Raw genomic sequence first — 57671 nt, forward strand, 5'->3', positions numbered from 1 at the left:
GTTGCTGCTCGTTGCTGCTGTTGCTGCTGTTGCTGCTGTTGCTGCTGTTGCTGCTGTTGCTGCTGTTGCTGCTGTTGCTGCTGTTGCTTCAGTTTCTCCTCTACAACCGACAGGTTCTTTTTCGCAGCTTCAAAGTCAGGCTTTTCTTGAATTACGTTTTTATAGAGCTCCGCCGCATCCTCAAGCTGCCCGTTCTTAGCAAGTGCGTTTGCCAAGTTGTAGCGGCCATCAAGGCTTGAATTATTGGAGAATGCTTCTATCGCACTTTCGTAATCCCCAGCTTGGTAGCTTGCTGCGCCTTTCCAGTTAGGATCAGTAAAGGTACTTTGGGCTTTTTCGTATGCACCTTGTTGATAAAGCTGTTCGCCTTGTTGGTTTTGATTCAAGAACGCATTGGCTTCTGCTTTCGGTGTCCAACTCATCGGTAATACGGTCGCTACTAATACCCAAATCATGCCTCGACGGAAGAGTAGGGCAGCAGGAATCAACAGCAGAGGTAGCAACCAGAAACCACCGTTCAAGCGAGAGTCGGTTTTAACGTCGTCACTTTGTTTGGCGGCAAGGTTGTTACTCGCGTTATTAGTAAACGCGGCAATGTTCTCAACATCACGGTTATTGTGTTGAATTGGCACAAATAATCCGCCGGTCTCTTTGGCTAACTTCTGTAAGTTTTTCAGGTTAGTCTTCGCTACCACGGTGTTGCCTTGTCGGCTCTTCATCAAAGAACCATCCGGAAGAGCAATTGGTGCACCAGTTGATGTGCCGATAGCGAGTACTGACACACGAATGTCTTTACCGTTTAGTAACGCTAATGAGCGAGATAGTTCGGAGTCATCCAAATCATCTGCCAGCACGACGATGTCACCTTGATTGACGCCCGCTTGAGTAAACTGACCAAGCGCGGTTTCAATCGCTGATGGTAAGTTGGATCCTTGATAAGGCATTAACTCAGGAGACAAGTTTTCGATGATGCCTGCGAGTGTGTTGGAATCTGTCGTTAGTGGACTTAACGTATAAGCATCGCCCGCGTACGCGACCAAACCTGTTGAGCCTTCTTTCCATTTCGGCAATAAATCCAACGCTTTATAGCGAGTTTGTGACAGGCGATTTGGCTTCACATCGGTTGCGTACATAGAGCGCGACATATCCAGAACTAACACTCGGTTTTGGCTTAGTTCAAAGCTTGGTCGTGTGTTGGATTGCCAACTTGGGCCTGCTAAAGCGATACAAGCGATCGCCCATGTTATTCCCCATATGGCAAAGTAGTGCTTGGTTTTCACTGAATGACCAAGCATTTTTGCCAAATGAGGCGCAATCAACGATGACTTTTTGGTTCTGTATTGGTTGTTAATCGTAAGGACGACAGGAATGACAAGCAAACCCAGCAACCAATAAGGATTTAGGAAAGTAAACTCAGCCATGTTTTCTCCTTAGAACAAACAGGAACACGGAAAGCACAAGGGCAGCACCTAGTGGGTAAGGGAACCATTCCGACTGAGGGCGCCAAGTTTGCGTGTCGCTAGAAACTGGCTCTAGTTGATTAATGGTGTCGTAGATCGTTTCAAGTTCTTTGGCATCACGCGCTCGGAAGTACTTACCACCAGTCATCTCTGCAATCTTTGTCAGCGTTTGCTCATCAAGATCTGAGGCGGTATTGACTTTGCGCGTCATGAAGAAGTCTTTCACCATCATTTCACCAGCGCCCACACCTACGGTGTAGATGGTTGCGTTGTATTTTTTAGCGATTTCAGCGGCTTCAAGCGGATCAAGTACACCTGCTGTATTGCTACCATCGCTGAGTAAGATCATCACACGTTGTGGTGCGTCACTGTCTACAAAGGTTTTGGTGCCTAAGCCGATACCATCACCAATCGCGGTGCGCTGGCCAACCAAGCCAATGACGGTTTGATTGATCTGTTGCATCACGGTTTTACGGTCAGCGGTTAGCGGTGTTTGTAGATAAGCATGATCACCAAATAGAACTACTCCTAAGCGGTCGCCTTGGCGTTTTTCTACAAAATCAGATAAGACTCTTTTAACGGCAGTTAGACGGTCTATGTATTCACCGTTGTCGTTCATGTCTTCTTTCTGCATAGAGCCAGATAAGTCGACCACTAACATCATGTCACGGTATTTCGGTTGGAACTCAACCGGGTCGCCATACCAAACTGGGCGAGCACAAGCGACAACCAACAGAGCCCATACGCTAATAGACAGGAATTTTTGCACGACCTGTTTTGGTTTGTTGCTGTGTTTGTTGTCTGGCAGGTACGCCAGCTTAATTTCAGCTTGCTGAGTCTCTTCAGGGAAAAACTTATAAATCAGCCAAGGTAGGGGCAGTAACAATAGTGCCCACCACCAGACGAACTCAATGTTCAACCACTGAGAGAGGCCCGAAACGAGAGTTGCCTCAGTCACGAGTTTTTGCCTTTTTCTTTGGTGGCAATGCGGTTTCAATCCAGAAAGCGCAATCATCAATTAAGGCTTGATGCTGTTCTTGACCAGACTTTTGATACAGCGCCGCTTGCCACTGTTGTTGTTTATCGACAAATCGAGTTTCTTTGGTGTAGCTATCAAGAAACTCGTACCAAGCAGAACCTGTTAATGGCGCGATTTCTTCACGAGGGAAGTAACTCAAAGCCGCTTGACGAAGAACCTCTAATGCAGAAGACGGTGTGTGTGGTGTGATCGGGTTGGTCAATAATTTCAATGCGGTCTTCTTAGCAACGAGACGCTTTGTACGCCATCTTAAGTACAGTACGACGATTAAGATGGAGAGAACTACACCGCCCAGAACAGCCCACCATCCCCAAGCAAGTGGGAACCAATCAGGTGCATTCGGTAGGATTAAAGGTTCAAGGTTTAGGCTTTGATTATTCGTTGTCATTATTATTACTACTGCTTGAATGATTTGTATGTTGTTGCTTTGATTAGCTTAACTGCTGAACCAGCGGTAACCCGCTCGACAGACTGTTAAATGGAATTGCCATTGAATGACACTGCTGTTTAATGGCTTGTTGATGCTTAACGAAGTGAGACTCCAACTCCTGGCGCTGTCCTTTCGAGCCGAAGTTGAACCACTGACTTCGATGACCATCGGATGCTTTTGCTTGGCCTCGGAAGTCGGTTTCGCCTCGCTCTAAGGGATCATAGAATTGAACCGCACGAACGCTGTTGTGTTGCTTTAACCGACGTAGTTGAACCAGCTCTTTCTCTTCCACTTGAGCAAAGTCGCTCAGCAGAATGAGTTCACTGCCTTTCGGCGTTAGGTTGTGTAGCGTTTCAATTGCGCTCATGTAAGGCAGTGTGCGTGTGCTGTCAGCTTGTTGATTCGTAAGCAATTGGTTGTGAGTATTCACTATCGCGTCAAGAATTCTCAGCCCTTGTTTTTGAAGAGAAGAAGGGCGGAACTCAATACACTGGGAACCATCATCTATCACCGCGCCGATGCGGTCTTTCTTGGCTAATGTCAGCCAAATCAAGACGCTAGCGAAATGCGCCAGTTGAACCGACTTCAATACATATTGCGATCCAAAGTGCATGCTTGGGCTCAAGTCGATGTATAAGATCACCGCTTGCTCTTTGTCTTCAGCAAACAACTTGGTGTGCGCTTTTCCCGTTCGAGCCGTGACTCGCCAATCGATGCTGCGAATATCATCACCCGCTTGGTATTGGCGCACTTCCATGAAGTCCATACCGCGCCCTTTTTGACGACTGGTATGGTTACCGCTCATTTGAGACCAAATACTCTGGGCTGGTGGCAACCAACGAACCGATTGAGTGCGATATTGAAGCAGCTCTTCAAGGGTTAATGTCACCCCATTCGCATGAGGTGGCAATGCATATGATGCAGACATGTCACCTACCTACGTTATGCGCTACCTACAAGATTAAGAAGCTTGTCGATAACCTGATTTGCTGTAATGCCTTCTGCCTGAGCGTGGTAGCTAAGCAGCAGACGGTGACGTAGCACAGGGTAGGCCATGGCTTGAACGTCTTCTGGTGAAACGAAGTCACGACCTGCCAGCCACGCATGAGCACGAGCACAACGGTCAAGGGCGATCGTCGCACGCGGGCTCACACCCATAGATAGCCATTTAGCAAGCTCTGAGTCGTAATCACTTGGCTGTCGAGTCGCCATCACAAGACGAACGATGTATTGCTCAATCGCATCTGCCATGTGGATGTTGAGTACTTCTTTGCGTGCGGTGAAGATGTCTTCTTGGCTCAAGCTTGGACGCTCAATCGTCGCTTCGCCTTTTGCCTCACCACGGTTGATGCGCAAGATAGCCAACTCATGTTCCGCATCTGGATAATCCACATCAAGGTGCAGCAAGAAACGGTCAAGCTGCGCTTCTGGGAGCGGGTAAGTACCTTCTTGCTCGATTGGGTTTTGAGTTGCCATCACCAAGAACAGCTCTGGGAGTGCATATGTGTTTCGTCCCGCTGTCACTTGCTTCTCAGCCATTGCTTCAAGCATCGCGGCTTGCACTTTAGCTGGCGCACGGTTGATCTCATCAGCAAGGATCAGTGAGTTGAAAATAGGACCAGACTGGAAAGTGAACTCGCCTGTCTCTGGACGGAAGATATCTGTACCCGTCAAGTCCGCTGGCAGTAAGTCTGGTGTGAACTGAATACGGTGGAAATCACCTTCTACACAATCCGATAGAGATTTCACCGCACGGGTCTTAGCCAATCCTGGAGGACCTTCAACCAAGATATGCCCATCGGCAAGTAGAGCAATGAGAAGCTGTTTAACGAGATCATGCTGACCAATGATCTGAGACTCTAAGTAGCTTTGAAGAGTTTCGAAGTTTGTTTTGTGCATTTTTTGGACTCTCTGGTATCCATATGATTCTTGTTGTGTGTATTTGTCCTTGGATTGTCGAGAAAAGTTCCGGCCTGGACACGCAATTTATCTTTCCAATATTGGGATGCATATAATAATTGCAACCGCTTGGTAGTTGTGTCTTTTGTCACTAAATATTGAGTTGCACAGCAATTTCAAAAAAATGTGAGAAAAACCTCTAGTTCTCTGCTGTGATGTCGATATAACCTGCGTGAATATTTGCTTGTAAAGGCAGTCCCCATAGCTGATTTTATAAAATATCAGCGCATAATGAGTGATTCTATTGAAGGTCCATAAATGCTTAAATTTAGTTCATTGAGTATTAAACAAAAGGTTGTACTTGGTATTACATTTGCTGTGCTTGCCTCTACAATTATTGTTGGTGTGATGGCACAACGTCATGCCAAAGAAGTTTTAAGTCATCGACTTATTGATATTGAATTGCCAGCAATGTTGCAACAAATTAACACGGAAATAGACCGTGAAGTTGTTCAGATGCAACAGGCAGCCAAGCAATTGGCTACGAATGAGTTTGTAGTTGAAGCGGTTTCGACGACTGATCGCAACTCACAAGTTGAATCGAAATTAGTTCAGCAGTTAAACAATGTGAAATCTCAATATAAGCTGAATGATGCATCGGTTGCGAACCGTGATACAGCATACTACTGGAACCAAAATGGTTTCTTACGTCAACTAAACCGTTCACAAGACGGGTGGTTCTTTGGTTTTACTTCATCTGGCCAAGAAACGTCGGTAAGTGTATTCCAAGAGGCAAATGGCGAAGTAAAAATGTTCGCGAACTATCAGGATCTTTCCGGTACTTCGATGTCAGGTTTATCTAAGTCAATGGATGATATGGTGTCACTGCTGAATGGTTTCAAAATTGAAGATACTGGCTATGTGTTCCTTACAAACAGTAAAGGCGATATCCAAATTCATCGTCAGCAAGGTAAAAACAAGTCTTCTATTAATCAGCTATTCGGTAGTCAGGCATCTCAACTGCTAAACAAAGGTAATTTCAATCTTGTAACTACTGAATTTGAAGGCCAAGAGATGTTTGTGTCTAGCTTGTATGTTCCTTCAATGGACTGGTTTGTTGTTGGTGTTGTACCAGTAAATGAAGTGTTCGCTGATCTAAATGCAACTGGTCAAAAAATGATGCTGACGACGGCAATTGTGGCGCTCATTTTTATTGCTATGGGTGTGTTGCTAGCGAATAGCATTACGAATCCAATTAAATTGATTGCAGACCGATTTACCGATCTTGGACAAGGCGAAGGTGATTTGGCCCAACGTATCGAGATCAAAGGCAATGATGAGATAGCTCAATTGTCAAAAGGCTTTAATGGCTTTATTGAGAAAATCCATGCAACGATGAAAGAAGTGTCTCTGACAAGCAACTCACTAAGTGAAGCAGCTGAAGGCGTATCTCATAAAGCGACGACGACTCATGACAATAGCCAAGAACAGCGAGATCAAACGATTCAAGTTGTAACGGCAATTAACCAGATGGGTGCGACGATCAGTGAGATTGCATCCAATGCTGCGACGGCCGCGGACACAGCTAATCAAGCATCGGACAATACCCAAACTGGTAGACAAGTTGTCACTCAGGCAAAAGAAGTAATCAGCCGCCTAGCTGGCGATGTAGAAACCACAAGCATGGTTGTAGCTCAATTGGCAACGACCACAAAAGATATTGGTTCTATCCTTGATGTAATTCGTGATATCTCTGAGCAAACTAACTTACTTGCACTTAACGCAGCGATTGAAGCGGCGCGAGCTGGTGAGCAAGGTCGTGGTTTTGCAGTAGTAGCTGATGAGGTTCGAAACCTAGCTTCACGTACAGCTGACTCGACAGAAGAAATTCAGAAGATGATCAATCAACTTCAGAGCGACGCGCAAGATGCGGTAACCGCAATGGAAGCTGGTAAAGCAGTAACGTTTGAAGGTGTAGCATCGACAGATGAAGCTGTTGAAGTGCTGATGAATATCTCTGAGCGTATTGCAGATATTTCAGACCGAAACACGCAAGTAGCAACGGCAACCGAAGAGCAATCAACAGTCGTTCATACAATCAATCAGAATATCGAAGAGATAAACGCAATTAACGAAGCGACAACAACAACCGCTGAAGAGCTTGCGAATGCTAGTCAGGAATTGCGTGACCTATCTTCTCGTCTGGACAAGATGGTAGGTAGCTTCAAGCTCTAGAGTTGGGTAGAATGTAGCAAGTGCTTTTGATTTTAACTACATTTGGTAAGTATCGATGAACGACTTTGAAAAAGAGCTGGAGATGATTTCTCAAGAAGCAGCTCAAGAGCCTGAAGTTAAACTTCCTTCTCTAGATGAGCAGAAACAAATTGCTGCTGAACTGAAAAAGCTAGAGGCTGAGGGTAAGTTGACTCCGGAAGTATTAGAGCAATACTTTGGTAAGTTCAATCAGAAAAATTCAGTGCCAGTGCATTAATAAAGAGGGAGTTTTATACTCCCTTTTCTTATCTTTTTATTTAATTTATACTCAGTGTTAACTCCTTCCATTTTTTTCGCTTTAAGCCCAACCTTTTTCATACTTGACAATAACCTCGACCTACCTAAATCTATTGCGTATTTCAAACCAAACTATTAAAGGACTTGAATAGCAATGGTGAGCGGATCTAAAAGTAATGTTATTTTGGTAACGGAAGACAGCTTACAGTCATCTTTACTTAAAGAAATTCTAGAAAATAAATTAAGAATCAACGTATTTTTACTCTCTCCAGATAAGCTCATTGCATTTAAAGCGATGTCAGGGAATATATCTACGATCATTCTTGATTCCAGTGTGGTCAGTGAAGATATGTACTCACATTATATGGAACTGAAAAAGACAGAATTTAGTAATGCTGAAGAAATTCTGATTAATTGTGACAAGAATATACCTACGGAAGAGTTGTTCGCGTGGTCGAGCTTGAGCGGTATTTTTTACAACTCTGATGATATCCATACTTTACAGATTGGCATAGGGAAGATTCTGCAAGGTGAGATGTGGTTTAGTAGGAAGCTCGCTCAGCAGTACATAACCCATCTTCGTAGGCACTTTAAACCAGTCAGCCGAAATACGAAGACGGTGCTTACTAAGCGAGAAAGACAGATAATAACCTTTTTATCCATGGGAGCATCAAACCAACAAATTGCTGAAAATTTATTCGTGAGTGAAAATACAGTAAAAACGCACTTGCATAATATATTTAAGAAAATAGAAGTCAAAAATAGAGTGCAAGCACTAATTTGGGCAAAAGATAATATATCAAACGTTCAAGAAGTATCTTACTAATCTATTTGTTAATTATTTTTGCGACTCATATCTACTGAATAGTACAAAAAATTGCCATGTGTTTCTCATTTGAGAAACACTTTTTTTTTATTTTGAATTTTTTACTTGCAACCATTTTATTCTTTCCCTATTCAAATTAATCTGTATTAACTAGCACTAAGATACTAATTATACCAATTGAGTGCAGTAGGCAGGATTTAAATTTAAATGGTAGAGAAGAGACATGGAAAGTATTCAAGTTAATCCAGAAGTACTATTAATTACTCAGCAAAGCTTACAAAGTGAAAACTTTAGGGATATGCTTGCATCAAGAGTAGATACGAAAATAACGACGATTAACTTAGACAATCCATATCAAAATCTGTGTAGCGAAAAGTACTATTTACTAGTTGACTTTTCTGCCGATATGTCCGAAGAAATGATGAGTCATTTAAAATCAGACGATCGTGTTATAGGTACGATTTTACTAAATCTAACTAAGGATCTGGCGATTGAAGAGTTGGCAGACTGGCCCCTATTAAAGGGAATCTTTAAGCCAACTGACTCCATTGATACCCTTTGTAAAGCTTTGAAAGGTATACTTGACGGTGATAATTGGTTATCACGAAGAATGCTGGATCAGCTAGTTTCATATCATGAAGCTAAGAAATACCGCATTGAAGAACCGGAACTTGAGATTGATTTGACAAGGCGCGAGGTACAGGTTCTCCAAATGTTGAAAGAAGGCGGTTCCAATATGGAAATTGCGGATTCACTTTTTATTAGTGAACATACAATTAAGTCCCACCTTTACAATATCTTCAGAAAAATAGAAGTAAAAAACCGAAATCAAGCTACAAGATGGGCAAAGAAAAATCTGAAAGCTTGACTATAGATTCATGATTACAAATGACTTTATATATAAAAGTACCAATAGATGGTTATTTCTATTGAGTCGCAACTCTTAAAGTTTCATTCCATATTCAAACTTCTTTCCTTTGGCCATTTACTAAGATCAGCGGGTCTGGATCTCAAGTCGTAAGGTGCTGACATTCTAATAACGTAAAGGAAAGTAGAGGAACTCTGTATGAGCGACCCAAATAAATACGAAGATAAAGAACAAGGGACCAACAGTAATGACGTAATTAAGTCCTACGACAATTCCAGTTCTGTGATCGTAGGTTTGGATGGTAGTGACAAAATCTATGCTGGAGCCAAAGATGACCTTGTAATTGGGGGAGATGGCAACGATTTGATTGTTGGCGGCAAAGGAAATGACGTCTTGAAAGGAGGTCATGGAAACGACACGATGCGAGGGGGAACTGGAGATGATGTGCTACTGGCTTCTCATGGTGACAACCGCATGCATGGTGGTGCTGACAACGACCGTTTGATCATAGGCTCAGGTAAAAACGTCGTTAGTGGGGGTAGCGGAGAAGACAAATTTGTGTTCACAGACAAGTTTGGCGGACATGGTAACTCAACGGTTTTAGACTTCAACGCTGACGAAGATATTTTGATGTTTAGTAGTGAATCCGTCCAGTCACTTTCAGACCTTGAGATAAGTTACGATGCACGTGGTAATGCTGTGTTTAGTAACGGGGAAGATTTTACTGTAAAGGTCAAGGGTCTAACTCAAGAAGAAGTTGAAGCTCACGGTAGTGATTTATTTGTTTTCTAATTCATCTAATTAGCGCCAGTTCATCTGGCGCTATATGATTTTAATGGTCTCTTCTGTGCCAAGTTCAATTTTCAAAGTAGTAAAAAATAAGTTAGTTGTGCTTATTTGGAGCTTGATGTTTTTTAGCTTCTTTATCAACTTATTGGTGTTATCTATACCTTTGTATATGCTTCAAGTATACAACAGAGTCATATCTTCATATTCAACGGATACCCTAGTCCTTCTCACGATTATTGTCATATCTGCAATGTTCACGATGGCTTTACTTGATATTGCGAGGGCAAAAGTGAGTCAGTCTTTCGGTAATTGGATGGAAGCGAAAATCTCAGTATTTATGTTGCGTCGAAGCATTCAGTTTCAGGCTTATACGGGGAAAGGTTATACCTCTCAGGTTTTAAAAGACATCCAGACGATAAAAGTCTTTCTGAGCAGTCAAGCTCCGTATCCTTTGTTAGATGCAATGTGGACCCCTATTTTTATTGCATTTGTTTATCTGCTACATCCAATGCTTGGTCATATATCGCTTGCGGGTTCACTTATTCTATTTGGTTTAGGGTTGCTTAATGAAGTGGTTACTAGGGCATCCTTGCGAGAAGCAGAGGTGCAGTCTATTTCACATATTTCTCAAGCGGAAATAGCGACGCAGAATGCAAATTCGATACTTGCTATGGGAATGATGAATGCCTTTTTAGAGAAGTGGTTTCAAGGTGTTAGTAGTACAAAGAAGTCCGAAGAATCTTCATTAGATAAATCTATTTATTTGACAAACTTTTCAAAGTTCATAAGAGGGTCATTGCAGATAGCGTTGTTGGCTGGCGGAGCGTGGCTTGTCATATCACACGAAATAACGGCTGGTGCAATGATAGCCAGTTCAATATTGATGAGTAGAGCATTGTCCCCAATGGAACAAGCTATTACTACATGGCGAAGTGCAGTATCAACGCATAACGCTTTCTCTCGGCTAAAGGAAATAGACTTAAGAGCGACTATGGCGGAAACCGATATGCCTCTCCCACCTCCAAAGGGAAACTTTGAACTCAAAAACTTAGCGTACCATCTTCCAGAAAACGCAGGTCTACTCTTTTCTCAAATAACGTTATCAATACCTCAACGTACTTCCGTAGGAGTTATCGGACCCTCAGGAACAGGGAAATCAACACTTGCGCGTCTACTTCTTGGCATCATACCGCCCACAGCAGGAAAAGTGACCTTGGATGGAATGGAAGTTTCTGCTTGGCCTTCAGAAGATTTAGGGGAGCATATCGGTTACTTAGCTCAAGAAGTAGAGCTTTTTCCGGGAAGCATCCGTCAGAATATTTCTCGATTTAAGGAAGAAGATCCATCAAAAGTTATAGAGGCCGCTAAGTTAGCCGGATGCCACGAGCTAATTTTGAAAAAAAATGGTGGATACGATTTTTCTATTGGCGTTAATGGTAGAGGTCTTTCTGGAGGTGAGCGTCAGCGAATTGCTCTCGCTAGGGCCGTTTATGGGCAACCTTCGGTCGTTATTTTTGATGAAGCGAACGCTAACCTTGATGGTGAGGGAGAGTCTGCGTATCAACGGTTGATAGCTCACTTAAAGGCTAAAGAGACGACTGTGATCATCATTGCTCATAACGCTAGTACTTTAAGGCAGATGGACCGTTTGCTTTATCTTTCTGATGGCAAAGCTCAACTCTACGGCCCTAGAGAGGAAGTTTTGAAGCGATTGATGGGAAATGACAATATCGAAATACCGAGAGTGAGAGATGAAAGAGCAACTGCCCATCGCTGAACAAACGAAGCGTGACAGAATATTCAGGTACACACCTCCTAGCCATTTGCATTGGAAGAAACCAATATTATTTGGCCTCACTTCATTAAGTGCATTTTTGATGGGATTTGTTTATTGGGGAGCAACGGCTCAACTGGAAAGTGCGGCTATTGCTTATGGTGATTTGTCGGTAATAAGCAAGCGTCAAAAGGTACAACATTTAGAAGGGGGGATTGTCGCATCAATACATGTGCATGAAGGTGATCGTGTCGAAGAAGGGCAACTACTTATTAAGCTTTCAGGACAACATGCGAGCGCTAAATGGGATTCTATGAATGGTTTATTCATACATACCGTAGCAAAAGAGGATCGGTTGTCATCCGAGTTAGATAACTTAGGTGAAATCTCATGGTCACAGGATTTAGAAAACCTTTCAAGTGAAGAAATACTTAGAGAAGCCAAGTTAGTCCAAAGTAAAATTTTTGAGGCAAGGAAACGCTTTTTTGACAGCAAACTAAATATCATCGCTCAAAGTATGTCTGGAGCTAATTTAGAGCTAGACAACTTGACCAACACCAAAAAGATTGAGAGAGAACGCTTACAGCTAATTGAAGAAGAAATACGTAGCAATCAGTCGCTGGTGCAAAGAGGGTATGCAGGAAAGTCAGCTCTTCTCCAACTTAAGCGTATGGCTACAGAAGTAAAAAGTACGCTTAGCCAACTCGATCGACAATCATTAACGGTGCAAAAGCGATTAGATGAGAATCAAGCGAGAATCGAAGAACTGCGCTTGGAGCGTCTCAATGAAATTGTTGCAGAACTAAGAGAAACCCAAAAAGATATTGTTACTGTGCGCGAAGAACTGCGTCTAGCAAAGGATACGTTAGATCGAACAAATATAGCGGCACCAATATCGGGTAGAGTTGTAAACATGCAGGTGTTTACCGAAAAAGGCGTTATAAACTCAGGTGATACGTTGCTCGAACTTGTACCTCTCGATGATGAATTGTTGGTTGAAGCTCAAGTTAACCCTGAAGATATTGACTTAGTAAGTACAGGACAATCTGCACATGTTCGTCTAACCGCACTTAATGCCAGAACATTGGCTCCTTTAAATGGGACCGTTCTTACCGTTTCAGCAGATAAGCTGACCAATCAACAGGAGCAAGATTACTATTTAGCTAGAATTGCTTTGAACCAAGAGGACGTGGAAAGCTACAAGCTAACATCTGGGATGAATGCGGAGGTACTCATTTTATCTGAACCAAGGACACCGTTAAGCTATCTTCTAAAACCATTAACAGAGAGTATGAATCGTGCGTTCCGAGAAGACTGATGGATAGGTCCTATTTGAAATCTCGTCATAGCGCTCACCCAAATAAATAATCCATTACGTCAGTCACATTTTGTGGTGTTGTGATGTGTTTTGATGCGTTTTTATTTTTTGTGAGGTGGTGTAAAGATGAGAACCGAGAAAGAAAAAATGCTGGCAGGTGAGCCATACGATGCTTGGGATAAAGAGCTATATCAAGCGCGAATTGAATGCCGAAAAGTGCTACAAAAGCTAAATAATAGCATTCCTGATACAGACGAGTGGCGCGGTGCAATTGATGAATTGATCCCCGATTCAGAAGGTGCGTACCTAGAGCCACCATTTCGATGCGATTACGGCTCAAACATTAAGCTGGGTAAAAACTTCTATGCAAATTTCAACTGCGTTGTATTAGACGTAGCGGAAGTGCATATAGGCGATAACGTTTTGTTCGCTCCGAATGTGCAAATCTATACGGCAGGTCACCCACTCGATGTTAAAGGACGAGTCGAAGAAGGCGTAGAATTCGGAACTCCGATTACAATTGGAGACAACGTATGGTTAGGGGGAAGCGTGATTGTTTGCCCGGGCGTGACTATAGGTGAAAACTCGGTGATTGGTGCAGGCAGTGTGGTTACGAAAGATGTTCCACCTAACGTAGTAGCAGCGGGTAATCCCTGCAAAGTGATTCGCCCAATAGACTAGATAATCGAAAGCCGACATATCGTCGGCTTTTTCTTATATATAGTTAGAAAAGCAATGACCAAGCTGTGCTTTTGCTATCCATTGTCATTACCAAACCTTAAAATAATTGCTGCAAAAAATAGATTCAGAGGGTTATGTATGTACCAAAATAAAGTTGTGGTCATAACTGGGGGTAGTCAGGGGATTGGTCAATACCTGACCCAAGCTTACCTTGATTTGCAAGCTAAAGTTATTGTGTTCGATATTGCACCAAACAAAAATCCAGAAGCAGAGTTTTATCAAGTAGATTTGGGGCAAACCGATCAAATAGAACAAGCCTTTGACAAGATACAAACCCTGTACAGCAAGGTAGATATTCTGATAAACAATGGTGCGGTTGCTAACTTCAATAAGCCTCTTCAAGAACTTACTTTTGAAGAGTTCTCTCGTGTTATTGATGTAAACCTCAAAGGCTCTTTTGCTTGTTCTCGCCGATTTATAGGATTGAACAATCATCAGCCTTATGGACGCATCATAAATATTGCGTCTACTCGTTGGAATCAGAACGAATCTGGATGGGATGCTTATGGAGCCTCAAAAGGTGGTGTGGTATCGATGACCCAGTCTATGGCCATTTCCTTGTCAGATACGCCTATTACAGTTAATGCCATCAGCCCAGGATGGATTCAAGTTGAAGGATATGAAACGCTGAACCGTCTAGATCACGAGCAACATCCTTCAGGCCGAGTTGGGAAAGCGCAAGATATCGTTAATGCATGCTTATTTCTAACTCATCCCGAAAACGACTTTATTAATGGCCATAACTTAGTCATTGACGGAGGGATGAGTTAGAAAATGATCTATCAAGATAGTTTAATAGGCTAGAGCCTCTCGAGCGTTTTTACTTGACGACTTAAAGTACTTTTCTTCAATCTGAATTATAACCAAAATTCTTTGATTAAACAGACTCTAAGTCAAATGAATGGGCAGCAAAACTAATAGCGTTACGTCCCTTTTCTTTTGCCCGATATAGTTGTTTATCAGTAATGGTAAACAACTCTTCAAAGCAGCAACTATCAAGGCTATGAAAATTCACCGCCCCCACAGATAAGGTCAATATTTCTGAACATTTGGAAAGAGGGTTACTTAGGTTTAGATCTTCTATTTGTTCTTGGAGTAAAGAGAGCTTTGACATCAGTCGAGCCTCATTGAGATTTTCACATATGATGAGAAATTCATCTCCGCCATAACGAAAAATATGAGTTCCAAACTGATCAAATACGTTTTTTAAAACATAGGAAACCAACTTTAGTGCCTGATCGCCTTTATGGTGACCATGAAAATCGTTGTAGCCTTTGTAGTAGTCAATATCAATGATCACCAAAGCTAATGAATTGCCGCTAATTTGAGCATTTGAAATCAATGAAGGTGTTAGAGAGTCAAGCTGATAGCGATTATATAAACCTGTAAGTGGGTCGGTGCGAGACAATGTTTCTAGCAGTATGTTGGCTTGCTGTAGATTTTGTCGTTGTTCAAAGTTTTCCAATGAAATAGCGATAAAATTCGCAAGCTGCTCAAAAAGATGAACATGATGTTGTTGGTATTGATCAGGCCGATGATGCTGGACCGACAAGACTCCTAATATTCGTTTACCCAGTTTTATTGGAGTCAAAATGATTGATCGGGCTGTTTTATTGTTGTCGAATACCACGAGATCGTGGTCTTCTCTAACTTCAAGAGGCACGTAACTACTGATCGATTCGTCGTTAACATTGTTAATATGTACAGTCTGCGCGGTACGAACGACATAACTACCAATATTTTTATCTTGATCGCAGTTGATGACCAGTCTCTCAACTGGTCCATCGCTATCAAAGAAGTAGCGGTAATCAAGCTCGTGGGTGCTCTGATCGTATAGGGCGATGCCAAATTCGTCGGTAGGAAAGACGGAACCAACTTTTTCGTAGATAAAGGCTAAGCCATTCTCCAAGTTATCGGATGTAGCGATGCTTTGACCTATATCTGTCAGGGTTCCAATCTGTTCCCGGATTTTTTTCATCACAAGATGCTCTTGATCTTGAGTTAAGTGACTTATCTGCCCCCTTAACTGTTCGGCATCATTCTGTTTCTGTTCGTTTAACTGATTTTCGAGATGGGATAAGAACATCATCTGAAAGCCAGCAAGCGCTTTCCAGTCGTTGCCTTTTTCATATATTGTCATTTGGGCATGGCAATACTTTGAATAGAAGCCAAAGTTGCTTTTTAAGTCATCATCTTGAGCTAGCTGATCACATAGATCCTGAGCTTGAGCATATTTTAAATGCTGGACTAGAAATTCTAGATACGCAGTTAAGTTTTCTTGTTGATTATGTTTGTCTTTGACTAGGCGGAAGAGCTGGTGAGCGACAACAAAATGTTGCTCAATGTCGTCAAAATTATATGAATCGCAATTAAGTTTCGTTTGAGCAAGGTAACTATGAGAGATCGCCTCGATTCTAGTATCATTGATTTCAACCGCAATATTTAGGGCTTGCTCTATAGACAACAAGGCATTTTCAATGTTCTGAAGTTTACCAAGTCCGAGGCCAATATTAAGCTGACATATGGCTTGATTTACAAGGTTGCAAACCTTTTCGGAAGCTTGTGAACCTAATTCTGCTAGCTCTACAGCCTGTTGGTGTTTTTCTAGTGAAAGGTATAGGTCACTAACATTTGTATATAATAGTGAAAGAGCATTAGTGTCTAATAAGTGTGTATGAAGAAGCACCTCTTGATAAAGAGAATATGCCGCTTGGTATTGCTCTCGGTCTGCATAAATAGACGCTAACAATATGTGTGCTTGGAAGCGCAAAGCGTTTTTACGAGACGGGCTCGCATCAATAGATGTTTGATAGAACTCTATTGCTTGCTCTAGCTGATCGTTGCGATCGCAAGTAAAACCTCTAACAAAGCTATCAACTTGTTGGCAGCGTTGGTAATCATGTTGTGTACATATAGCGTCAACGCGATCCAAAATATATGCTAGCCCTGATAAGCCTGGATAGTTCTGAATTCGCGTCAGCAACGCCACGATTTGTAAGTAAGCCGGATGGTCCATCAAGTCCCCTTTTTATGTTTATATGCTTGATTTGCGATGGACGCAGTGAAGTTATGTGATCATTTTAATATGTCGTTCTGTAAAGGGCGAGTTAGATTCAATAAATATTGAACACTGTTATGTAATCTATTTGTAATTTGTGATCTCAACAAGAAAATGCTAATGACAGCGGTGATGGATCGTGATGAGTTTATAAATTATCATCAGTAAGTAGAAGAGAATAAGGAGTTCGAATGAGGGTTATATTACTGTTTTTTACACACGCGAGTTGTGTAGCACTAGGGTTTGCTTTAGGTATTTACGCGTTGCCGATTCTTACTCAACCTGAATCGCCAGAAATTCCATTAGTGTCATCGATAAACCAAAAAGAACTGCAACAAGGAAAGTTCGATAAGAATAGAGAAGACAGCGATTTCTTCCATTGGGGGGGGAGGGAGTGATTACGGCGACTGAATCTCAGATTTTTTTTGAAGGAGAGCTTGCTCCTGGCCCTGATTACAAACTCTATTTATCGCCCCAATACGTAGAGACTGAATCAGACTTTATTCAATGGAAATCACAGATGGTAAACCTTGGAGATATAAAAACGTTTGATCGTTTTGTGCTTCCTCTCAGTCAGCCTATCGATACAGAAAAATATAACTCTGTCATTGTGTGGTGTGAAAGCTTTGGTGAGTTTATTACTTCAGCTAAGTTAGTTCCGGTCAGCGAGTAAGTGGTTTTCTAGAGAATGTTTCATCCGAGTTGTCCCATTTGAACCCTCCAAACTAGGACAATTGGTTAAGAAATTGATAAGGTTACTTTCTTACAACAGGACCTCTAACCAAAGAGGTCAAATAATCTAGGCCATACAGGGAGCGAGGAATGGAGAAAGTACAGTTAGTCGTCGATTTTCTTCTCACTCACAAGATTTTATTTACTGCATTAATCCTGCTGTTCATCATTCTTCTGCGTCGTTTGATTCTGTCTCGAATCCGAGGTGACGATGCATTCATTACAGAAGAGCAACGCAGTTGGATGTCGAGAACCAAAAATGGCACCTTTGCCATCACGCTGATTATTTTGTTCATCTTATGGCAATCCGAAATCAGCGAGTTTGCTCTCAGCGTGACGGCCATCGCCGTGGCGATAGTTGTTGCTTCTAAAGAGATTATTTTGTGTTTTACAGGTTCAATTCAACGTGCTAGCTCGCGCTCGTTTCGGATTGGTGATTGGATTGAAGTGGGTAAGTTATGCGGAGAAGTGATTGAGCACAACATGATGGCGACGGTTATCCAAGAAATCGACCTGCATCATGGGCAATATCACTACACAGGTAAAACCGCAACACTGCCAAATAGCATGTTTTTCACTTACCCAGTGAAAAACCTTAACTTTATGAAGCGCTACGTCTACCACAACTTTTCAGTAGTGGTAAAAGACTTTGTAAACTTATACCCGATTTTACCGCTACTAACCGATAAAATTGATGAACACTGTAGCTACTTCGCTGACGTTGCGCACCGCTATAATGCGATGATAGAAAAGCATGCAGGTGTCGACTTGCCGGGATCAGAGCCACATGTTCATATTGCCAGCAATATTAATGGTGAGCAAATCGTACATATCATGATTTTCTGCCCTACAGATAAAGCAAACCATCTAGAGCACCTGATTCGTAAAGACTTTATGGAGCTATATGAGCAGCACTTCCCAGTCCCGCTCTCTGGCTAAATGTTGATACGGAATAACAGCAACCCCGCTATAAATGCGGGGTTTCTTTTTATTTGTCGTTACGACAAATAATCTTAATGGATCAAGGCGCATATAATCGCTAAATTACGCACGAGATTCGCTTTACTTATTAAGTCAATAATTACTAATTGATATTTTGATCTTAATCTCACTTTGGCTTTAGGTGGGAGCGATGTTTGTCAGCTTAAGTAAATGCGCTTCATTTGGTCGAATCTTATTTTGACTTGTCATTTGGTCCTATCAGTAAAAGAACTCGTTAATGCTAAAAAGTACAAAGACGTGTACGCGATTAATTCAACGTATGTCGGTTATCTCTATCTCTTGGAGTTCCGAATTTAAGTCCTACTTAACGGATTTAGCTTCGATTGCGCTACTGCTTCTCCCTTTGATTTTGTCTAATGCATTGGCGATATTTCTAGGACATGCTTTCCGTCTTACCGGATGGGGAGAACTGTCTCAACTACTTTTCCATGTCTCCGATATTCTGATAAATCTATATCCCAGTGCTTTTTGTGTTGTTGCTGGCTACTACCTTTCGCATAAAACCAATGTCTCTAGTGCGGTATTCATTATCTATTCGCTGATCATGTTTTACTTGATTTCGCTAGAAAACGGCAGCTTATCAGCAACATATATGTTGCCTAACAACCCATTACTCGCTCTGCTGAGTGCAACGATTACTTATCTATACTGCATTGCTTTTAAGATACGTTTACTGGAGCCGCAAGCGCTAGATTTTTCGTCTCGTTTGCTCAAGCACGTAGTACATTTCTTCCTATTTGTATTGATTGCGTTAGTTGTGTCCAACTTGACGGCAATCGTTATGTCAATGTTTGGTAGTGCTATTCGTGAGATTGGAGTCGATCCGCTGACGTTACAAGGCGGCCTGATTTATCAAACTGTCTTGGGGTTACTGGGTTCCATTGGCATTAATGGGCACAACCTATTGTTCGCCATTAAGCAGCAGATATTTGCAGCTACTGAAGCGAATATGATTGCTTGGAAAGGTGGAGAGGCGTCACTAAATGTGATTAGCCAAGGTTTCTACGACGCGTTTATGTCTATGGGTGGTTCGGGTAACAGCATTAGCCTACTTATATGTGTATTGATGTTTGCCAGAGAGCGCAATCATCTGATGCTCGCACTAGCTGCAACGCCTTTGGTTATATTTAATATCAACGAAGTGTTGCTATTTGGGTTGCCTATTATTTTTAACCCGCTGCTGATCATCCCTTTTGTAACGGTTCCATTGGTGAGCTTTGTCATCACATATTCATGTATAGCCTCTGGCATTGTGCCTCCAGTTGAGAACATCGTAAACTGGATGACGCCTCCTCTGTTCAGCGGTTATATGGCGATGGGAAATCAACTTGAAGGGGCGATTCTGCAGGCGGTTGTCATTCTTGTTGGCGTTTTCATCTATCGGCCATTTTACTTGGCGTATGCAGGAAAGTATTCAGCTCAGTTTCGCGCAAATGCGACGTATACTGGTATTGAACGCTCGATTTTTAAAACGTTGCTAAACAATGTCAGGGATTCCAATAAGACAAGTATCAGTAAATCTACCGCTCAGAAGCGTTTAACAACCATTTTACGTGAAGGCGAACTGGTCATGTTTTACCAGAAACTGCAGTCTACAAAAGATGTGAACGTATTCTCTTATGAAGCGCTACTACGTTATATCGATAAAGATGGGAAGTTGTGTCCACCAACGTTTGTTAGTGATTTTCAAATGCTTAATTCTATGCCATTGCTCGACAAGTTAGTGATAGAAAGAGTACTGGCTGACATGCAGAAAATGTCATTATCAAAAGAACGTCGCATCGCGATTAATATCGCAGTGGCGACTATTGAACAAGAAGAGTTTGTACCACATCTACTCTCTCGCTTAACTCACTATGGAATCGAACCAGAATGGCTAGAAATTGAGATTACTGAAGAAGCGATTTTGAGTAATAAAGTATTCCTAATTAGAACAATGGAAGCGCTGCAGGCAAAAGGTATTAGGATTGCTATGGATGACTTTGGCACCGGTTACGCATCGTTTCCTCATTTGCTGAAGTATCCTTTCGACAAGATTAAGCTTGATCGCTCATTATTGTTAGATGCAAATGACCAAAAAGGTCGAGATCTTTATGAGTTAGTTGCCAAGCTTGGACGCATTACTCATTGTGAGGTGGTCGCTGAGGGGGTAGAAACCCAGCAAGAGTACGATTTTGTCAAGGGATGTGGAGTGGACAAGGTCCAAGGTTACTTTTTTGCTCGCCCTGCGCCGTTGAAAGATATTATTGCTGAACAATCTATTTAAAATAAAAGGAAGCGTATTGCTTCCTTTTTGCATTTTGTACTGTTATTTGAACTCAAACTTACCCTGCATGATTGCCCAGTGACCAGGGAAAGAACAGAAGAATGAGTAATCACCTCCCGGAGTCATCTTCTCTGTGCTGAATGTGATAGAAGTGCTTTCGCCACCACCAATCACTTTGGTAAACGCGTAAACACGGTCATCGTTAGGTTTTACGTAGCTGTTCTCAAGACCTGCAGACATACCTTCCGTACCTACTGCCTGAAGGTTTGCTGTATCAGCTATCACCACGTTATGACCCATTGATTGTGCTGGCATTTTACCAGTGTGGTTCAGCGTCAGTTTCACTTCTTTACACGTCGCTGGCACGCTCAGTGTTTTGGTTGAAAACTGCATCATATCGTTAGCATCGATGGACACTTCACACTCTGCGCTTGCTTGCGCGCCAAAGCTTAATCCAGCTAGTGCAAAGGTTGCTGCTACTAAACGTAAAGACATATAACACTCTCCATATTTTATTTTTGGGCTGACTTGGATTCAAACCGATCCAATGCATCTCATTATCATCGAATATTCCAATTGAAACCGTGCTTCAATCCGGATATTGACGTTTTGTTGCAAAGTTATACTTATCGTTTTTATGGTGTGATCATTCATGTGCCGTATTTTCCTCTCTTGATTTCATAAATGTGAAGGGGATCTTTTTGGCCAAGAACTACCAATCTTTTCGGGTATGAGGTCAGCTTTTATTGGCGCTTTTTTCAGTAACATGTAACTAAGTATTTCAAGTGTTTTTATCCTGTAACTTATTGATTTTTAAATGCATGAAAACAAAGTGAAGACAAATGCTTATATCGATTGTGACCAGAAAATAGATTTGTTTTATCCAGTGCACACTTTCTGAATTTTGAATTAGAGTCCCAGTTTTTTGTTTGCTTACCGATTACGTATGAAATGTCGTCAAATTGACGTAAAAAGACGCTTTATTTTTGGCACTTTTACACCTGTAAGTTGAGTAACATTTAGTTACATCTGTCCGCTGCGGCGCGAAAAAAGTCCCCCTCTATAATGCTGTTCCTTTTTATTGTTGTTTGTATAAGTCCTTAATTATGAGAAAGAATACGCTAGCGATCATGCCAAGTGTTTTAGCACTGGCGATCGGTATGGGATTGCCTGCTGTACACGCAGGAGTGATCACAGATGCAACTATCGTCGGCTCAGAAAGCCAGTGGTGGAACACTTACAAAGTGATCCTAACGAACGACGGTTCAAAGCCAGTTGAACTGCGTGATGCGAAAGTGACGTTTGATTCGAACCTATCTATGTCGACACCCTCTTGGTCTGCGACTGGCATCAGCTACCCGGGAATGAAGTTCACCAGCGACGCGCAAGGTAACGCGTTCAAGAACACACTTGCGCTGGCTTTTGATAGCGGTAGCTGGGTGAAATCTCAACTTCCGGCAGGTGAACGTATTGAGCTAACGCTAGGTGTGAGCGGCGTGTTGGATCTGACACTTCTTCAAAATACTATTCGTCTGATTGCTGACGATGAAGGTGAAGTCGGCGAACCAGAAATTTCTCTTCAATTGGCATCGCCAGTGAACGGTGCTGAGTTTGAAGAAGGTCAAGCGGTTGCCATGCTAGCAAACGTAACGGCGACTAATACCAGCGTTAAAGCGGTGACTTTCTTTGTAGACAACAAACAAGTGGCTCGTGTAACGCAAGCCCCATTCCAAGCGAGTTGGACTTCTGTTGGCGCAGGCGCTCACACGATCAAAGCTGTAGTGGAAGACGCCACAGGTTTAACCCAGCAACAAGCGGTCAGCATTTCAGTAAAAGAGAAGCCAGTTGAGCCACCTGTGGAGCCAGAAGTGCATGAGCTGACGTTCGTCGCGCCTACACAAGGTCAAACATTGATGGTGGGTGAGGCAACGACGATCAAAGCACGCGTTGATGGTGAATTAATCTCGAAACTGGAGTTCTGGGCAAATGACCGTAAGTTAGGTCAACGTAACATCGCTGCAGGTCAAACGACGTATTCTCAATCTTGGACTCCAAATGAAGTGGGCAATGCGACACTTAAAGTGGTGGTTCTCGATCAGAACAACCAAATGGTTGAACAACGCAGTATCGCTGTTGCTATTGAAGCAGCTCCAAGCTTTGTTAAGCCAGAAGTGAGCTTCTCTTCGCCTTCAAACGGTTCGAAGTTTGAAAAAGGTGAAGCGGTATCGATATCTGTTCGTGCAACGGATGCTGATGACGATTTGTCTCGCGTTATCGTGAAAGCAAACAACAAGCAAATCTGTGATTTCAACGCAGCAACCACAAACCAGTTCTCTTGTAACTGGACGGCGTCAGAAGTTGGTGCAGTTGAGCTAGAAGCGATTGCGACGGATGCTGAGAACCTAACGGCAACAGTACGTGTAAACATCACAGTTGAAAAAGTAGAAACACCGACGCCTCCGCCAACAGGTGGACTGTGTGCTGATTTTAATGTGTACCCAGACTGGACTCGTGGTGATCATGCAACAGGCGGCGACATTATGGTTCACAAGAACATTGCTTACTCAGCGGTATACTGGACGCAATCTGTTCCTGGCAGCGATAGCTCATGGTCATTGCATCTAAACTGTGATGGTACTGAGCCGGGTACAGCGCCAGCGCTTTCATTGCGCAACCCAATGGACCCAGTGCGTCTAGAAGTGGCAGGTTGGCCAAACACATTCGTTGTGGCGAGCCCATCCACTCAAGCGCCAAGTACGCTAACTATCGCAGCAAGCAGCAGTGATGCGCTCACAGACCTAGAGCAGCTTACACGTTCGTTTGTGTCAGCTATCGAACAAGCAGAGAACGCGGGTACAGCATCTATTGTGATTCGCTCGGATGTTCTGGATCTCGCTACGCAAGACAAAGGGGCGTCGTTTGGTGCCGTTGCGGTTAAACAAGCACTGACGAATGCTATTGATATCACGGGTAGCCGTATTGATATTGATGCAATCAACGTACTGAGCGATGACGTTAAAGGCTGGGCACATGCTTACAACTTGATCTTCACCACCCTTGCGCCACAAGCGACATTTGGTTGGTCATTAAGCATTGGTGAGTTTGCTTACGATACCCACTCTGGTCGTCAGTCTGTATGGGATGAAGCGTCTGTTTTCACGGCTGATCTACTTGATAGCTTCGAGCTTTACAAAGCAGATTCTGCGAACAAAGCTGACTTTGTGGCGTTTACTAAATCGAATGCAACAACTGCACTAACCAGCGAGCAGTGGCACCACGCACTTGAGTACGTAAAACAGGTGACAGATTACGTTGATGCGCCTGCAATGCTAGCGAACATGCCGACAGAGCAAACCGCAAACTATTTCATGGGTAACACGCAAACCGATCAGCAAATCCGTAAAGCGGCGTACAGCAACGTGTTTGCATTGATGTTTGATCAAGACTCTCAAGCCCTAACCAGCAAGATTGAGCTTTACCAAACGGCGAAAGTGCCACTGTACTACGTAGGTGAAGAGTTAGAGAAAGGTTCATTGACTCGCATTGAAGCGCTAAACCAAGAGTTAGCAAATGCTGAAAGCGTGATTGATAACGAAGCCTTCCTATACGAAACGCCACAATCTCAATGGGTTCCGTCAACGGTTTACAAGTGGAACGACTTCCTAGATGGCTTGAATGCAATGCACAACATTGGTGTGGCGGGCAACAAGTTCTGGTTGATGAACGATGACGTTGATGATGCAACCAACATCAAATACGCGAAAGTCGCGATTGCTGCGTTCCTTGCGCAAAGTATGCAAGAGACTATCCGCTACAACGCGTGTGATGAAAACAATTGGTCTGAAGTGAAATACGGCGCGCCTGCGGATTACCCAATGACAGCAAGCTGTGGTCAATTGGGTCAGAAATACGCAGATTACGGCGTAAACCCAGTTTCTGGTTTGGACCATGCGTACTCTTGTCCTCGTGATGACAAAATGGAAGTCAGTGCGTTGACTCATGCGAAATGGTATGGCGCTCCAGCTCCAGTCTTTGCCGCACCTGATGCAGTACTTGAAGAGCGTGGTCTATTGGTGAACGGTGCAGCAGGTCGTTGGACAAACAATGGTCACTGTAACGATGTTCCAGAAAGCGTAGATACGTCTAAACAAGTGTGGGAACGCGACGAATGTAAGACTTACGTTGGTCAGAAGGCCGGTAAGTTCATTTGGGACGGCAGCAGCCAAGAAAGCGTTGAAGGTTGTGGCTGGTGGGGGCGTGGTGTTATCCAAACCACAGGTCGTCAGAACTTCGGTACGCTTAACCACTACCTAGGTCGCTCGCACGTTGACCCATCAACCATTGGTAAGACAATTGATGGCGTAACGGTAGAAGCACCACCGGCGAACCCGCTTTATGCTGAGCTAGATTTCTGTTCTAACCCAGGTCTGATTTGTAGCTCGGAAGAGAACAAAGAGATCAAGTGGATCGCAGGTCTGTTCTACTGGGTAACGTCAGTTCAGGCATACAACGATGAAGGCGGTCAGTACGCTGATTGGAACTACCACAACGAACTGAAGAAGTATGTAGATAGTGGTCTGCAAGGTTCTCAATTTATCGATGACGTTTCAGGCATCGTTAACCGTGGTTGTCCGGATCTGACGTGTTCGACAGGTGATGTTCACAACGTTAAAGAGCGCCGCGAGAACTTCAAACTGGTACTACAAAAGCTAGGTCTTGATCCTCGCTAATTAAGACAAAGCAACATCGATGAAGCAAAGCCATCACTGAAAAGTGGTGGCTTTTTTGTTTTTCGCATTAGGTTTAGATTTTTACAAATTCGTAATAGTCATTTTCTTTTTCTGCTTATTATCATTTATTTTCAACCCAATATAATGCCCGCCATTCCAAACGTATTTGCTGCGTTTTTGATTTTTATCTTTCGATGGATGGTTTCCGGGAGGGGAGTATGTCGAACTTTGTTGTTGTCGGTGGTGGTGCTGCGGGTCTAGAAATGGTCACGCGTTTAGCGAGCAGTTTTGCAGGCAAATCTGATCATACCGTTACTTTGGTTGAGCCATCTTCTCATCACTTATGGAAACCAAGACTGCATGAGATTGCAGCGGGCACGTTTGATAATGAGCTCGATTCGGTTGCGTTTCGTCTTCATGCTGCTTGCCACGGCTACCAGTATGTTCAAGCTCGAATGTCTGGTTTAAACCGAGCAGAAAAAACCATTATGGTGAGTTCCGAACTGTCGCCTGAACAAACGTTGAAATACGATTACCTCGTGATTGCAGTGGGTGCGATCAGTAACGATTTCAAAATCCCGGGGGTAAGCGATCATTGCTTATTCTTAGATTCCGCTCCTCAAGCAGAAAAAGCGTGGGAACAGATGAAGCAGATGCTGGCAAGCGGTGGTTTGCATCGTGTTTCTATCGTGGGTGCTGGTGCGACCGGCGTTGAGCTGGCGGCCGAATGGGCGAAAGTCAGCAAGCAATTAAACCGCTATCAAAATGATACTCAACTTTCCATTACGCTCATCGAAGCGGCAGATCGTGTGTTACCTGCAAGTGCTGAGTGCATGTCTACCAAGGTACTTAAGAAGCTACAAAAGCAGGGCGTTAACGTTCGTTTAAACACAAAAGTTCAGCGTGCAGAAGCAGACCGTATCGTGACGGAAAATGAAATCATTCCTGCCGATCTGCAAATTTGGGCGGCAGGGATTCGATGCCCGGATTGGTTAGCGAACCTTGATGGTCTAGAAAGTAACCGCATTAACCAACTTAAAGTGCTGCCTACGCTGCAAACCACTCTGGATGAAAACGTGTTTGTTATTGGTGATAGTGCCGAATGCCCACAAGAAGATGGAAGCATCGTGCCACCACGAGCGCAAGCTGCCAACCAAGCTGCTGCACACCTAGCGAAGCAACTTAAACGCTTGGTGAAAGGCAAAGAGTTAAAACCGTTTGTATTCAAAGATGGTGGGATGGTCGTCGCGCTTGGGCATGATTACGCGGTTGGCACATTGATGAATGACAAAGTCGTATTGCGTGGACGCTACGTTCGCCGTTTGTACGACACCATATTTAGACTGCATCAACGCGTCATTTTTGGCTGGTTCCGTGTGTCGGCACTGGTGGTTCTTAAACGGGTAAAAGGTTTATTGAACCCGTACTACAAGGGCTCTTGGTCTTAATCCAAGTAGTTACTCTTCACTTCCATTTGTTCATTTTTATCGAGCGCCCAAATCAGCAGAATTTGTGGCGCTAGGTGTTTTTTATGCGTCATTTTCAACTCTCTTTGCCCGTTCAACTTCTTATTTCTGCACTACTTGCATGGACTGGTGCGCAAGCTCTCCTTCTTCTTGTCTACCATGGGTTGGCAGAAAAATCACTTTTACTGTCGAGTGATTACTACCAAATTTTAATGTTGGGCAAAACGGTCTATCTCGGCTTACTGAAAATGGTGGTGGGTTTGATGGTGCTGTTTTCTCTTGTCGAAGGCATCACCAATATTGGTTCAACCGTTCGTCTTAAAGCTCTGGGTGGGCGAACACTGCTTTTCTACAGTTTCACCACCTTAATTGCCATTAGTTTAGGACTTGGTGCGTCGTTAGCATTGCCTGCTTGGGAGCCACTTAGCCAAGCTATTTCTGTGGGTAGTGATGTTCGTTTGATTGACGAGCAAGGGGCAGGTGGTGCCGCAATATTGACCAATCTCGTTAAGATGGCGATGGTGAATCCATTTGCTGCACTGGCGAATGGTAACTTACTGGCGATCGTGGTCTTCTCCTTTATGGCAGGCGTTGCGATTTTACTTTCTGTTCCATCTGGTCATCCGTTGCTAGCGGTGATTTCAGGGCTAAACAAAAGCGTCAACACCATGATTCGAGGCATCGTTAAGCTGTCGCCAATAGCTATTTTCGCGATCGTGTTTGATATCACGCTGACCTCAAGTGGGAATCTGATTCAGCAACTCGCGTTGTTTGCGTTGCTGGTGTTTGTGCTTACGATGGTGCACGGGCTAGTGGTGCTACCGACGATTGCCAAGGTAATGACGGGGATCTCTCCAGTTGCGCTGTTCAAAGCGATTTCGGCACCGTTAGCCATGGCGTTCGCAACGTCTTCAAGTGCGGCAGCTCTGCCTCTTGCAAAGCAAAGTGCGGAAGACAATTTGGATGTCTCACCAGAAGTCAGCAGCATGGTATTGCCACTCGGCTCTGTAATGAATATGGATGGCACCGCGCTATTTGAAGGCGTCGCTGCGATTTTCCTAGCACAGTTGTTTGGGGTGGATTTGAGCACCACTGGGTTGGTGATGATCTTCATTATGGCAATGGTTTCTTCCGTTGGTGCGCCAGGCATGCCTTCGGGCTCCATGTCGGGTATGCAGTTAGTACTACTAGCTGCGGGCATTCCATTGGAAGCGATAGCTATTTTATTAATGATAGAAAGACCGTTGGATACATTCCGCACCGCGGTCAACGTTGAGGGGGATTTGGTTGCGACATTGGTGATAGACCGTTGGCAGAAGAAGCAAGAGGGTGAAAGCAGTATTTATTACCAAAAACCAGAGCCTTTGGTCAGCTAAACTTCGAGGTAAATACGCACCCTACTGGGTGCGTATTGGACGAAAAGAAGTGCGGCATTAGCTAAGATGAAAATAAGATCATTTCTTGTGCACTAAACGAAAATTCTCCCTTTCATATAAAGCACGCCATCGCCTGATACCTTCACTTGTTCGCCATGTATATCACAGTGCAAAATCCCTCCGCGCTGAGAAGCCTGATAAGCAACCAGTGATGTTTTGCCCAACTTTTCAGCCCAGAAAGGCACTAGTCCAGCGTGAATCGATCCAGTCACCGGATCTTCATCGCCGCCATTCGCTGGCCAAAAGTAACGTGATATGAAGTCCTGCTGTTCGCCTTTCGCGGTGACGACCACATCGTAAGGTGCGAGTGTCTTGAGGTGTTCTGAACGGTATTGAACATCAAGTACCTCTTGTTGGCTGTCCACAATCACAAAGTATGCTTGAGGGCTTAGCAGAACATGCTCTACTTTGCAGCTTAAGCCTTCAATCAAAGCCACAGGAATGTCAGAAACGGCTTTTGGTGGGCGAGAAGGGAAGGCCATCTCGATTTTTCCGTGCACATTCTTCTCTACGGTGAGTGTCCCTACTTCAAGGGTGCGGAATTCAATCGCACCTTCAATGCCCAATTCGTCAAATAGAACTAACGAAGAGGCTAACGTTGCATGCCCACAGAAATCGATTTCGGTAATAGGAGAGAACCAACGAATCTCATATCGGTTTGTGCCAATAGGTTTTAGAAAGGCCGTTTCCGATAAGTTGTTTTCTGTCGCGATATTTTGCATCAACTCTGGCGCAAGCCATTCCTCTAGCGGTACGACAGCGGCGGAGTTGCCTTTGAATTGCGTATCGGTGAAGGCGTCCACCACGTAGATATCCAGTTCCATTTACGCTTCCTTGTTTGCTTTTGGGCTAATGAGCGTACACCAAATAAGTCGTCGATAAGTACAAATTTGAAAATGTTACGTAAAGTATCACTATTTGGCTTAAAATAGTTTTTATTGATACTTAATGAAGGGTTTCGGTTTCTTTTGGGGAATACACTTATCCCGAACTTAAGAAATAGGAGCATCATCATGAAAGCAATCACTACATCGGTTTTGGCATTAAGCTTATTGGCAGTGGGTTCAGCTCAAGCATTCGAGTTAACCAGTAATGATATTCAAGAAGGCCACCCAATGGCAAAAACGTTTGAGTACAACAGTTGGGGCTGTGATGGTGGCAACCAGTCTCCACAGCTGATGTGGAAAGATGCGCCTGCAGGCACAAAGAGCTTTGCAATTACCGCGTACGATCCGGATGCGCCAACAGGCAGTGGTTTCTGGCACTGGGTTGCGTTTAATATTCCTGCTAATGTGAATGAACTTCCACGCGGTGTGAACATTGAGAAATTGGGTGGTAAAGAGTCTCGTATTGATTACGGTACTGTAGGCTTTGGTGGTGTTTGTCCTCCAAAAGCGGACGGTATGCACCGTTACCAGTTCACAGTATGGGCGTTGCCTACCGATAAGTTAAACCTAGATGAAAATACGCCAGCGGCAGTGGTCGGTTTTACACTAAATAGCATGGCATTAGACAAAGCAAAACTGACGGCGACGTACACACGTTAAACGTCATTTAGAGAAGAGAGGGAGTCGATGAGTCACCAATATCAAATTACGATATTTCGAGCTGAACGGTTGCAGAAACTACGCAATGTGAGGATTCACTCCCCAAGTATTATTCAGATCATCACCGGGAGTAAGCGCCTTTTCTGGAAGGAGTCGGCGTTAGATCTTTCTCATTCTAAGCTGCTGCTTTGTGAAGCTTCTGCATCGCTAAGTTTTGAGAATTTGCCCCAGAAAGGGAAGTTTCTCTCGAGAATGTTCAGCTTTCATTGTTTGCCGACAGAGGTGATGCTTGAATTGAGCGTAAGCGTTGGAGAGGAGCAAGAAGCGCCAACATTAGAAGCAGATAAAGCATTGGAAGAAACCCTCAATGCGTTGTTTTCGTTTTATCAACAAACTATGAGCAAAGAGACACAAACCTTCTGGGTAATGGGCTTATACCAGCAACTCGCCGAGCGTGGTGTGTTGCATCACTTATTTACGAGTGCGAACACAACATTCAGTCAGAAGCTAAGCCGCTATTTGTCGCATTCTCCAGGTGAAGAGCACTCATTAGAAGGAGTGGCAGAGCGCTTTGCTATGAGTCGCGCAACTATGATTCGTAAGCTCAAGCAAGAGGGGACTCAGTATCGAGAGGTGTTGGCAGAAGTGCGCTTAAATCACGCATTGTATTTAATGCAAAATGGTCACTACAACGTTGCGATGTTGGCTCACCTTTGTGGTTATCAATCTGAGGGGCGTTTTAGTCAACGGTTCAAAGGTAAATTTGGACTAACTCCTAGTGACTATATCAAAACTGTCGTGGTCAGTTAGCGCCCTTCGCGTTACCGATGGGCGCTTCTAAATCATTACAGCCTTTGGTTATCTATAGTATTTCTGCTTCATTTTGAGTGCTACTTTCACTAAAGCAATCAATACAGGCACTTCGATCAGTGGGCCAATGACACCCGCAAAAGCTTGGTCTGAGTTTAGGCCAAACACTGCGATGGAAACCGCAATTGCCAGTTCAAAGTTGTTGCCTGTTGCCGTGAAAGCAATCGACGCATTTTTGTCGTAGTCGATGCCCAGTTTCTTACCAACGAAGAAGCTGACAAAGAACATCAATACGAAGTAGATAGCCAGTGGAATTGCTACACGGAATACATCCATTGGCAGTTCAAGAATCATTTCACCTTTCAAGCTGAACATCAGTACGATGGTCGCAAGTAGGGCGATAAGCGTAATTGGTGAAATGCGTGGGATGAACACTTCGTTGTACCATTGTTCACCTTTCGCAGCGACCAGCCATTTACGGCTTAGGAAGCCCGCTAGGAATGGGATACCAAGGTAAATCAGAACGCTCTCAGCGATGTCCATCATCGAGATATCTACCACGAAACCTTCGTAACCAAAGACCGGTGGCAACACAGTGATGAACAACCATGCCATTACACTGTAAGTCACGATTTGGAAAGCACTGTTTAGTGCAACTAGGGCTGCGCCGTATTCTTTATTACCACCACCGATATCGTTCCATACCAATACCATCGCAATACAACGAGCAAGACCGATCAGAATGATACCGACCATGTAGCCCGGATGATCACCTAGGAAAGTCAATGCAAGGATGAACATCAAAATAGGGCCGACAATCCAGTTCATAAGCAAAGACAGTGTGATCGCTTTTTTATCTTTCGTCACTGTACCTAGCAGGTTGTAGTTTACCTTTGCTAGCGGCGGGTACATCATCAAAATCAAACCAATCGCGAGCGGTACGTTCGTGCTACCGACTGACATTGACTCATTCCACTCAGCAACTTGAGGGAATGCTACGCCAATACCTACACCGATTGCCATTGCTACAAAAATCCATACTGTTAGGTAACGGTCCAAGAAGCTCATTTTGTCGCTGGCACTATTTAAAACTTGAGTAGTCATAGTGTTCTCTTATTCGTTTATCGTCGAAATACGATGGTTAAAGGTATAGTTTATCTCTGCACGCCTTACCAGCGTGCAAAGGGAATTAATCAAATAATTTGGAAAAGCCTAGATTGAACTGATCAAACGCGTCGCGCTGAATGCGGTAACACACCTTAGGTGGGTTTGGCTCGGCGCTAATAAAGCCTGCTTGCTTTAGAATACGCAAGTGCTCGGAAACAGTAGATTGCGCAAGACCCAATTCAGAAACCAAATCACTGTTCAAACAACCGCCCATGGTATCGAGAGTGTGCAGGATATGCAGAATGCGCAAACGTGCAGGATGCGATAAAGCTTTTGCTTGTGCTGCTAGAGTTTGTTCTTTCTCTAGTTGTTGTTGCGTTGTCTGAAAAGCAACTACGCACTTGTCGTTGCATTTATCACTCATTCGCTGGCCTTAATAGTTAATCGTCGAATTGCGATAAAGTGTACGCCTGCTCAGTTTAGGATGCAACTATAGAATCGACACCATGTAAAATCTGAGGGTAGGTATGGATAACTGCTGAATGGATTTACATTATTAGGACAATAAAGTGGAGACAAAAAAATGAAAAAGCAGAACTTAAAGATACAACGAAGTGGGGGTGTAGTATCAGGAGTTAAGTTCTGCTTGGAGTTGTAAGTTATGTTATGACCAATTCAATAACTCTTTCATGTTTAGTAGCGCGATCACTTCCAACTTGTTTTTTGATTGAGCGATACGCTGTTGGAAATAAGCAGCCATCTTAGGCCACGCTTTTGCAGGTCTTTTATGGATTCGCATGATATTTCCTCCTTCGTGTTGACAGGGTCAGTATGCGAAGAAAAGGGGAGCTGAAAAAGAGAGTAGATTTCTGTGGTTTATTCCTAATAAGCTCGAAAGGGGAGCTAACTCTTCGATTTTTGGCTTTGCGTAGGCAAAAAGGGGAACAAAGTGAACGGAAGTTTTCTTATTTTCTCTTGGATAAGTTGAGTAAAATAAACCTATCTCCACTTTTTGAGGATACGCAGTGTCTGATCTCAACTTGTTCCGCTACTACCAACGACTGACACCATTAGGTGTTGGTAGTGAAGTCAAAACCACGTTGCAGGAAGTGGCGGATTTGCTGTTCACTTCTCCTCGTCACGCGCGCAGCTTGTTGTCGCAAATGCAGGCGCTCACGTGGTTAAGTTGGCAGCCAAAAGCGGGCCGCAATCAGCGTTCGACATTGCTCCTAAACATAGCGTTAAGCGCGCTAAAAGAGAGCCTAGCTCTGGAGCGCATTAAGCTGGGTAAGTACGAAAAAGCACTGGCGATTCTCGATGAAGATGAAGCTGCATTTGGACGTTTGCTCAAAACCACTTCAGGTGCATCGGTTCAAGAAGGTCGACTCAATATCCAGCTGACTTATAAGCGTATGTTTGAGCGCATCGTCCCTCACCAACTTCACCGCAGCAGTGAGCGCTTCTTTCTGCGTCAAATCTATTGTTGCTTGGTATCGAGTGACTACAACGGTGTGGTAAAGCCAGAGTTGGCCCACCATTGGCGCTACGATGAGAAGAACTTTGAGTGGACATTTTACCTTCGCCCCGGTCTAACGTTTCATAATGGGGCGCCGATTGATGCTGATACCGTGGTGAGTCTATTTGCCAAACTGAGTTCGTTGGAGTATTACCAGAAAGAGCTGGCTCACGTTACCGACATCACTGCACCAAACCCTCTTAAAGTAGTGTTTACCCTGAGCAAGCCAGATTTGGGGTTTGCAGGGCTTATATCTGGGGTGAAATACGGCATTCAACCCGTTAGCCAAGTAAACGTAGCCAACAACAACTTGGTGATTGGTAGTGGCCCGTTTTCGGTGATTGAGCACAATGCGAATCGACTAAAGCTGAAAGCTTTCGATGCTTATTACGCTTGCCGTGTACTTACCGACATAGTGACGATTTGGATCGTCAACGATGAGAAAATGGAGAATCCTTCACTCACTGGTAGTGTGCCTATCAACGTTAGTGAGACTTTGTGTGGTCATTATGTTTCGACTCAAGATGACAAAGCCCCTCATGATGGTCAACACACTCGAACTGAAGATGGTTGCTTGTTTGCTCTGTTCAACCATCATGCTAAACAGCCTTTGTCTCGTGCTCAGCGCCGCTATATTGCAGAGTTGATTCAACCTGAGCGTTTGGCAGAAGCGATGCGAAAAGAAAATACAGTGTTTCGCAGCGTTCCTGCTTCCAACTTACTACCTAGTTGGAAGCCCGTTTTACGTCCTTTTGGGGACAGAACCAAGTTACCGAAGACCATCACTATCGCGGGTTACAACTACACTGCGCTTCGTCGCTGTGCTCGTGCTATTTCTTCTCTCCTGGCATTGGAAGGCTGTAAAGTTGAGACGATCATGTATTCCTACAGAGAGCTAAATGAAAAAGCGGAAAATGGAACGCTAGACGAGACGCTGGTGGTGACTAACACCACTTCTGATGACAGCCGTCATGTCTCTGCTTTTACTAACTTCTTTAGCAATGATGTTTTGTACCATACATTGGGTGAAGAAAATGCGCAGTGGCTTGATGAGCAGTTGGAAAAGGTGAGGTCGTTGGTTCCCCTTGAAGATTACTTAGTTGCGCTTGAGCCTATTGCTTCAACACTGGTCAGTGAATACTGGATCGCACCAATGTTCCACCATACTCAGACACTGCGTTTCCAAGGTGTTTTAGAAGACGTCGCTCTCACTAACTGGGGTTGGCCGGATATTCGTTCAGTGTGGTCAGCAGATTAATCAAACCCGCCACTCGGCGGGTTTTTTGTGTCTTTTCTTTTCCGACCTTCTGCTCGCTATATGTTGAAACTAAGCAACGTTTCGATTTCTTTTAGCAAACAAGTGTGATGATTATCCCTGTTTGAAACTCACTAGCGCCAAATTAGTGGAAAATGAAGTTTGAATTTAATCACGATAAATAGCGAGTCAAGAGTTGTAATGTGATCGAGATAAATTATTGCGAATTTCTAGAAATGTTTGGATAGGTGCGGAGGTTCAAATTATGCCTATTGACATGTTGCTGAAAGAAAATTTGTTGCTAACTTTCTTTGTCTATTTTTGAGCTACGTTCATTAAAACAAATTGACAGCCATTTAATTGTGATTTGTTGCACAAAAGAGGCGTGCTTGCGCGGTTCTACTACTCTTATTGATAATTAACCCATCGATACCGAACTGTTGATAGGGTTTAAAAATGCTGTATGAATTAATCGACCACGAACTAGTAGATGTTATTAATGACCGCGCTTACCAATGGCAAGACGCAGTTAAAAAGACAACGCAATACCTAGAAGACAAAGGTTACGTTTCTCAGCAATACGCGGATGCCATCATCCAATCGACCGAAGAAAATGGTCCCTATTATGTGTTGTGCCCTGGACTGGCGATGCCACATGCTCGCCCAGAAACCGGTGTCCTAAAAACGGGCTTGGGCATTCATATTTTCCCTTCACCAGTTGATTTTGGTTCGGACCTTGGTCCTGCCAACATTCTAATTACCCTAGCTGCAAAAGACGCTGATACCCACATTGAGGTGATTCAAGCGCTGAGCGAGATGTTTGTGGACGAAGAGAACATTGCAAAACTGGCACAAGCTTCATCTAAGGAACAAGTGCTAGACATAATAAAAGCATACTAAAAGGAACATAACGTGAAAGCAAACATGCGAGCCAATGTGCAAGCCTTCGGGGGTCATTTGACCGCCATGGTGCTGCCAAATATCGGAGCCTTCATCGCTTGGGGCTTTATTACTGCACTCTTTATCCCAACAGGTTGGATGCCAAACGAAGCGTTTGGGGAACTTGTTGGTCCAATGATCACTTACTTATTACCACTGTTGATCGGTTATACCGGCGGTCAGATTGTCGGTGATAAACGCGGCGCGGTAGCCGGTGCCATTGGTACCATGGGTGTTATCGTTGGTGCGAACATCCCAATGTTCGTCGGCGCAATGATCATGGGCCCACTCAGTGCTTGGGTTGTGGTGCAAATGGATAAGCGAATCCAACACCGTATTCCTTCTGGCTTTGAGATGGTGGTGAACAACTTCTCACTCGGTATTGTGGGCATGATCCTGTGTCTGTTCGCCTACGAGATTGTTGGTCCTGCAGTAACAGCGGCAAACTTGTTTGTGAAATCGGGCATCGAAGCCTTGGTGGCAACGGGATTCCTTCCTCTGCTCGCTATCATCAACGAGCCTGCGAAAGTGCTGTTCCTAAACAACGCTATCGACCAAGGTATTTATTACCCACTAGGTCTGCAGGCGGCAGCTGAAACAGGTAAATCAATCTTCTTTATGGTGGCATCTAACCCAGGTCCGGGTCTTGGTATGCTGTTGGCTTACGCGAAGTTTGGTCAAGGCCTGTCTAAACGTTCTGCGCCAAGTGCCATCATCATTCACTTCTTCGGTGGTATTCATGAGCTGTACTTCCCGTATGTGCTAATGAAGCCAATCATGATCTTGGCAATGATTGCGGGTGCAGCGACAGGTATCGCAACCTTCAATCTACTTGATGCAGGTTTGGTAGCAGGTCCAAGTCCAGGCTCAATCTTCTCTTACCTAGCACTGACTCCGAAAGGCAGCTTCCTAGCGACCATCGCAGGCGTCACAACTGCAACGATTGTTTCCTTCCTTGTCGCAAGTGCGATTCTGAAGATGAGCAAAGCAGAAGACAAGGAAGACGAGTTTGAACAGTCTGTCTCTGATATGAAAGACATGAAAGCGGAAGGCACAATCAAACCAGTTGCTGCTGCAACACAAGAAGTCAACAAACCAATTTCATTTGTCGCATTTGCTTGTGATGCGGGTATGGGCTCAAGTGCGATGGGCGCTTCAACCTTCAAACGCAAGTTAGTTCAAGCCGGGATTGATATTGAAGTGAAGAACTTCGCCATCGAAAAAGTCCCAAGTGAAGCCGACATCGTCGTGACACACGAAAGCTTAGAAAGTCGAGCCATCAAAGCAACAGGCTTGCCAGTGGTAACGATTAAGAACTTCCTCAATGACCCAGCGCTCAATGAGCTGATGGATACGATTAAGCAACAAGCGGTCGCGACTGAGCAACCAGCCTAACAATGCAGTATGGGGTGGCACCTACCACCCCATTTAGGAGAGAAATCATGGTACAAACAACGGCAGCGGTTATCTGTGGCGAGAAAGACGTTCAACTAAGAACCTTTGATTTGCCAAGCATTTCAGCCGATGAACTTCTGGTTAAAAACATTTCAAACAGCATTTGTCTGTCCACTTACAAAGCAGCATTGTTGGGTAGCAAACACAAACGCGTACCTGAGAACATTGATGAAGTGCCAGTGATGACGGGTCATGAATACGCAGGTGTGATTGTTGAAGTCGGTGAGAACCTAAAAGACCAATACAAGGCAGGCGATTACTTTGTACTGCAACCAGCAATGGGGTTGCCTACTGGTTACTCGGCGGGTTACAGCTACGAAACCTTTGGTGGCAACGCAACGTATTCCATCATTCCGAAAATCGCTATCGATTTAGGTTGTGTGCTGCCTTACCACGGTGATTATTTTGCAGATGCGTCTTTGGCTGAACCAATGTCATGCATCATTGGTGCTTATCATGCGAGTTACCACACTACGCAATACGTGTACGAGCACGATATGGGCATCAAAGAGGGTGGAGCGTTAGCGCTACTTGCGTGTGCTGGCCCTATGGGGATTGGCGCGATTGACTACGCGATTAACGGCCCGGTTAAGCCAAAACTGATTGTGGTAACAGACATCGACGCTGCACGCTTAGATCGAGCAGAGTGCTTAATTCCGGTTGAGAAAGCAAAAGAGCAAGGCGTTGAGCTGCATTACGTCAACACCGCTCAAGTCGATGACCCTGTGACTTACCTGAAAGCGCTGAACGATGGCAAAGGCTACGATGATGTGATGGTGTATGCGGCGGTATCGCAAGTGCTAGAACAAGCCGATGAGCTGTTGGGTAACGATGGCTGCTTGAACTTCTTCGCAGGCCCTACCGATAAAAAATTCAAAGTACCGTTTAACTTCTACAACGTGCATTACGAATCAACGCACATTGTGGGCACGTCTGGTGGCTCGACCGGCGACATGGTGGAATCTATCGAGTTGTCTTCACAAGGTAAGATCAATCCATCGTTCATGATCACCCACGTTGGTGGCTTGCAAGCTGCACCGCATACGATTTTGAATCAGTTGGATATCCCGGGTGGTAAGAAGTTGATTTACCCGCATATTGACCTGCCATTGACCGCGATTGATGATTTCTTATCGTTGGCAGACCAAGACCCGTTCTTCGCCGAATTAGACGCAATTTTGAACGCTAACAACTATGTGTGGAACGCACATGCAGAAAAAGCGTTACTTGAGTTTTATGACGTGAGCTTAACGGTTTAGTTGCAACGAATTTGTGTGGTAGCCTTTGCGCTGCCACATAATGGAGAGGTCATAATACGTTGTCACGTGAAGACGAATTACTGGAGAAACTGGACGAGTGCGAAAATGCGACTGCGTTTCTTCAGGTTTCTAACAAAATAATTAACCTCAAGTTAAAAGCATTACTTCCGAGCGTGTTCGTCCAAGACGATCTGGTGAAGGAGTATGCTGTGGATCCTTTATTGAAAGAAGATGGTCCGTTGGTGACGACCGATGTGGTATCGAAGCTGATGTTTGCGATGGGCAAAATCTCTTTGGAAACTTACGCCGATATCGGACTGTACGATCAGGTCTTGGAGTACGTGGTTAGCCAACCTGAGAAAGTCGAATTCGCGGATGACGTGATTTACGACTTCATCAAAAACCAAGCGGTACTCTCTTCTCAGCAAGACAGCTTTTATCTTGAGTCGATCAATCAGCTTAAGTTCTCTTCGTTTGAGTCCTTTTCGCAAATGAGATACGAATCTCTCATCAAAACAGTGTTGAAGCTGTCGTGTGAAATGTTGATAGAAAGAATCGAAGGGGAGATCAATCAATAAGGGTTCACCATGAAAGTGAATTTAAACGTCAGTGGTTTTGAAACCGAAGCTACCTTTCCTGATGCCGATGTAAAGCGAATCCATCAACCTCTTATCGAAAAGTTTACCCGCCTCTATCATGAGAAGCAGGAACGCATTGTCGTGTTCTTGTGCGCGCCTCCGGGCAGCGGTAAGTCAACCCTAGCTGCATTCTGGGAACACCTTTCTGAACAAGATGAAAACCAAGAGCCACTTCAGGTTCTGCCTTTTGATGGTTTTCACTACCCGAACGAAATCCTAGACAGCAACACCATTGAACGTAATGGTGAAATTGTCCCTCTGCGCAGCATTAAAGGCTCTTACGAGACGTTCAATCTCACCGAGCTTATCGACAAGCTGAAACAGCTTAAAGTGAAAGACAGCAAATGGCCTTACTACGATCGCAACTTACATGATCCTGTGGATGATGCCATTCAGGTTAACCACAATATTGTCGTTGTCGAGGGCAACTGGTTGTTGCTTGATGAACCGGTATGGAAAGAACTGCATCGCTTGGCCGATTTTACGGTGTTTATTGATACTCAAGCGGAGTTTCTAAAAGAGCGTTTGGTTAATCGAAAAATCCGTGGCGGTACAGATCCAGATGCCGCATTGGCGTTCTACTTACGTTCTGATGCGGTCAACGTTGATAAAGTGCTGAATCACTCGATTCCTGCTGACTTATCGTTGTTTCTTAATCAAAACGGTTCGTTCGACATTCGATAGTTCGTCCACAATCTCAGGAGGTCACCATGGATATCGTGATTGATAGCCACACCCATACTATTGCCAGTGGACACGCTTACAGCACGATTTTAGAGAACGCATTGTCTGCTAAGAATAAGGGGCTAAAACTTCTTTGTACCACCGATCATGCTCCCGAGATGCCTGGAGCCCCTCACTACTGGCATTTCAACAATCAAAGAATTTTGCCCCGCTTTTTACATGAGGTTGGCATTCTCCGTGGCGTCGAAGCCAACACGCTGAATGTGAAAGGGGAGATAGACTTACCACCGTCCTCTGACCAACATCTTGACTGGGTGATTGCGAGTTTCCATGAACCCGTATTCAAGCCAGCAACGGAAGCTGAGCATACCGCCGCCCTGATAAATGCGATTCAAAGCGGCAGAGTGGATGTTCTTGGTCATTTAGGTAACCCAAATTACCCATTCGATATGGAACAGGTGCTGCGCTGCGCGAAAGAGCACAATGTTGCGGTTGAAATTAACAATACATCTTTGACTGGCAAAAGCCGTAAGGGCAGTGATTCTCGTTGTGATCGCATTGTCGAATTGGGCAAAGAGATTGGCGTTTACTTCAGTACAGGGTCGGATGCCCATTTCAGTGAAGAGATTTCCAAGTTAGATTTGGCAATTGCGTTGCTGGAAAAACACGGTGTGGATGAAGAGAAGATACTCACTACATCGACGAGTCGATTCTTGAACTTCTTATTGCTGAGAGGTAAGAAGAGAATTCCCGAGTTTGAGTGCCTGTACTGAGAAATCGACTATGCTAAGGCTCAGTGGATTTAGCTTAGTTATTGACAAATAAGGTTATACGTAAGCCGAAGAATAAGCCCGGCACGTTCGGGTCTATTCTCCGTAGCCACTTTTCTCATGAACAGGTAGAGTTTTTGTGGACAAGGAAAATCAACTTCGTCAGCAACGTTTGAGCATCCGGGCTGAGCAAGCGAGCGGCAGTTAGGACATCTTCCGCGACCACATGATCAATATCTCGAATATCTAAAGCTATGTCTAGATCTGTCAGCTGCAGTGCACGCAAAATTGCTCTGTACTGGGAGAGCTTCATGTCAGACTCCCCCCCCTTTCAATGCGTTGATATGTCTTTAAGCTCATTCCTGCTGCTTGAGCCATTTTTTCTCTGGAAACGCCTTGTTCTTTCCTTCTTTGAATAAGAACTTCAACGATTGGGTCAATATGCATAAGCGCTCCATTTGGACAGATTTGACCTAAACGACGCAAATTGTGGACCAAGTTAACTAGCACGTATTTACCCGCAAATGAATTTTTTATAAAAATGCTGTTCTAATAAAAACGTAGATTATTCAGTCAGTTTGCTGCAAATGAAAATACATAACAGAAAATTATCAGACAAATGGCGATTAAAAGATCGCAAAATGCAACGCATTTTAGATGATCTAGTAGATGAGTTAAGAGTGCATTGCAAAGAAAGCAATCTAGATATGGGGTGGTTGGTAAAAGAATCCCAAAAAAGGTTGATGGTGTATAAAGAACTATATATGCATCGAGCACTTATTGATGAGCGTGAAATACAGGACGCTTTTGAAAGGCTTAGTGAGCAGGAAAAGCAAATTGTCGCTTTGGGTGAAGATAATTTGACGGCGGTAATCGACTCACTAAATCGAGAAATATAAAGTTCAAGTTGAGAAGGTTGCTAAAGGCAACCTTCTCAAAGTTATTACTTAATCAAGTGCTGACCCATCACACCATCGCCTTTTTCTAAGCGAGATGAAATATCACCAAATAGATCCGGTAAGTCGGCTTTTATAGTGTAGTTATAACCATCGTTTAACTTGTTAAAGTCCACTGAGTATTGCGTGTAGCTGTCGTCATACTGGTAACGCACGTTCATCACTTTTTGGTCTAGGTTGTATACCAAACCGTAAAGCGTAGCGTAGCCGCGCATTTCTCCGTTGACTGGGCGGTTTGCCGCATCCAATGGGATTTTATAGGTCACGCTGTCGAGTTTAGCAATGCCGTTAGTGTAGCTACTCGGTTCTTTAAGTTGATCCTTCATGTAGCTGTTCCAGATAAAACGCTGAGCAGAGTTGATGTTACCCGGAATTGGGAACTCGCCATTCACGTCACTCTTCGCTTTTGGCTGTGCCTCTTGCCAGTTTTTCAAGTGTTGCGCGTACTCTGGGCTGTTAGTCATCACGTCATATTGTTTGCCATGATGAACTTGCCAAGCGCCGTCGATGTATTCCAACACAGCAGAGTCACCACTTGCGTCTTCTAATGAGTAATGTCCCTTCATTTCGATGCCATTGTGGCTGAACTGTTGGATTTGGATTGAGTCTAGATTCTTCAACGCTTCATCAACGGACGCGAAGCTATCAATCAAATAGGCGACAAAGCGCGAGTTTTCGATTTGTTGTTTGCCAGCTTGTGATGCGCCTGGGTTTTCCTCATCTAAAAACAATGCATTAGCCGCAAAGCCTTTCTCGTTGAAGCCATCAATAATGCCCACGCCGTAAATACTCACACCGATGGAAGCGTATTTCGATGTCCACGTAAGTGCATCGCCTTGATCGTAGCCATGGTAGGTTTGACCAGCGTGACGTACATCGATGGTTGGCTGGTTGGCTTCCATCCAGTCCATAGTACGAGAAACAAATACCCCGTGGTCTTGAGTCTCCCAAACCAAACGTGAACACGCATTGGCGGCGGTAGAGATGCTGCCGATTGCCATTGCGACAGATGCTGCTAGAAGTACCTTTTTGCTAAAACCTTTCATTGAATTGCCCTCGTAACGTTTCAATATGTGCTCATTATTACCTCTGCTATTCATCATGTAATCTCAGTTTTGTTGCAAATATTGCAACATTCAGGGTCGGATTGAATTAAGATAAACGAGTCCATTGTTTGAGGAGCTTCTTATGCCTAGAGCCAGTTTCGACCAACTTACTGCATTTGTTGCTGTCGCTGAGCATGGTTCATTCAGCCAAGCCGCGAGGGTTGTTGGGAAAGACCGAGCGACGCTTCACCATCAAGTCAGCGATCTAGAAATTGATTGGGATGTAACCTTATTTGAACGCAAAGGAAGAATGCCAGTCTTGACGGAAGTAGGGGCGACGTTACTTACTCAAGCCAAGCACATTCTTTACCAAATGCAGTCTTTAGAGCTTTCTTGTGACAGCTACTCTCAAGGGGATATCCCGGAGATAACGATTTGCCATGATATGTCGGTGCCGTGTGATGCCATAGCGGATATCGACCTGTCTCTGCGCAAGCAATATAAGAACACTGCGATTCATTGGTTGCATCGAAGCCGTGATGAAGCGTTAGAGATGCTAATGGCGAAACAAGCGGACTTTGCAGTGGTACTTAACCGAGGACAAGCATTTCCAACCGAAGGAATGTCGTTTATTAACTTGGGCTATCCTAAGTTTACCTTTTACGCCCACAGGCAAAGCCTGATAGCTCAGAAAGCCGTTGTGACTTTGCAAGATCTTGCGTCACATCATCAATACATCGCTGAGAATTTCAGCACCAGTGCACTAGGCAACCAGCAGGTGATGTCGCCCAACATCTCTCGCATCAGCAACATCGATGTATTGATGCGATTATTGAAAAATGAGGGCTTTGCCTTGCTTCCACATCACTTAGTGCAAGCTCACGATGAAAAAGGTGAATTTGTGCCGTTAAACATTGATTTTATGGCGAATGAAGGTCGTGCAGGGTACGTGTTACTTAAACGAGGCAACACGCTAAGCCCTGTGCATCAAAAGCTGGTGGCCTTGGTGACCGAGTGGTTTGATAAGCAGGCTTAATACTCGAAAGCTTATCTAGTGGGGCAGTACTAGATTAGTTAAGCCTCAACCTTAATGAAATATCACCATCATCAAGTACGCCATCTTCATGAAACCCAAACGCACGATAAAGCTTACCTGCCTGCTGATTGGTTGGCTTGTGCATCGTAAGTAGGGTTTTACCGCCAAGTCGCTTCACCTCTTCAACAAGTAAGCTTAGTACCCGCTTGCCATAGCCTTTGTTCTGATGATCTTTGTCGATCATAAAACGAAATAGCCAGTAAATGGAGTAATCGAGTGGTTCATCTTCATGGCAAAAAGCGAGCAAACCGATCACAGTCTCTTGCTCATAAATCACTTTCAGCCGGTAGTCGGTTTCAAAGCGTGATTGAGCAATCGTAATCGCGTTGGAGGCAAGATTTTCTTCTTGTTCAGGATGCAGATTGAGACGAATACAGTCTAGGTAGTTTTCTTTAGTGAGATCATAAATACGAGATTCCTTCTTCCTTAAAGCAAAAGAAGTAAAGCTTACTATTCAGTAAGATAGCAAATGAGATAACTAACGGTCGGGCAAAGCTGTGAGGGAGTTCATAGACAGGCGGCCCCAAAGAAGCCGCCAAGCTATTAGTATTTATTACGAGATGGTATATACCGCGAGGCTAGCACTTATCGCATGAAGAACCGTTTTGGTTGCAATCTGTCATACGACCTTGCTTGTCGAATGAGAAGCTACAACATTCTTCAAACAGCTTTTTCAATTCTACACGTCCTTTTTGTACGCGTGATTTGAGAGTCGAGTAACTGATGCCTTGTTGTTCTGCTAGCTTCTTCTGACTCATGCCTTCGAGCTCAATAGAAGCGAGCAGTTGCGATTGCTCTTCTGGTAGCGCCTGCACAAACGGCGCAATGCACTTCGAGAGTTCTTGTTTAAGGCTCGCTTCTTGTTCTTCAAACCAAAGATCGTCAGCGACGAGATCATTATCACGCTGATTTCGCGCACGTTTACGGTAGAAATCGATGATGGCGTTATTGGCGATTTGGAATAGCCATGATTTCACGCTTGATACGTCGCGAATGTCCCCAAGATTCTGATACGTCTTGAGTAAGATCTCTTGTTTTAAGTCGTCTACGTCGTCTTCATTACTGACTTTAGAGCGTAAGAAAGCATGAATAGCGTGTTCGTATTCGCTCCAAATCGATTCGAGGTTAGCAGTTTTCATTGATGCAACACTCGTCACGCAAGAAGCCAATAACCGTATCTAAGCATTCATACTCAGCAACACAATACAAAGTACGACCTTCACGGCGCTGACTGATTAAGCCGGCTGAGGCTAGGCTCGAAATGTGATGAGAAAGGGTAGAGGCTGGAATACCAAGTTTATCTTGTACGCCACCAACCGCGATTCCTTCATAGCCTGCTTTGACCACCTCTTTATAGATACATAAACGGGTAGGGTGTCCTAGCTCTTTGAGCGCTTTTGCTACAGCTTCGAGTTCCATACTGACCTCTTGGAATGACAGACGATAAATACATTTCGATGATAGTGAAAGTGTGGATGAATAGCAAACAAGAAAGTTTCAATAGTTAATTTGTTGATAAATAAGAATTAAAATTATATTTCGACATTTATCGAAATATAATGGTTGACGCATTGTTTTTTAATTCTATAATTCGAGAAAAATAGAAATGAAGAATTCAGCTTCATTAGGAAATTTACAGTTACTGATGTGACATCAGTAGGAGAATCAATATGAATCCAGAAATCATGACTATGGCTAAGGAAGCGCTTGATATGTTTGCGTTTCTAGCAACCGAACTTATCATCCTATTCCTAGCGATAAGCTACATTGTGGGTGTGTTGCAAGATTTTCTAACGCCAGAAAAAATTCAATCGATCCTGAGCTCGAAAAAGGGTAAAGGCTACTTCATTGCTGCGCTATTAGGTTCGATTACGCCTTTCTGTTCGTGTTCGACGATTCCTTTCTTGAAAGGTCTATTGCGTGCAAGAGCAGGTTTCGGACCTATGATGGTGTTCTTATTTGCAAGTCCACTGCTTAACCCAGTGATCATTGGCTTGTTTGTGGTGACCTTTGGTTGGAAAGTCGCGGTATTCTACTTTGCTATCGCAATGACGGTGTCTGTGGTTGCGGGCTATATACTTGAAAAGCTAGGCTTTGAACGTTACGTAAAACCAGAAGCGTACGAAGCAGCAGGCACCTCTTCATGTGGTACATCTTGCGGTGATTCAAGCAAGAAAAAAGAACAAGCGAAACCAGTATCAAGCTGCACTACCAGTGCCTGTGGCGAATCTGCACCAGTTGCAGCAAAAACATCTTGTTGTGGTGATAGCGAACCAAAAGCAGAGCCTAAAGTGGAAGTGTCTTGCTGTTCATCAGACGGTACTGCAACAGCAACAATCGTGGAAGAAAAAGAACCTAGCCGCTGGGTACGTATTTGGCACTCAACTTGGAAAGACTTTAAACAAGTGTTCCCTTACCTGATGATGGGTATTGCGATTGGTTCATTCATTTACGGCTTCATCCCAACGGATCTTATTGCGGAGTACGCAGGTGAAGCGAAGTGGTACGCGATTCCAGTAGCAGCAATTATTGGTATTCCATTGTACATCCGTGCAGAGGCCGTAATTCCACTAAGCGCAGCACTAGTACAAAAAGGTATGGCACTGGGTTCAGTAATGGCTCTTATCATTGGTAGCGCAGGTGCAAGTCTTACAGAAGTGATTTTGTTGAAATCAATCTTTAAGAACCAAATGATTGCAGCCTTCCTATTCGTCATCTTAACGATGGCAATGGGCGCAGGTTACCTATACACCTTCATCTTTGCTTAATGTAATTAAGTAAACTGAAAAACAAAAATCCCCAAGTTTCGGCTTGGGGATTTTTATTCTGAAAGACTTAAAGCTTATCGCTCGCCAAGCACTTCAAATTCATCGTAAGTGAGGCGAGATAGGCCATCTTCTTGAATTTCCCACAATTCTTTGTGCACGACACCAAACGCCTTGTTCATCGTCCAATCTGACGTAAGAATGTAGCCATTTTCGCTGTCTTTTTCCCACTTAGTGTTGGTGTAGTCCACGCTGTTAAAACCTTGGTCCATGATGTTTTGCCAGAATGCTTGGATCGCTCCACGTCCCTCAAAGGTGCCAAAAGGCTTTGCCACCATAATAGCATCTTCGGCGTATTGCGCTGCGCAGCCCGCAGCATCTTGATTATTGAAAGCGACTTGCCATGCTGAGATGCCTGCTTGAGCACGTTCTAAAACTGATTGGGTCATCCTGAATGTCCTTTAATTGGTGTTTGTTTATGTAGCAATCATAGGAGTAGAATTGAGAGAGAAAAACAAAGTAATAAGAATTGAATGTTCTTTAAAACAGAACAATAAGGAAGGCGATGAATAAGCTGCGTTTAATGTCTCTATTCGTTCATATTGTTGAATGTGGGTCGATCTCCAAAGCTGCAGAAAAGTTGGAGCTTTCTAAGTCGGTATTGAGCTCTGCTTTGAAGCATCTAGAGCAAGAGCTGGACACGTGTTTGCTCAAACGCACAACGAGAAAGCAAGCATTAACCTCCGCTGGTGAACGTTTTTATCAGCAGTGTGCGCAAATGACAAAGCAAGCTGAAGCGGCATGGTTAGAAGCGGCAGAGTTGAAGCAAGTGCCTACGGGAAAACTAACCGTCACTGCGCCACATGCATTAATGCGTCCAATAGTGCTCCCTGCTTTAACGAGCGTTTTTTCTGATTACCCAGATGTGCATTTAAATCTAGTCAGTGATGATAAGCATGTCGATATTGTTCAGCAGGATATCGACCTCGCGGTGCGCGTAGGGGCATCTGGTGATTCGAACATAAAACAGCGTAAGGTGGGGCAGTTTTGTGACGTATTATGTCGGGCTAAAGAGACCCATGTTGACATTGAAGCCACTTCTTATATCGCTCAACACTGGCAGGTGGAGCCCATTGTTCATGCCTTCTCTTTGGATGAGAAAGAGCACCAAGTTCAATACTTAGTAAAGCATCGTGCAAATACTGTGTTTGATGTAGAGAGCCTTTTAGAAATGGGATTAGGTTTTGGGATCTTGCCTGACTTTATGTTGGCCTCGAACTCGCTTCTTGAACCTGTACCTCAAGCTAAAGCGCCAAAGGTGAATCCGATTTATGTGTTGCATCCATATCAAGCTCACGTGCCGATGGCGGTAACATTAGCGATAAAGGCAATTGAAGAGCGTATCGAAGAAGTGATTTTATGTAGAAACTAAGGGGCAGAGCGGAACAATAGGAGGAGTCCGAAATTAAAGTTGCTGCATTTTTATTCAGGATCAATCTTCATCATTATTTCACCCCGCGTTCAAACTCCCTCGTCTACACTGTTTGATGAGTTGGCAGTTGGCACACCAAGGAGGCAGCCATGATTGCAGTTCATCGAGAGTATTGTTTATCGAATAGCCCAGATTTACACGCCCATATTGAAGTCAATCCTGTAGGCAAATTGGAAGTAGAAATTGTCGAGCTTCAAGAGCACCATAGCACCGAATTTGATGACCTTTCTTTTGAAAGCAGTGGTGCTCAAACACGCATTTGTGGGAAGGAAGACACAGTTCCATGGCAGTTTACTCTTGCCAAAACCGATGCATTGGAGCTTTCTCATCTTGTGGATGAAGCAAATGAGGAATACGAGATGCTCATGAGTGATCTTATGTAGTTTCCCATTTTCTTGGGTGATAAAAAACCTCCCAGAGGGAGGTTTCAGAATTTATTTAGGCACTTCTTTGCAAGGTTGCAGCTCTTGGACGTTGTCTTCGTTGAAGTCGTCTGCGTATCCTTTCGGTGGCGGTGTCCAACCGCGTTCTGAGCGGGACAGTTTATCGTGACGATCTTTCTGCATCTCTTCAGCCATCCTCTCCTCAAGGTGAATAAACAGTTGACGGAAGTTGTTATCGTAACGTTCGCCCTCAGAGTCATCGGCCCACGCTTCGTAAAGCATGTCTGATTTACGATCCTCTACCCGCTTATACGTTGTTTTTTGCTGCTCAACATAAAATGGGTGAATTCCAAGAGATTTCATTACGTGTCCACCCATTTCTAATGCAGAGTGGTACGTCTCGGATTCGATAATATCGGCACCGGCTTGGCGGAGCAGGTAGCCATGGCCACGGTCGAACGCGCGAGCGATTACTTTCACTTTTGGATAGGTGTGCTTAACGTATTTGACCAGTTCGACACTGGCTTCTTGGTTATCAATGGCAACCACAAGTGCGGCAGCGTGTTCAATTCCTGCGGTATGTAACATGTCTGGGCGCATGGCATCACCAAAGTAAGCACGTGTACCTATTTGACGCATGTTATCTACTTGACTGGCTTGGTGATCTAGCACGACCGTTTGAACGCCATTAGACACCAATAGGCGATTGACGATCTGACCAAATCGGCCAATACCTGCGATGATGACCGTACCTTGTTCTTCAATCGTGTCGCTTTCGCGCTCGTTAGATTCACTCTCAAAGCGAGGAAGAATGACTTTGTCGAACAGGATGAATAATCCTGGCGTCAAGAACATTGAGATCGCAACTACCAATGCCAGTGTTTGTGAAAGCTCAAATGGAATCACGTGGTTTTGCACTGAGAAGCTCAGAAGTACAAAGCCAAACTCACCCGCTTGCGCTAAGCTCAACGTAAACAACCATCGGTTGCTGCCTTTGATTCGGAAAATGAAAGCAAGAATAAACAGAATCGCCGCTTTCAGGATCATCACAGCTAGCGTAAGAGCGATGATCAAACCAAAATCGCTGAACAGTACTGAGAAGTCGATGCCTGCGCCAACCGTGATAAAGAACAGACCCAGCAGCAAACCTTTGAATGGTTCAATGTTTGACTCCAATTCATGGCGGAATTCACTGTTCGCTAATACTACGCCTGCTAAGAAAGTACCTAGAGCAGGAGATAAACCCACTAGGCTCATCAAAGCAGCAATGCCGATCACCAGCATCAGTGCCGTTGCGGTAAAGATTTCACGCAGGCCAGAGCTTGCTACGTAGCGGAATAGTGGACGACTTAAGAAATGTCCGCCAACAACGACAATAGCAATAGAGGCCGTAATCACTAGGCCGTAAGCCCAGCCAGGAAGTCCAGCAACCAAGCTGAGTTCTTCATGATGTTCTGCGGCTGCTTGAGCTGTCGATTGTGCTTGTTCTACCAACTCTGGCAGTGCCAACAGTGGAATAAACGCCAGCATTGGAATAACTGCGATATCTTGGAAAAGCAGTACCGAGAACGCGTTTTGACCACCTTCGGTTTTGGTTAATCCTTTTTCACTAAAGGTTTGCAGAACAATCGCAGTGGATGACAGCGCAAAAATTAAGCCGATTGCCAGTGCAATGGTCCATGGCTGACCAAAGTAAATTGCGATTGCCATAATTAGCGCAGTAGTACCACCAACTTGGAGACCACCTAAGCCCATTAAGCGGTTACGCATCGCCCAAAGCATTTTGGGCTCAAGCTCTAAACCAACAAGAAATAACATCATCACGACGCCAAATTCGGCGAAGTGTTGAATAGTCGTGGTTTCTTCACCGACTAATCCAATGATTGGCCCAATAACCACACCAGCGATCAGGTACCCCAGTACCGAACCTAAACCTAAACGCTTTGCTAAAGGGACGGCTATAACGGCGGCAATAAGATAAACGAAGGCTTGTAAGAATATCCCTGTCATGACGCTTCCTTAATCAGTTGTGGGAGTGCGCTGTTGAGTTTGATGAGTGAAGCGGCAGCTTTGAGATCCAGCGTATCATTGACCAACGCACTAAGTAGCGTTTTGTAACGCTCTATATGCTGATCAATTCGGTTTTCTTCTTGCGCGGTACGAGAACCAAACAGCGCCAATGGTGCAATGTAATGCATCCCGGTGAGCGCAGACATCTGCTCGATAGGAGCAAGCAATTCTCGAATAGTGAAATGGTTGTAACCTTCTGCTTTATATGCTTCTTCTTTACCGCCAGCAGAGAGCACACAGAGTAGTGTTTTTCCTTGTAGTTCAGTTCCTTCAGAGCCATAAGCAAAACCGTACTCTAACACCAAATCTTGCCACTCTTTTAAGATGGCGGGTGTCGAGTACCAATACAATGGAAACTGAAAAATCACCACATCGTGATCACGCAAACGCTGCTGTTCGCGGTCTATGTTGATATTGAAGTGCGGGTATTCAGCATAGAGATCTACGCAAGTGACGCCTTCAACAGTGTTCGCTGCTTTAAAAAGAGGAGCGTTAACTTCTGAGCGATGCTGGGAAGGATGCGCAAAGAGAATGAGGACTTTTTTATTTATCATAGGAATCCTTGCTATGCGTCTAAACCATTTTTGGTATAGGAATGAAAGACTTTTGATTGCTGTAACAAACTGTAACTCATAAATGATGCCCTATCTACTTTAGTGATTGAACAAACGAAGGGTAAGCTCATTTTCAATAATAAGCGCTATGCATGGGGTGGTATCATTCTTTGGGGGATCAGGATTCGTGCATGAACTGTCTTTGTTATTTTTCCGTCATGAAGACGTATCGATCGCAAATAATTGGTGTTTGCTGGTTGGAAAGTCGTCAAATCTGTTCGTATGCTGAATAATAACCTTAAGTTATCAACGACGTAATTTTATGGCAAAAGACCTCTTCTCTAATCTCGACCTCAATTTACTGAGGACGTTTATCATCCTTCATCAAGAGCGAAACATGCGACGTGCGGCTGAACGATTATTTGTTTCTCAACCAGCAGTGAGTAAGGCATTACAGAGGCTGCGGGATCATTTTGACGATGAGCTATTTGTTAAAACTCACCATGGTTTGAGAGCGACTGAATATGCCAACGAATTGGCTGAAAGCCTTGCACCGTTACTCGATGAAATATCCATTACACTCAATGGCTCTAAAGATTTTAATCCATTGGAGATGAATGGGACGATTAAGCTCGCATTAGCACCATTTATCCTTAGCTCGTACGCAAGCGAAATCTTCCAAGCAATCAGACAAGCGGCACCTAACGTTCAAGTACATTTGCTTAACTGGTCTCGCTCTACCATGGACGAGATCATTAAGGACGAAGTACTCCTTGGTGTGAATTATGAAATCAACCATGCCCCCAAAGAGCTCTTGACGAAAGAGATCGTTAAAGATGCATTTTGTGCTTACGTTCGAAAAGACCATCCTCTGAAAGGTAACTGCCTAAGAGTTTCTGATTGTAAACATCTTGAGTTTGCGACGGTTATCGCTGCAGACTGGAACTCCAATATTTCTTTTTCAGAAAAAATCATGAAGATCAAAGGGGTAGAGCCTAAAATCGCCTTTCGTTCAGAGCTGCCGTCAGCAATTATTGATGTGGTAGCGAATTCAGATATGGTGTTTCCAGCATCAAAAACCGTGAATGTCGATAAGCTGTATAAACTCCGTAGGCTTGATATTGAGCTGGAAGGCATGGTGGTCGAGCCATCATTACTTGCTTATTACCATCATAAGAATCGACGCAATGAAATGGTGCATTGGTTGAGGAACCTAGTGACGAACATTATTGTCGGGCACCTTGACCTTGAAACCGAACAATAATAACCATCAGTTATCAAGCTAACTACCATCGTTTATTAATAACCCGCCGTTAAGTGCGGGTTTCTTTTAAGCGATTAGAGACAAAAAACGCTGTTCAATATACTTCTCTTCATCGGGCAGGGAGTCCACTGAATCTGCAAGAGGCAGCCCTGAATTTCGACAAATTAAGAGAGTAAATCATGAAAGTTAAATTACTAAGTGCCGTTATCGCAGCATCTTTTCTAGCCGGCTGTTCATCATCAGGTTCTTCGGACTCCCCAAGTGAGCCAGCAGGTGTTGCTTCTGTTCAAACCTTTGAAGGTGAGCATTTCGATGGTATGGCAATTCAAGGTGACAACGGCGAGTACAACACAGTAGCTATTCGCGGTGTAGAAGGTAATACCGTATTTAATGTTGGCGGAGAGCTTTACTTTACAGATGGTGATGTAGTTAAAGACGCTTCAGGTAACGTGGTTGGTAATATCGAAGTACGTAATAACGAATTGGTGTTTGTGAATGACAAAGGCTTCGTACACTTGAGCGTAGAAGATGGACGATTAATTGTCGAAGAAGTGAAGCTCAATCCTGTACATCCTATTGAACCAACGCCGGAACACCCAATTGAATGGGAGCCAGCAAACCCAATTGAGCCAGTGCCGGAGCATCCAATTGCAGGTGGTCCCGTAAATCCAATTGAGCCAGTACCTGAGCATCCAATTGAAGGTGGTCCAGTAAATCCGATTGAGCCAGTACCTGAGCATCCAATTGAAGGCGGTCCAGTAAATCCGATTGAACCTGTGCCGGAGCATCCAATTGCAGGCGGACCGGTAAATCCAATTGAAGCAAGCCCGGAGAACCCAATTGAAGGGGCTGCCAGCCTGCCTGTTCACGAGCTAACTCAAGAGCAACGTGCAGAGTTGAAGCAAAAAGTACAGTCTCTGTCACAAGAGCAGCGTCAGCAAATAAAAAGAGCGATTCGTGACCGCGCTGAGCGTTCATAAGTCAATCGCATAAGGGTAATGAGCAAGGAGCCGCTTGAGTAAAGTGGCTCCTTTTTTGTTTCATACTTTTTTAATAGGTTTCCCCAATGAACAAATCTTTGACACTGCTTTGCGCGCTCTTTGCTATCCCGTGTTTTTCCGCTGACTATAAAATGCCAGAGTTTGGATTGGACGTATCCAATACAGATGATGAATGGATTGTCACGGCCAGCGGTTATTTACAAGCTACCGAAGAGTGGAATATCTCCGCTGAAATTGACTCTACCGGCTACCTAGAACTGGGGACTGGCTACGGTGTCATGCTCGGACAGTTCTATACCGAAGCTTTTGTGAGTTATGGACGAGCTGATTTGTTCGATGTTTATGACGTTGGGGTGTTTACTGGAATGGCGTTAGGCAATGATTGGATGGTTTATGCCAATAGTTCTCATGAATGGAGAGAAAGTGCTATTGGTAAGTCATTCCCTGCATTCGAAAATACCGCAAGAGAGTGGAAAAACACGGTTGGAACGAGCTATACACCAATTGATTTTCTCAGTCTTGGCTATGCTTATAACTACGATAAAAAGTTGACAGAGGGAGGTCATCGTACAAACCACGAGGTGCGAATCACGTTAAAACCGAAGTGGCTAGAACCCTACGTGAAGTATACGTTTGGTGAGCACAGGGTTTCGCCAGGTTCGACCAAAGTAAGTGAAGAAAACAGCGTTGAGCTAGGGATTAACTTTAACTTTTAAGGTGAAGGTATGAACATACAATCAACCATTATTGAATATGCAGTGGCGATTATAGGGTTACTTTTGACAGGAATAACCCTCTAAGCAGGGTGCTCAGAGGGTTAACACATTAACGATTGATGTTGTAGCGAGCCATAGTGGCTTCTTCAGTCGTTACGACTGTTTTACCTATCGGAGCAAGAGAGATAACCGCAAGCTTCAGGTGTTGAAGGGCGAACGGAATGCCGATGATGGTGACAAAGCATGCTACAGCGGAAAGCACATGACCGATTGCCAACCAGAGACCAGCAAACACAAACCAAATCACATTACCAATGACGCCAAGTGGACTGGTACCGATGTCCATTTCATTGGTTAACTCATCTCGTGAAACGGCTTCTTTGCCGAATGGGAAGAACGAGAAATTACCCATTACAAAACAAGCACGTCCCCATGGAATACCGATGATGCTGATGAATGCTAATAGTCCGAAGAACCACCATAGCAAACCCATAAATACGCCACCGAATACAAACCAGATGATGTTGCCGAGTGTTCTCATTTAAAACCCTTTTTGATTTATAGCGTTGTGTTAAGTATGTCACACGAATCTTAACAGAGGATGAATGTGCACACTTTATCTTAAATACGCAATCATTGATGAGAACGCGGATTTAATAGAGGTACTAGGTCACATGAGATTGAATAAACAAAAGGCTCTCAACGAGAATTGTCGAGAGCCTTTCAGGTTAGGCGGTAGCTAAGTTCAAGCGAGGAACTGGCTTGTCATTGATCGGCAGGTGAATCAGCGCTGCAACAAATGCTAATACAACGGTTGACCACCAGATTGGATCGTACGAACCGTAGTAATCGTAAATACGACCACCAACCCAAGCTCCTAAGAAGCTACCTACTTGGTGCGTAAAGAACACCAAGCCATACAAGGTGGAAAGGTAACGAGCTCCAAAGATTTGACGAACTAAGCCGGAAGTCAGTGGCACGGTACCTAACCAACAGAAGCCAATTGCACCACCAAAGATAGCGGCGGTGTGTTCGGTGACAGGTAGCGTCACAAAAGCACCGATTACGACTGTGCGCATCAAATAAAGTGCAGACATAACATGACGCTTGTTAAAGCGGTCTGCCATTACACCCCAGAAGTACGAGCCAAAGATGTTGAAAATGCCGACGTACGCTAGCGCCATCGCCGCCGTTGATGCGGGTAAATCTTTATCGGCTAAGTAACTCGGCAGGTGAGTCGCGATGAACATTACGTGGAAACCACAAACAAAGAAGCCAGCATGGATTAGCCAATAGCCTTTATGTGAAAAGGCTTCTTTCAATGCTTCTTTTAGAGTTTGTGTGTCTTCTTGTGTGTTTGCAGTTTCACTCGTTTGCGGTTTCGTGGTTCTCATGAACAACGCAAACATCACCATAAAGCTACACAGCACAGCGAACACTTGAAGAGCACCTTGCCAGCCAAAATCACTCAATAGTGCTTGGGCTCCAGGGATCATGGCGAACATACCGAATGATCCTGCTGCTGTCGTCAAACCAAATGCTTTTGCTGCGTGTTGTGCTGGAACAACTTTCGCCACTGCACCGAGAACGATCACATAACTGGTCGCGCTTAAGCCAAAACCGACCAAAACGCCAAGTGATAGATACATCATGGTTGGCTCAACAGCGATGGAAGTCAGGTATAGACCTAAAGCGTAAGAAATGGCACCTAAAATAATGATACGCTTTGCACCCCAACGGTCTGAAGCCATACCAACAAACGGCTGAAATACGCCAAACAACAAGTTTTGCAATGCAATAGCAAAGCTGAAGAACTCGCGACCAGTATGGAAGTAGTCAGAAATTGGCATCATGAAAATGCCGAATGATTGTCTGATCCCTAGACAAATAATCAAAATCCCTATTCCAAGCCAAACAAGAATTGGAAATCGGAAAATACTCATAGTTTGCTCTTATTAATGATGGTGATGATGAGAATGATCATGATGCTCGCCGTCACCTGTGGTTTGGTGACAGCCGCTATTAATGGCTTGCTCTGCCAATATATCCAATAACCTAGGAGAGTTATGGACGATGATTAAAGACAGCCCTAACATGACGGACATTCTCAGCATCTGAGCGAAAATGGATTGAGAAAAAAGCATGCATTGTGCGCTCAAGTAGAAAAATGAGCGCGAAGTGTAGAGATAAGTCTTAAATGACACAAATGATAAAAAGTGAAGTAATGTATGCGTTTCATGCATGCGTCTGACTGTTAAACAGATCAACATAAAAAGTGGTTGAACTTTGTTCTGAATTCGAGTCTAGAAACAACAAAAGCTCATGCTATATGGCTGGCATGAGCTAGGTTTCTCTTATTGAGTTTGATGCGTGCTTTAGCTGTTTTGAAAAGACTCTAAAGCAGAAATCGAGGTTTCAGATACTAATTCACCATCCATGTAATAGCGGACTTGCTCACCATCTTTAATGCCAGTCAGAGTCGCCGTCGTACCATTGTTGTAAACAATGTGCATTTGAACGGTGTTCTCGTCGACTTGATACATTTCACCAGACTCTATCTCACGGTTGTTTGTGAGCGGATCGATAGGAGCTTCTTTAAACTCAGGGCTAAGGTCGTCGTTCACATTAATATGTGTTTTGGTTTTGCTATCAAAAATATGCGGAGTTCCAGTAATTGGATTTTTTCCGGTCCAAAATTCTAGCGAGTTAAAGACCACATAATCAGCAGCCGTTGTGATGCCGTATACAGGAGCAAGCAAAAAGTTGACGCCAGCTCGCGCATAGCGGTTATCAACGACTTCAACGTTAAACTTCATCAACTTTCCGGTAACGGCGTTGCTACCCACACACCCAGTCAGTGATGCAGCTAAAAGAGAAAGACCAATTACCTTAACAGTGAGTTTTTTCATTTTATTTCCAGAGTTGTGTAAGAGAAGAAGCGCAGATTCTGGAGGAAAATAGAGTGTAAAAGTTACCATTTTACGCCACTGTTCAATTTAGCTGATACAAAATTGCCTTTCGCTTTGTTATTGATTTTATTGGTGATTGTTACTCATTGAATGATAAGTATGGCTATGTGTGTTTGTGATTATGTTGCGGCGTAAGGCTATTTGAACTTTTAGGCGACACGATGAAAATACCGTGTCGTCATGATGTGCCATAAAGCGGTTTATAGCTTTTGTTCAGCTGTGACTAAAGGGACGCGATTAGATACAGCGTGCAGTGCGATGTTGTGGATCATTTCATCGACCGTTGTACAGCAGTCCATAAGAATTGATACATCGTATTTTTCTGCCGCTTTAGAAATAGCAGTATGAGTGACACAGTTTTGCGTCATCATGCCACTTACTAATAGCTCTGTTACCCCATGTTTCTGTAGTACTTCTTCAAGGTTTGTTTGTTCAAAGCTGTCGGCAAAGTGTTTGATAACTACATCTGCATTTGGCGCTAGTGCCAAGATCTCAGGATGAATCTCAGCGCCTTCGGAGCCTTCATTAAAGAAAGGTGCAATGCCCATTGCTGGATCGGCGATGTGCTGAATATGAATGATAGGAATATTTTTCTCATTCGCTTTAGCAATTGCGCTCTTGATGTTGCTTAGTGTTGCTTCTGTATTCCATAGCGGAAATTTACCGTTAGGGAAGTAGTCGTTTTGTAGATCGATAACAAGAAGTGCTGCTTGGTTCATGGTGTTTTCCTTTTGTTTTCAGTGAATGTGTTGCTTTGGTATGGGAGCTATTATGCGTGCTTTCTTTTGTCCTGCTTAGTGTCTAAAATGACAAAAAATAGGTCAAAAACGACATTTGGAATGAACAGGATAAACATTGCTATTGTGAACTATCCGGGGGCTTCAAAAGCGTCAGTCTATGGTTTGCAGGAGCTGTTTGAGATGGCAAGCCGTGCTTCGATTGAGCTGGATGTTGAATGTCGATTTCATGCAGATATCATTGATTGGAAAGAAGATAGTATTCGAGCTGATGAGTTCACGGTCGTCATACTGCCG

55 protein-coding genes and 2 pseudogenes (1 of these 57 running past the window's edge) are annotated in these 57671 nt (G+C 44.0%); 33 read left to right on the forward strand and 24 right to left on the reverse strand.

Annotation, left to right across the window (positions count from 1 at the left end; all coding sequences use genetic code 11):
- The 5 genes from B853_RS19640 to B853_RS19660 all read right to left on the reverse strand — a co-directional run.
- Window positions 1–1421: vWA domain-containing protein (locus tag B853_RS19640; RefSeq protein WP_128826985.1), on the reverse strand; the 1421-nt coding region annotated here is incomplete at its 3' end.
- Window positions 1414–2418, reverse strand: a complete 1005-nt coding sequence (locus tag B853_RS19645) for a vWA domain-containing protein (protein ID WP_038886690.1) — start codon at window positions 2416–2418, stop codon at window positions 1414–1416. The genes B853_RS19645 and B853_RS19640, both read right to left, overlap by 8 nt.
- On the reverse strand, window positions 2411–2887 hold the full coding sequence (locus B853_RS19650) for a DUF4381 domain-containing protein (protein WP_020197346.1): 477 nt from the start codon (window positions 2885–2887) through the stop codon (window positions 2411–2413). The genes B853_RS19645 and B853_RS19650 overlap by 8 nt, the downstream gene beginning before the upstream one ends.
- Before the next feature lie 43 nt (window positions 2888–2930).
- Window positions 2931–3857, reverse strand: coding sequence for a DUF58 domain-containing protein (locus B853_RS19655; RefSeq protein ID WP_038886691.1), 927 nt, complete (start codon window positions 3855–3857; stop codon window positions 2931–2933).
- A gap of 14 nt (window positions 3858–3871) precedes the next feature.
- A complete protein-coding gene (locus B853_RS19660; protein ID WP_005432145.1) occupies window positions 3872–4828 on the reverse strand; it encodes an AAA family ATPase in 957 nt (318 codons plus the stop codon).
- A 318-nt stretch (window positions 4829–5146) separates the two neighbouring features.
- Here B853_RS19660 and B853_RS19665 point away from each other — a divergent pair, with 318 nt between their 5' ends.
- The 9 genes from B853_RS19665 to B853_RS19705 all read left to right on the forward strand — a co-directional run bounded on the left by B853_RS19665 (window position 5147) and on the right by B853_RS19705 (window position 14426).
- Entirely contained in the window at window positions 5147–7063 is a 1917-nt protein-coding gene (locus tag B853_RS19665; RefSeq protein WP_038886693.1) for a methyl-accepting chemotaxis protein, read from the forward strand.
- A gap of 55 nt (window positions 7064–7118) precedes the next feature.
- On the forward strand, window positions 7119–7319 hold the full coding sequence (locus B853_RS19670) for a restriction endonuclease subunit S domain-containing protein (protein WP_038886694.1): 201 nt from the start codon (window positions 7119–7121) through the stop codon (window positions 7317–7319).
- A 174-nt stretch (window positions 7320–7493) separates the two neighbouring features.
- The gene (locus B853_RS19675) at window positions 7494–8165 is read left to right on the forward strand and encodes a LuxR C-terminal-related transcriptional regulator (protein WP_038887910.1); all 672 of its coding nucleotides are present in this window, start codon (window positions 7494–7496) and stop codon (window positions 8163–8165) included.
- Between the two features lie 223 nt (window positions 8166–8388).
- Window positions 8389–9033, forward strand: a complete 645-nt coding sequence (locus B853_RS19680) for a LuxR C-terminal-related transcriptional regulator (protein WP_010451094.1) — start codon at window positions 8389–8391, stop codon at window positions 9031–9033.
- Between the two features lie 198 nt (window positions 9034–9231).
- A complete protein-coding gene (locus B853_RS26725; protein ID WP_038884701.1) occupies window positions 9232–9825 on the forward strand; it encodes a calcium-binding protein in 594 nt (197 codons plus the stop codon).
- 43 nt (window positions 9826–9868) lie between these two features.
- Entirely contained in the window at window positions 9869–11599 is a 1731-nt protein-coding gene (locus tag B853_RS19690) for a type I secretion system permease/ATPase (protein ID WP_038884713.1), read from the forward strand.
- The gene (locus tag B853_RS19695) at window positions 11574–12914 is read left to right on the forward strand and encodes an HlyD family type I secretion periplasmic adaptor subunit (protein ID WP_050568955.1); all 1341 of its coding nucleotides are present in this window, start codon (window positions 11574–11576) and stop codon (window positions 12912–12914) included. The genes B853_RS19690 and B853_RS19695 overlap by 26 nt, the downstream gene beginning before the upstream one ends.
- Before the next feature lie 126 nt (window positions 12915–13040).
- Window positions 13041–13595, forward strand: a complete 555-nt coding sequence (locus tag B853_RS19700; protein WP_038884698.1) for a sugar O-acetyltransferase — start codon at window positions 13041–13043, stop codon at window positions 13593–13595.
- Between the two features lie 138 nt (window positions 13596–13733).
- On the forward strand, window positions 13734–14426 hold the full coding sequence (locus B853_RS19705; RefSeq protein WP_038884696.1) for an SDR family NAD(P)-dependent oxidoreductase: 693 nt from the start codon (window positions 13734–13736) through the stop codon (window positions 14424–14426).
- 106 nt (window positions 14427–14532) lie between these two features.
- On the opposite strand, the gene B853_RS19710 is transcribed toward B853_RS19705, so the two are convergent.
- Entirely contained in the window at window positions 14533–16671 is a 2139-nt protein-coding gene (locus tag B853_RS19710) for a sensor domain-containing diguanylate cyclase (protein WP_050568954.1), read from the reverse strand.
- Window positions 16672–16904: 233 nt separating this feature from the next.
- Between B853_RS19710 and B853_RS19715 the strand changes: the two are divergent.
- The 3 genes and pseudogenes from B853_RS19715 to B853_RS19725 all read left to right on the forward strand — a co-directional run bounded on the left by B853_RS19715 (window position 16905) and on the right by B853_RS19725 (window position 20713).
- A pseudogene (locus B853_RS19715) lies at window positions 16905–17386 on the forward strand (DM13 domain-containing protein).
- Between the two features lie 149 nt (window positions 17387–17535).
- Entirely contained in the window at window positions 17536–18384 is an 849-nt protein-coding gene (locus tag B853_RS19720; protein ID WP_038884694.1) for a mechanosensitive ion channel family protein, read from the forward strand.
- Between the two features lie 322 nt (window positions 18385–18706).
- Window positions 18707–20713, forward strand: a complete 2007-nt coding sequence (locus tag B853_RS19725) for an EAL domain-containing protein (RefSeq protein ID WP_038884705.1) — start codon at window positions 18707–18709, stop codon at window positions 20711–20713.
- Window positions 20714–20755: 42 nt separating this feature from the next.
- Here B853_RS19725 and azu read toward each other — a convergent pair whose 3' ends face one another.
- Entirely contained in the window at window positions 20756–21208 is a 453-nt protein-coding gene (gene azu / locus B853_RS19730) for an azurin (protein WP_010451113.1), read from the reverse strand.
- Window positions 21209–21819: 611 nt separating this feature from the next.
- Between azu and B853_RS19735 the strand changes: the two genes are divergently transcribed.
- The 3 genes from B853_RS19735 to B853_RS19745 all read left to right on the forward strand — a co-directional run bounded on the left by B853_RS19735 (window position 21820) and on the right by B853_RS19745 (window position 28285).
- On the forward strand, window positions 21820–25443 hold the full coding sequence (locus B853_RS19735; protein ID WP_038884693.1) for an Ig-like domain-containing protein: 3624 nt from the start codon (window positions 21820–21822) through the stop codon (window positions 25441–25443).
- A 218-nt stretch (window positions 25444–25661) separates the two neighbouring features.
- Window positions 25662–26891, forward strand: a complete 1230-nt coding sequence (locus tag B853_RS19740; RefSeq protein WP_038884692.1) for an NAD(P)/FAD-dependent oxidoreductase — start codon at window positions 25662–25664, stop codon at window positions 26889–26891.
- A gap of 83 nt (window positions 26892–26974) precedes the next feature.
- Window positions 26975–28285 carry a dicarboxylate/amino acid:cation symporter gene (locus B853_RS19745; RefSeq protein ID WP_038884691.1) on the forward strand — a complete coding sequence of 437 codons (1311 nt, stop codon included), beginning with the start codon at window positions 26975–26977 and terminating at the stop codon, window positions 28283–28285.
- 92 nt (window positions 28286–28377) lie between these two features.
- Here the strand turns inward: B853_RS19745 and B853_RS19750 are convergent, their stop codons facing one another.
- The gene (locus tag B853_RS19750; RefSeq protein WP_038884690.1) at window positions 28378–29169 is read right to left on the reverse strand and encodes a PhzF family phenazine biosynthesis protein; all 792 of its coding nucleotides are present in this window, start codon (window positions 29167–29169) and stop codon (window positions 28378–28380) included.
- 189 nt (window positions 29170–29358) lie between these two features.
- Here B853_RS19750 and B853_RS19755 point away from each other — a divergent pair, with 189 nt between their 5' ends.
- Window positions 29359–29892: a YbhB/YbcL family Raf kinase inhibitor-like protein gene (locus B853_RS19755; RefSeq protein ID WP_038884689.1), complete on the forward strand. Its 534-nt coding sequence runs from the start codon at window positions 29359–29361 to the stop codon at window positions 29890–29892.
- 27 nt (window positions 29893–29919) lie between these two features.
- A complete protein-coding gene (locus B853_RS19760) occupies window positions 29920–30702 on the forward strand; it encodes a helix-turn-helix transcriptional regulator (protein WP_038884688.1) in 783 nt (260 codons plus the stop codon).
- Window positions 30703–30750: 48 nt separating this feature from the next.
- Here B853_RS19760 and arsB read toward each other — a convergent pair whose 3' ends face one another.
- The 3 genes from arsB to B853_RS26730 all read right to left on the reverse strand — a co-directional run bounded on the left by arsB (window position 30751) and on the right by B853_RS26730 (window position 32608).
- The gene (gene arsB, locus B853_RS19765) at window positions 30751–31806 is read right to left on the reverse strand and encodes an ACR3 family arsenite efflux transporter (protein WP_038884687.1); all 1056 of its coding nucleotides are present in this window, start codon (window positions 31804–31806) and stop codon (window positions 30751–30753) included.
- Between the two features lie 85 nt (window positions 31807–31891).
- On the reverse strand, window positions 31892–32233 hold the full coding sequence (locus B853_RS19770) for an ArsR/SmtB family transcription factor (RefSeq protein WP_038884685.1): 342 nt from the start codon (window positions 32231–32233) through the stop codon (window positions 31892–31894).
- 240 nt (window positions 32234–32473) lie between these two features.
- Window positions 32474–32608 carry a hypothetical protein gene (locus tag B853_RS26730; RefSeq protein ID WP_005425107.1) on the reverse strand — a complete coding sequence of 45 codons (135 nt, stop codon included), beginning with the start codon at window positions 32606–32608 and terminating at the stop codon, window positions 32474–32476.
- Between the two features lie 226 nt (window positions 32609–32834).
- Between B853_RS26730 and B853_RS19775 the strand changes: the two genes are divergently transcribed.
- The 7 genes from B853_RS19775 (at window position 32835) to B853_RS19805 (ending at window position 40328) form a co-directional block, all read left to right on the forward strand.
- Window positions 32835–34583: an SgrR family transcriptional regulator gene (locus B853_RS19775; RefSeq protein ID WP_038884684.1), complete on the forward strand. Its 1749-nt coding sequence runs from the start codon at window positions 32835–32837 to the stop codon at window positions 34581–34583.
- Between the two features lie 453 nt (window positions 34584–35036).
- Window positions 35037–35480, forward strand: coding sequence for a PTS sugar transporter subunit IIA (locus tag B853_RS19780; protein WP_038884681.1), 444 nt, complete (start codon window positions 35037–35039; stop codon window positions 35478–35480).
- Window positions 35481–35492: 12 nt separating this feature from the next.
- Window positions 35493–36914 (forward strand): PTS mannitol transporter subunit IIBC, encoded by a 1422-nt coding sequence (locus tag B853_RS19785; protein ID WP_128826986.1) that lies wholly within the window; start codon window positions 35493–35495, stop codon window positions 36912–36914.
- 47 nt (window positions 36915–36961) lie between these two features.
- A complete protein-coding gene (locus B853_RS19790) occupies window positions 36962–38233 on the forward strand; it encodes a zinc-binding dehydrogenase (RefSeq protein WP_038884680.1) in 1272 nt (423 codons plus the stop codon).
- Window positions 38234–38292: 59 nt separating this feature from the next.
- Window positions 38293–38811, forward strand: coding sequence for an MltR family transcriptional regulator (locus B853_RS19795; protein ID WP_005435522.1), 519 nt, complete (start codon window positions 38293–38295; stop codon window positions 38809–38811).
- Between the two features lie 9 nt (window positions 38812–38820).
- Window positions 38821–39555: a nucleoside/nucleotide kinase family protein gene (locus B853_RS19800; RefSeq protein ID WP_038884679.1), complete on the forward strand. Its 735-nt coding sequence runs from the start codon at window positions 38821–38823 to the stop codon at window positions 39553–39555.
- Between the two features lie 26 nt (window positions 39556–39581).
- Complete coding sequence (locus B853_RS19805; RefSeq protein ID WP_038884678.1) at window positions 39582–40328, forward strand: phosphatase; 747 nt, start codon at window positions 39582–39584, stop codon at window positions 40326–40328.
- A gap of 115 nt (window positions 40329–40443) precedes the next feature.
- On the opposite strand, the pseudogene B853_RS19810 reads toward B853_RS19805, so the two are convergent.
- Window positions 40444–40772, reverse strand: a pseudogene (locus B853_RS19810) (helix-turn-helix domain-containing protein).
- Window positions 40773–40966: 194 nt separating this feature from the next.
- Here B853_RS19810 and B853_RS19815 point away from each other — a divergent pair.
- Window positions 40967–41224, forward strand: coding sequence for a hypothetical protein (locus B853_RS19815; protein ID WP_010451142.1), 258 nt, complete (start codon window positions 40967–40969; stop codon window positions 41222–41224).
- A gap of 44 nt (window positions 41225–41268) precedes the next feature.
- Here the strand turns inward: B853_RS19815 and B853_RS19820 are convergent, their stop codons facing one another.
- Window positions 41269–42384, reverse strand: coding sequence for a linear amide C-N hydrolase (locus B853_RS19820; protein ID WP_038884675.1), 1116 nt, complete (start codon window positions 42382–42384; stop codon window positions 41269–41271).
- 85 nt (window positions 42385–42469) lie between these two features.
- On the opposite strand from B853_RS19820, the gene B853_RS19825 reads away from it, so the two are divergent.
- Window positions 42470–43363, forward strand: coding sequence for a LysR family transcriptional regulator (locus B853_RS19825; RefSeq protein WP_038884672.1), 894 nt, complete (start codon window positions 42470–42472; stop codon window positions 43361–43363).
- Between the two features lie 34 nt (window positions 43364–43397).
- Here B853_RS19825 and B853_RS19830 read toward each other — a convergent pair whose 3' ends face one another.
- The 3 genes from B853_RS19830 to B853_RS19840 form a co-directional block, all read right to left on the reverse strand.
- Window positions 43398–43877, reverse strand: coding sequence for a GNAT family N-acetyltransferase (locus tag B853_RS19830; RefSeq protein ID WP_346243149.1), 480 nt, complete (start codon window positions 43875–43877; stop codon window positions 43398–43400).
- Window positions 43878–44001: 124 nt separating this feature from the next.
- Window positions 44002–44562 carry an RNA polymerase sigma factor SigZ gene (sigZ, locus tag B853_RS19835; RefSeq protein ID WP_038884667.1) on the reverse strand — a complete coding sequence of 187 codons (561 nt, stop codon included), beginning with the start codon at window positions 44560–44562 and terminating at the stop codon, window positions 44002–44004.
- Window positions 44549–44842, reverse strand: a complete 294-nt coding sequence (locus B853_RS19840) for an ArsR/SmtB family transcription factor (RefSeq protein WP_005433559.1) — start codon at window positions 44840–44842, stop codon at window positions 44549–44551. The genes sigZ and B853_RS19840 overlap by 14 nt, the downstream gene beginning before the upstream one ends.
- A gap of 251 nt (window positions 44843–45093) precedes the next feature.
- Between B853_RS19840 and B853_RS19845 the strand changes: the two genes are divergently transcribed.
- Window positions 45094–46191 (forward strand): permease, encoded by a 1098-nt coding sequence (locus tag B853_RS19845; protein ID WP_038884665.1) that lies wholly within the window; start codon window positions 45094–45096, stop codon window positions 46189–46191.
- Between the two features lie 74 nt (window positions 46192–46265).
- Here the strand turns inward: B853_RS19845 and B853_RS19850 are convergent, their stop codons facing one another.
- Complete coding sequence (locus B853_RS19850; RefSeq protein ID WP_038884664.1) at window positions 46266–46637, reverse strand: YybH family protein; 372 nt, start codon at window positions 46635–46637, stop codon at window positions 46266–46268.
- A gap of 116 nt (window positions 46638–46753) precedes the next feature.
- Between B853_RS19850 and B853_RS19855 the strand changes: the two genes are divergently transcribed.
- Both B853_RS19855 and B853_RS19860 read left to right on the forward strand, forming a co-directional pair.
- On the forward strand, window positions 46754–47620 hold the full coding sequence (locus B853_RS19855; RefSeq protein ID WP_038884662.1) for a LysR family transcriptional regulator: 867 nt from the start codon (window positions 46754–46756) through the stop codon (window positions 47618–47620).
- Between the two features lie 149 nt (window positions 47621–47769).
- The gene (locus B853_RS19860) at window positions 47770–48063 is read left to right on the forward strand and encodes a hypothetical protein (RefSeq protein ID WP_010451159.1); all 294 of its coding nucleotides are present in this window, start codon (window positions 47770–47772) and stop codon (window positions 48061–48063) included.
- A gap of 51 nt (window positions 48064–48114) precedes the next feature.
- On the opposite strand, the gene B853_RS19865 is transcribed toward B853_RS19860, so the two are convergent.
- Both B853_RS19865 and B853_RS19870 read right to left on the reverse strand, forming a co-directional pair.
- The gene (locus tag B853_RS19865; protein WP_038884661.1) at window positions 48115–50073 is read right to left on the reverse strand and encodes a monovalent cation:proton antiporter-2 (CPA2) family protein; all 1959 of its coding nucleotides are present in this window, start codon (window positions 50071–50073) and stop codon (window positions 48115–48117) included.
- Window positions 50070–50687 (reverse strand): NAD(P)H-dependent oxidoreductase, encoded by a 618-nt coding sequence (locus B853_RS19870; RefSeq protein WP_010451162.1) that lies wholly within the window; start codon window positions 50685–50687, stop codon window positions 50070–50072. Before B853_RS19870 ends, B853_RS19865 begins: the two co-directional genes overlap by 4 nt.
- Before the next feature lie 322 nt (window positions 50688–51009).
- Between B853_RS19870 and B853_RS19875 the strand changes: the two genes are divergently transcribed.
- From B853_RS19875 to B853_RS19885, 3 genes are all read left to right on the forward strand, one after another.
- Window positions 51010–51951 carry a LysR family transcriptional regulator gene (locus B853_RS19875; RefSeq protein ID WP_038884660.1) on the forward strand — a complete coding sequence of 314 codons (942 nt, stop codon included), beginning with the start codon at window positions 51010–51012 and terminating at the stop codon, window positions 51949–51951.
- Window positions 51952–52130: 179 nt separating this feature from the next.
- Entirely contained in the window at window positions 52131–52931 is an 801-nt protein-coding gene (locus B853_RS19880) for a hypothetical protein (RefSeq protein ID WP_038884658.1), read from the forward strand.
- Between the two features lie 86 nt (window positions 52932–53017).
- A complete protein-coding gene (locus B853_RS19885; RefSeq protein WP_038884657.1) occupies window positions 53018–53668 on the forward strand; it encodes a hypothetical protein in 651 nt (216 codons plus the stop codon).
- Between the two features lie 109 nt (window positions 53669–53777).
- On the opposite strand, the gene B853_RS19890 is transcribed toward B853_RS19885, so the two are convergent.
- The 5 genes from B853_RS19890 to B853_RS19910 all read right to left on the reverse strand — a co-directional run bounded on the left by B853_RS19890 (window position 53778) and on the right by B853_RS19910 (window position 57356).
- The gene (locus B853_RS19890; protein ID WP_010451166.1) at window positions 53778–54209 is read right to left on the reverse strand and encodes a YccF domain-containing protein; all 432 of its coding nucleotides are present in this window, start codon (window positions 54207–54209) and stop codon (window positions 53778–53780) included.
- Window positions 54210–54396: 187 nt separating this feature from the next.
- Window positions 54397–55611, reverse strand: a complete 1215-nt coding sequence (locus tag B853_RS19895; RefSeq protein WP_038884656.1) for an MFS transporter — start codon at window positions 55609–55611, stop codon at window positions 54397–54399.
- A gap of 12 nt (window positions 55612–55623) precedes the next feature.
- Window positions 55624–55773 carry a hypothetical protein gene (locus B853_RS19900; protein ID WP_170001037.1) on the reverse strand — a complete coding sequence of 50 codons (150 nt, stop codon included), beginning with the start codon at window positions 55771–55773 and terminating at the stop codon, window positions 55624–55626.
- Window positions 55774–56043: 270 nt separating this feature from the next.
- Window positions 56044–56577, reverse strand: a complete 534-nt coding sequence (locus B853_RS19905; RefSeq protein ID WP_038884654.1) for a DUF3332 domain-containing protein — start codon at window positions 56575–56577, stop codon at window positions 56044–56046.
- Window positions 56578–56837: 260 nt separating this feature from the next.
- Window positions 56838–57356: a cysteine hydrolase family protein gene (locus B853_RS19910; RefSeq protein ID WP_038884653.1), complete on the reverse strand. Its 519-nt coding sequence runs from the start codon at window positions 57354–57356 to the stop codon at window positions 56838–56840.
- Between the two features lie 120 nt (window positions 57357–57476).
- On the opposite strand from B853_RS19910, the gene B853_RS19915 reads away from it, so the two are divergent.
- A protein-coding gene (locus B853_RS19915; RefSeq protein ID WP_038884651.1) for a GlxA family transcriptional regulator crosses the window boundary here: on the forward strand, window positions 57477–57671 show its beginning. Its footprint extends 729 nt past the window's final position; only the first 195 of its 924 coding nucleotides appear in the window; its start codon is at window positions 57477–57479; its stop codon lies off the right edge, out of view.

This window comes from Vibrio rotiferianus CAIM 577 = LMG 21460 (assembly GCF_002741985.1).
Lineage (GTDB): Bacteria > Pseudomonadota > Gammaproteobacteria > Enterobacterales > Vibrionaceae > Vibrio > Vibrio rotiferianus.

Coding starts and splice junctions, on each gene's coding strand:
- B853_RS26730 (WP_005425107.1), bottom strand. CDS start 32,608: ATGCGAATCCATAAAAGACCTGCAAAAGCGTGGCCTAAGATGGCTGCT.
- B853_RS19890 (WP_010451166.1), bottom strand. CDS start 54,209: ATGAGAACACTCGGCAACATCATCTGGTTTGTATTCGGTGGCGTATTT.
- B853_RS19880 (WP_038884658.1), top strand. CDS start 52,131: ATGAAAGTTAAATTACTAAGTGCCGTTATCGCAGCATCTTTTCTAGCC.
- B853_RS19680 (WP_010451094.1), top strand. CDS start 8,389: ATGGAAAGTATTCAAGTTAATCCAGAAGTACTATTAATTACTCAGCAA.
- B853_RS19660 (WP_005432145.1), bottom strand. CDS start 4,828: ATGCACAAAACAAACTTCGAAACTCTTCAAAGCTACTTAGAGTCTCAG.
- azu (WP_010451113.1), bottom strand. CDS start 21,208: ATGTCTTTACGTTTAGTAGCAGCAACCTTTGCACTAGCTGGATTAAGC.
- sigZ (WP_038884667.1), bottom strand. CDS start 44,562: ATGAAAACTGCTAACCTCGAATCGATTTGGAGCGAATACGAACACGCT.
- B853_RS19905 (WP_038884654.1), bottom strand. CDS start 56,577: ATGAAAAAACTCACTGTTAAGGTAATTGGTCTTTCTCTTTTAGCTGCA.
- B853_RS19910 (WP_038884653.1), bottom strand. CDS start 57,356: ATGAACCAAGCAGCACTTCTTGTTATCGATCTACAAAACGACTACTTC.
- B853_RS19710 (WP_050568954.1), bottom strand. CDS start 16,671: ATGGACCATCCGGCTTACTTACAAATCGTGGCGTTGCTGACGCGAATT.
- B853_RS19900 (WP_170001037.1), bottom strand. CDS start 55,773: ATGTCCGTCATGTTAGGGCTGTCTTTAATCATCGTCCATAACTCTCCT.
- B853_RS19860 (WP_010451159.1), top strand. CDS start 47,770: ATGATTGCAGTTCATCGAGAGTATTGTTTATCGAATAGCCCAGATTTA.
- B853_RS19755 (WP_038884689.1), top strand. CDS start 29,359: ATGAAAGCAATCACTACATCGGTTTTGGCATTAAGCTTATTGGCAGTG.
- B853_RS19690 (WP_038884713.1), top strand. CDS start 9,869: ATGGTCTCTTCTGTGCCAAGTTCAATTTTCAAAGTAGTAAAAAATAAG.
- B853_RS19820 (WP_038884675.1), bottom strand. CDS start 42,384: ATGATGAATAGCAGAGGTAATAATGAGCACATATTGAAACGTTACGAG.
- B853_RS19800 (WP_038884679.1), top strand. CDS start 38,821: ATGAAAGTGAATTTAAACGTCAGTGGTTTTGAAACCGAAGCTACCTTT.
- B853_RS19805 (WP_038884678.1), top strand. CDS start 39,582: ATGGATATCGTGATTGATAGCCACACCCATACTATTGCCAGTGGACAC.
- B853_RS19670 (WP_038886694.1), top strand. CDS start 7,119: ATGAACGACTTTGAAAAAGAGCTGGAGATGATTTCTCAAGAAGCAGCT.
- B853_RS26725 (WP_038884701.1), top strand. CDS start 9,232: ATGAGCGACCCAAATAAATACGAAGATAAAGAACAAGGGACCAACAGT.
- B853_RS19735 (WP_038884693.1), top strand. CDS start 21,820: ATGAGAAAGAATACGCTAGCGATCATGCCAAGTGTTTTAGCACTGGCG.
- B853_RS19700 (WP_038884698.1), top strand. CDS start 13,041: ATGAGAACCGAGAAAGAAAAAATGCTGGCAGGTGAGCCATACGATGCT.
- B853_RS19655 (WP_038886691.1), bottom strand. CDS start 3,857: ATGTCTGCATCATATGCATTGCCACCTCATGCGAATGGGGTGACATTA.
- B853_RS19750 (WP_038884690.1), bottom strand. CDS start 29,169: ATGGAACTGGATATCTACGTGGTGGACGCCTTCACCGATACGCAATTC.
- B853_RS19885 (WP_038884657.1), top strand. CDS start 53,018: ATGAACAAATCTTTGACACTGCTTTGCGCGCTCTTTGCTATCCCGTGT.
- B853_RS19705 (WP_038884696.1), top strand. CDS start 13,734: ATGTACCAAAATAAAGTTGTGGTCATAACTGGGGGTAGTCAGGGGATT.
- B853_RS19875 (WP_038884660.1), top strand. CDS start 51,010: ATGGCAAAAGACCTCTTCTCTAATCTCGACCTCAATTTACTGAGGACG.
- B853_RS19650 (WP_020197346.1), bottom strand. CDS start 2,887: ATGACAACGAATAATCAAAGCCTAAACCTTGAACCTTTAATCCTACCG.
- arsB (WP_038884687.1), bottom strand. CDS start 31,806: ATGACTACTCAAGTTTTAAATAGTGCCAGCGACAAAATGAGCTTCTTG.
- B853_RS19740 (WP_038884692.1), top strand. CDS start 25,662: ATGTCGAACTTTGTTGTTGTCGGTGGTGGTGCTGCGGGTCTAGAAATG.
- B853_RS19695 (WP_050568955.1), top strand. CDS start 11,574: ATGAAAGAGCAACTGCCCATCGCTGAACAAACGAAGCGTGACAGAATA.
- B853_RS19840 (WP_005433559.1), bottom strand. CDS start 44,842: ATGGAACTCGAAGCTGTAGCAAAAGCGCTCAAAGAGCTAGGACACCCT.
- B853_RS19720 (WP_038884694.1), top strand. CDS start 17,536: ATGGAGAAAGTACAGTTAGTCGTCGATTTTCTTCTCACTCACAAGATT.
- B853_RS19855 (WP_038884662.1), top strand. CDS start 46,754: ATGAATAAGCTGCGTTTAATGTCTCTATTCGTTCATATTGTTGAATGT.
- B853_RS19725 (WP_038884705.1), top strand. CDS start 18,707: ATGTCGGTTATCTCTATCTCTTGGAGTTCCGAATTTAAGTCCTACTTA.
- B853_RS19895 (WP_038884656.1), bottom strand. CDS start 55,611: ATGAGTATTTTCCGATTTCCAATTCTTGTTTGGCTTGGAATAGGGATT.
- B853_RS19815 (WP_010451142.1), top strand. CDS start 40,967: ATGCAACGCATTTTAGATGATCTAGTAGATGAGTTAAGAGTGCATTGC.
- B853_RS19845 (WP_038884665.1), top strand. CDS start 45,094: ATGAATCCAGAAATCATGACTATGGCTAAGGAAGCGCTTGATATGTTT.
- B853_RS19665 (WP_038886693.1), top strand. CDS start 5,147: ATGCTTAAATTTAGTTCATTGAGTATTAAACAAAAGGTTGTACTTGGT.
- B853_RS19770 (WP_038884685.1), bottom strand. CDS start 32,233: ATGAGTGATAAATGCAACGACAAGTGCGTAGTTGCTTTTCAGACAACG.
- B853_RS19675 (WP_038887910.1), top strand. CDS start 7,494: ATGGTGAGCGGATCTAAAAGTAATGTTATTTTGGTAACGGAAGACAGC.
- B853_RS19745 (WP_038884691.1), top strand. CDS start 26,975: ATGCGTCATTTTCAACTCTCTTTGCCCGTTCAACTTCTTATTTCTGCA.
- B853_RS19870 (WP_010451162.1), bottom strand. CDS start 50,687: ATGATAAATAAAAAAGTCCTCATTCTCTTTGCGCATCCTTCCCAGCAT.
- B853_RS19865 (WP_038884661.1), bottom strand. CDS start 50,073: ATGACAGGGATATTCTTACAAGCCTTCGTTTATCTTATTGCCGCCGTT.
- B853_RS19825 (WP_038884672.1), top strand. CDS start 42,470: ATGCCTAGAGCCAGTTTCGACCAACTTACTGCATTTGTTGCTGTCGCT.
- B853_RS19790 (WP_038884680.1), top strand. CDS start 36,962: ATGGTACAAACAACGGCAGCGGTTATCTGTGGCGAGAAAGACGTTCAA.
- B853_RS19850 (WP_038884664.1), bottom strand. CDS start 46,637: ATGACCCAATCAGTTTTAGAACGTGCTCAAGCAGGCATCTCAGCATGG.
- B853_RS19760 (WP_038884688.1), top strand. CDS start 29,920: ATGAGTCACCAATATCAAATTACGATATTTCGAGCTGAACGGTTGCAG.
- B853_RS19780 (WP_038884681.1), top strand. CDS start 35,037: ATGCTGTATGAATTAATCGACCACGAACTAGTAGATGTTATTAATGAC.